Here is a 57,671-nt window from a genome sequence, read left to right on the forward strand (position 1 = left end):
GGCTTTCTTAACCGGTGGAGGAATCTCGGCAAAACATGGTCTGAGCAGCTCAACTCCCGAAGGAGCAATTTTTCAAAGAACCGTAGCAGAAGTTTCACGTCAAACTGTATGCCTGGCTAATTTTGACAAAGTGGGAACGGAATTTTTTGCCAAAACCATTGATTTGCAGGATCTAGACATACTCATTACTGATTGGGAAGCACCCGATGAGGAAATTGAGAAAATTGAAGGGTTAGGGGTTAAGGTCTTAATCGCCCAGGAAGATTTACTTTAGCCGAAGAATGCTGAATAGGAAAGAGATAGATGCTAACCAAACCAAGCTGGATTGAGATCTTGAGATAATATTATGGAGGGGTTTAATAGTGTACAAAAAAATACCTTTTTCACCACCGGACATAACTGAAGAAGAAATTTCCGCCGTTTCAGAAATTCTAAGATCCGGCTGGATCACAACAGGGCCAAACACAGCATTGTTTGAAAAAGAATTAGCAGATTATTGCGGTACCCAGTATGCAGTTGCGTTAAACAGTGCTACAGCAGGCATGGAGCTGATTTTGAAAGTGTTAGGTATAGGTGGGGATGATGAAGTGATAACAACTCCTTACACCTATGCTGCGACCGCCAATGTACTTGTTCATCGTGGAATTATGCCCACCTTTGTCGATGTTAAGAAAGGGAGCTTTCTGATTGATGAAGAGAAGATTTATAGCGCGATTACACCAAAGACAAAGGCGATAATGACCGTTGACATTGCCGGAGTGCCGGTTGACTATGATGCTATAAGGCAGATCCTCAAAACACTAGGTCGCGAAGATATAACTTTGATTTCCGATTCCGCTCATTCCTTCGGGGCTGCGTATAAGGGACAGAAAGTGGGAGGGCAGATGGATTTCCATGTGTTTTCTTTTCATGCTGTAAAGAACTTAACCACAGCAGAAGGAGGAGCTATTACTTATAATGACAACAGTTTTAAGGGCAAAGAAGACTTATATCGAGAATTCAAATATACATCCTTACATGGCCAAAATAAGGATGCTTTGTCAAAAACCCAGGCCGGTGCTTGGAAATATGATATCTTGACCGATGGATTCAAATGCAATATGACGGATATTATGGCAGCAATTGGGCGGGTTCAACTACGAAGGCATGAAGAAATGATCAGAAAAAGAGCCGAAATCCATGAAGTATATAGCGAAATACTTGGCGCAAAAGAATGGGCGATTCTGCCTCTTGATAAAAATCATGAAGTAGCAACAAACTATCATTTATATACCCTGAGGCTGAAGGATTTTAGTGAGGAACAAAGAGATCGAGTAATAAGGATGTTAGGTGAGAGAGATATTGCCACAAATGTACACTTTATGCCGCTGCCGATGTTCACCTTCTATAGGAACCTGGGTTATAGACTGGAAGATTATCCGAATGCCCATGCCCAGTATGCCAATGAAATCACACTTCCCCTTTATTCGAAGCTGACGGTTGATGAAGCGGAATATGTAGCTAAGGAACTTATCGAGTGTATTGAAATGATTTAGCAGGATCGAAATCGGGATTATGGGGATGTAGATATAAAAATTCTAAATATCCCAATAGATAATTGCTATTACGGAGAGAATTAGAACAAGTAGATAGAAAAAAGCGGAAGCCTTTTTATGCAGGCTTCCGTTCTAATTTTCGATGATTTTTGCGTCCAAAGGATTTTTAAACCAGTATATTTCTTTTTGTTAATAGATTAGTAGGGCTGTTGGTTTTTACAATAAGTAAATGAGCTCAAAGCCTACCCAGCAGGCCTTTCCAGCCCTTTTGAAACTATATGTTCAATAGTTTCAAAACCTTCCAAATGTTTATTTAACTACTAAAAATATTTTTTATGTACTTAAACGTGACAGATAATATGAAGAGATTAAACTATAGAGAGTTGAATGTTTCGGAAAAACAAACATTAAAGAAAGGAGCACAAAATCTTAAGGTTAGAGATTTCTGAATTGCGTCAGCGGGTCGCACAACCATTATTGTTTATTTAGCTATTATTATCCATAACCAATCCAAATTGCAACCCATTTTTATTTTGATTTTTATTTTGTTAAATTTCGTGTACACGATTAGACTCAGAACTCTTATATTGATTACTCTGTGACATTTAAGTGTAATAGTTCACAAAAAATAAAGGTTTTAGCTTTTAGACAATTTAAAAATTTTAAATATTCAAAGGCCTTGGTTAAAAATGCAAATCGACTGCTTTGGATAAGATTCAACAGCAATTTTGCATGAGAGTTTACTAAAAAGAGGTGGCAAAACACATGGCAAGCAAAGCAGTGAAAAATTTGTCTAGACGTTCTTTTCTCAAGTTTGTTGGAGGAACAGCAGGTTTGGTCGGTATCTCGCTAAACTTGACTGGTTGTGGAGACCCAGCAACAGCTGATGAAGCCATTGGCGGCAATGGCTGGATGCCGACCCAATACAACGCACCAGGTAACTGGCCTACCAACGTTCGCGGTCGCGTTCCCATTGATCCAGCGAACCCGGCTATTGTCAGAGATGACCAAAAGTGTATTCTTTGTGGACAATGTATTGAAGTATGTGAGCGAATTCAATCGGTTTTTGGAAATTATGAACTGCCCATTAAAAAGGATTTTGTTTGTGTAAATTGCGGGCAATGTATTCAATGGTGCCCATCCGGAGCAATTTCAGAACGGGATGATATTAATAAAGTATTCAAAGCTCTCGCAGATCCCAACGTCACAGTTGTAGTGCAGACTGCGCCGGCAACCCGTATTGGTCTGGGCGAAGAATTTGGTATGCCTGTAGGAACCAATGTTCAGGGCAAACAAGTTGCAGCCTTGAGAAAGCTAGGGTTTGACGTAGTTTTTGATACTAACTTCACAGCTGACCTGACCATTATGGAAGAAGGCACAGAGCTGGTTAAACGTGTCACTGGCGAATTGCATCACCCTATTCCGCAGATGACATCATGCTGCCCGGGCTGGGTTAAGTTTGTGGAATATTTCTATCCTGAGCTTATTCCTAATTTATCATCAGCAAAGTCTCCACAGCAGATGGAAGGCGCTTTGATTAAAACCTATTTCGCAGAGAAGAAAGAAGTAGATCCCAAAAAGATTTTTTCAGTTTCCATCATGCCTTGTACAGCAAAGAAATTTGAATGTCAACGCCCGGAAATGAATTCAGCCAGTAAAGAGTTAAATGACAGTAATGTTTCACCTGATGTAGATGTAGTTCTTACAACAAGGGAACTTGCCAGAATGATTAAGCGAGCCGGTATCGATTTCGCTTCCCTTCCGGAAGAGGAGTACGATAAGTTGATGGGTACCGGAACAGGTGCAGGAGTAATTTTCGGCACGACCGGTGGCGTTATGGAAGCTGCTGTACGTTCTGCCTATTTTCTGATAACTGGGCAACAGCCCCCCGCGGCCTTATGGAATTTAACTCCGGTAAGAGGAATGCAGGGTGTTAAAGAAGCCGCAGTTAATATTCCCGGTGTAGGAGATGTAAAAGTTGCTGTAATTTCCGGTCTGGCTAACGCCAGAAAGGTAATGGATCAGATGAAAGCAGGGAATGCTCCTTGGGCTTTCATGGAGATAATGGCTTGTCCCGGAGGCTGTGAATATGGCGGCGGTCAACCCCGTGCTTCATCACCTCCTTCAGACGAAGATCGCAATAGACGTGCTGCGTCTTTATACAATATTGATGCCAAGGCCAAATTGCGCAACAGTCATGATAATCCGGAGATCAAACAAATCTATGCCGATTTCTTAACCGCTCCGATGAGCGAAAAAGCAGAAGAACTTCTGCATACACATTATGTTTCCAGGGCTGATGATTTTATTCCTAAAAAATCCGAAGACAAAAAAATATTTTAAGTAGGAGGTGGAAAAAATGGCAAAGGGAGTACTCGTAGATATACCAAAATGTATAGGCTGTGAAAGCTGTTCGGTCGCCTGTAAATTGTGGAATGAACTTGAATGGGATGAGCAGGAAAAAAACAAGACTGCTGTAGACAGAGCAAAGGAACCCAACAATGGCTTATGGCCTGAAGAATGGACATCGATAAATCGTTTTGACCTGGAAAAAGACGGCGAATCCGTGGCACGATATGTCAAAACTCAATGTATGCACTGTGAAGATCCCGCTTGTGTATCATCATGTTTCTCCAAGGCATTCCAGAAGCTTCCCGAAGGACCGGTTATCTATGATCAGTCGCTGTGTGTAGGCTGCCGTTACTGCATGATGGCATGTCCATTTGACATCCTGAGATACGAATGGAAGAAAGCCATTCCTGGAGTAAGGAAATGTCAAATGTGCGCCACAAGAGTCGCTAATAACCAGGAAACTGCCTGTACCTCAGTGTGCCCGACAGGAGCAATTACCTTTGGGGACAGAGAGGAATTACTGGCCGAAGCCAAAAAGAGAATCAAAGAACACGGTTATGTAGATAGAGTATTTGGAGAGAAAGAAGCAGGAGGAACATCCTGGCTTTATATCTCAGATACCCCGTTTGAGCAGATGAGATTCAGAACGGATGTAACAACCAAGCCGTTGCCTTCTTATACAGAAGGATATATGAAAGCTACACCATTTGTGGGAGTTGGCTGGGCAGCCATATTAGCCGGATTATATGTCTATAACAATAAAGGCAAGGAACCTCTAGATTAATACATTAAAAACAGAATGGAGGGAAATGTATGGAACTCGTCACTACCGTTTTAAGTAAAGCAGGCGCTAAAAAGTCCACCGTGAAGTGGAAGTTTAAAATGACCCCCATGAGATGGGTTTTTGCGGGCATAGCGGCTGCAGCTATAGCAGTAATCCTGGTGCGTTTTGTCTTAGGCCTGGGTGCGACAACCAACCTAAACGACCAATGGCCATGGGGACTCTGGATTTCTTTTGACGTGTTGTTGGGGGTAGCCCTGGCAGGAGGCGGATATGGAACAGCCCTTATAGTATATGTGCTTCGCCGGGATAAGTTTTATCCCATCGCAAGAAGTGCAATGTTGACATCATTATTAGGTTATATTGTTGTTGTACTTGGTTTATTGATTGAAGTAGGACAATGGTTCAACTTCTGGAGACCTTACGTATCATGGGGACATGCCAGTGTATTGTTTGAAGTATTTTGGTGTATTTCTTGTTATACAGTGATTCAGATCTTGGAATTCTGCGAAGTAGGAACCGAGAAAGTATTTAAAGGGGCACACAAATACCTGAAGAAAGCAATGCCTGTAATGCTGATCATTGGTATTACACTGCCAACCTTGCACCAATCATCACTGGGCCAACTGTTTTATCTAATGGTAGGTAAAGTGAACCCACTTTGGTGGACTGCATTTCTGCCGGTGTTCTTCCTGTTATCCTCATTCTTCGTTGGGGCAGGTATGATTGTTATCGAAAGCACTTTAGCCGGGAAGGCACTCAATCATAAAGTAGAAGTCCCAGTTTTAAGAGGGTTAGTCAAAATATCTGCCGGAGCTATGATCTTGTATCTGATGTTAAAGATTACGGATATGGTGGTAAGAGGAACCTTTGCCAATGCTTTTGCCTTTGATTTGCCTGGTATCATGTTCCTGTGCGAACTGTTCTTTGGGGTAATAATTCCCATAATCATAGCATTCAGTTCCTTGTCCAGCACCCGTAAGGGCTTGATCTGGTTTGGAATACTTACCGTCAGCGGAGTTGTTATGAACAGGTTTGATGTACTGTTCACAGGAATGGGAAAATATCTGAACCAACACGGCGGATCTTATGTCCCTGCCTTGTCAGAGTTTGTTGTCAGCTTAGGACTAGTGTCAATAGCTTGTTTGGCCTACCTATTCATAGCTGAAAACTTCAATATCTTAGGCCATCATGGGTCAGAACATGCCGATGATACAGAGATTAAAGCTGGTAAATACGCTTCCACTGCGAAATAAGCATTTAGCTTAAGTTATCCATTTAATCCCTCTGATTAATTTCAGAGGGATTGAGTGGATATATGAAAATTAATTACTTGCCCAAAATTGATACGATACACGATATTCTATCTAGAATGTTGACTAAACCTCCAAGGTTAGATAAGCTTCTGCTTGAAAGAGCACTTGAAAGAGCCAACTCAACTTAGGACAGATTAATCAATGTCTGTTATTTAAGTTTTAGTTATAGATAAAAATGGGCTAATGAACTGAATCAAATGATCAAGAATTTACTGCTATGATTCTATTTTAGATGTGGAATAACTTCTGGGTTGCTGAACAGTCTCTAGTTGGGAACATATAACCGTTCAGAAGAGGTGTCTTAATGACGAATAATTTTCAGATTGTATATAATCAAAATAATTGTCTCAATGCAAAAAAGGCCTCTGATAATCTTTGCCGGTTATGTATCGATTCCTGTCCTCATCAAGCCATTTCCATATATCGTGAACTTGATGCTAAGCGCTGCACAGAGTGCGGGATTTGCACGGCAGTATGTCCCAGTGACGGATTTGTCTATCGCGATATAGATAAGCTCTATGAGTATCTCAAAAGTTCAGAGAAAATTGTTTTAAACTGCCCACAAGCAATTCCGGCAGGTCATGAAATCCCTTGCCTGGGGATTTTTGACCGGGATTTATGGCTGACTCTAATGTTATATGCTCGGGAGAAGGAATTAACCATATTCACCGGAGTGTGTTCAGATTGTCCGGATAAAAAAGCATGCGGAATAAGTGTGCAGATTTTTATGGAATTGCACAACGCATGGGAAAATCATCCGCCGGTATTGATAAAGGTTGCAGCTGACGATGGAGACAGTGAATCAACGGTGTCAGCTCAAGCCCAGAACGAGAGTAGGGGCTGGCGGGACATCGGACGTGAGAAATTTGAAGCAATCCGAGGGGCGAATACTTCCCTTGAGCCATATCTTATTCCCAAGACTCGGCAGTTCTTAGAGGAAACCTGGAAATTCCGAAAATCCGAGATTGAGGTACTTCCTATTGCCGCATTAAAGGTGAGCAATCGCTGTACAAATTGCGGGGAATGTCCAGAGATTTGCCCCCAGGGTGCGTTAACAAAAACGGACACCAAGGAACAGCTGACCTTGATTTATGAACCACTGAAATGCGTCCACTGTCAAAGATGTGTCAGTATATGCCGCTCAAAAGCTATAAGTATGGAAGTTAAATCCTTATCTTATCGATTGCTTACCGGCAAAGTTCTTTTGTATCAAGGAAAGCGACGATTTTGCACTTCATGTAACAAACAAGTGTTTGATGACTTCGAGCCACCTTTGTGTATGGCTTGTGCGACAAGAGAATACGATGAGCGACTATTATCCCTTGGCTCACATTAACATGTTAATTATAATTTGTAACCATGATAATTATTGTATAGATGAATAGGGAGGCTACGATAATACTCGCTGAAATAATCCCTCTTCTTCTATCTTCTTGGGCTGCTAATACAGTGGCAGTATAGTTGTTCGGTGTCCTTAAATAGTAGATAGCTGCAGTTCCTTTGGTAGTGGGATTGAAGTTCTCATTTATCTTTTTCTTGCGGTTATCAATTACATAATATCTCCCTCTCATAAACTTCTCTCCTTTTCAGGTAATATGTTAATGGCACCTTAGCAAATCTTAATAATCTAGCTGCCCCACGGAATATACATTTTTGTAGTTCTTGACCTGATTTTGACGACATCACTTCCTCTTTCTTCTCATTACATAGAAAGTTCACGAAGTATTCTGAATTTCCTGCCTATCGACATTATTAATTGATTGTCGACTATTTTTGTGCGTCTGTCAAGCCGGTAATAGATTTATGCAGCCATGCTGCCCCAGAATCGGAAACGTTTCCGATTCTGGGGCAGTATCTTTTATCTGAGGTTTGTTCACTTATACTTGGCCTAAGATTTTGTAATAAAGTTACAGTTAAGCCAGGGTAGAATTACATTCATTAAGATGTTTTAGATTAATGTAGCATCATTAATTCCCAGATATTTGCACTTGAAGGTTAATCCAAAGTACGGTTAAATAATATTTGTTCTGAAAAATAATTATTTAAAAGGAGACTATATGCTAAAAAAACCACTGAGAAAAAAGATATCTAGTTGCTTTATGGCTCTTATGCTTCTAGGAATGCTTCTTCCTGCCTCAGTAGTTTTAAATTCTACACCGGCATTGGCTGCAGAAGTTTCAGTCCAAGCAGGAAGCGCTAGTTTATCAACGATTTCAGCTGGCTTTGTGCATAGCCTGGCTCTTGACAGTGACGGGAGCGTTTGGGCTTGGGGAGATAATTCAGAGGGTCAATTAGGCAATAATCGCAGTGATCTTCATAATAGTGCAACTCCTGTTAAAGTTAACGATTTGACAAACGTTATCGCTGTTGCTGCAGGCGGTGCCCATTCATTGGCCTTGAAAAAGGACGGCACAGTTTGGGGCTGGGGAAATAATGAGTACGGACAGGGTGGATATGGCAAGATCGAATTAATTGCCGGAGGGCCGAGTTATTACATGCCCGATGAGTTTCTTAGATCATATACCCCTCTTCAAGTTCAAGGCCTAACGGATATTATTGCCATCGCAGCAGGAATGGACTATAGTCTAGCCTTAAAGTCTGATGGGACGGTTTGGGCTTGGGGAAGTGAACCATATGGAAATCAACTCACGAATACCTCCGGCGGGTTTTCCAATATACCTGCCCAAATTCAAATTGATAGCTACGGCAACAAATTAACCGATATCACTAAAATATCTGCCGGAAGTGCCTTTGCTTTAGCCTTGAAAAAAGATGGAACAGTGTGGACCTGGGGCGGCCTGCTCGTGGATGATCAAGGAGTCCACAATTCCGTCGCTCATGCTCAGCAGGTTTTATCTCTTTCAGATGTCGTAAGTATTAGTGCAGGGTACAGTCATAGCCTTGCTCTAAAAAGCGATGGGACTGTTTGGGGATGGGGATCCAATGATTTATTTCAACTCGGTGATCGTAATTCCGCAGAGAATTGGAGTACCCCCCTGCAAATTAGTGGCTTAAATCACGTGCATGGTATAGTCGCAGGAACTTATCTCAGCATGGCCCTAAAAACCGACGGCACCGTATGGTCCTGGGGGGCTAACATCTGGGGGCAGCTTGGAAACGCTGCTGATTTTGAAACAGAGCCCCTGGTAAAGAATCCTGTTCAAGTCAAAGAATTAAAGAATGTGACAGCCATCGCTTCAGGCTTTGGGTTCAATATTGCCCGCCAAAATGGTGGGAGTATCTGGGCATGGGGAGTTAATAGTGATGGTCAGCATGGTAACGGCTCCTATGGTGGATCCTATGAAATAGGGGATTTCACCGGAGGTAGCAGTTCCCCTGTGAAAAGCTCGGCTCAAGTTGGGTCATTCGACAATACTGCTTTTACAAGGCTTGCGGGCAACGATGCCATGGACACGTCGGTAAAAATATCTCAAGAGGGTTGGCCTAATGGGGCTTCGACAGTCATTTTGGCGACTGTTGTTAATTTTCCTGATGCGCTGGCCGCCGCCCCTCTGGCTCATGAATATGATGCTCCTGTCTTGCTTACTGAGAGCACACACTTAACGCCTGCTGTGGAAGAAGAGCTTCAGCGCTTAAATCCCTCAAAAGTGATCATCGTAGGCGGGACAGCTGTCGTATCCCAAGAAGTGGAGGATCAGATTAAACAGAACTCTGATGTAACGCGTTTATCCGGATATGATCAATTTGAAACTGCGGCACAAATAGCCGAGTACTTGCTGGATGTGAACCCGGAAATCTCCGGGAAGGCTGTTATTGCCTATGGTCGGAACTTTCCTGATGCTTTAGCCATCTCCTCATGGGCTGCCTATCATGGGATTCCGATTTTGCTCACTGAACGAGGGGAGCTTCCTCCGGCAACAAAAACAGCACTGCAAAAGCTTAAGGTGACGGAAACCATCGTTGTTGGCGGGACAGCGGTTGTTAGTGCAGAGGTGGAAGGGCAGTTGACCGGTGTCAAGCGTTATTCGGGGATCGATCAGTATCAAACAGGAATTGCTATCGCTAAGGGGTTAGGCAATAGCTTTAACCAGGTGTATCTGGCAACCGGGGATAATTTTCCGGATGCGCTGGCAGGTTCAGCCTTGGCTGCCCGGACCGGAAGTCCCATTATTTTAGTAGATAAAAACCTTGACAGTACTGCTGTGACGAATTTCTTCGCGGATCACAACCTTGATATTCAACGGGCTACTGTATTAGGGGGAACTGCAGTTGTTTCGCCGCTGGTCTGGGGTAAAATTACCCGCTGCTTTACTTTATAGAACCTAATGATTCCTATTCGACGTATTATTCACGTTTTTTATATCATTTGAAGCAGAAGCCCGGTGTTGTACGCCGGGTTTCTGCTTTTATGACTTCAATCACCTTATATTTCCTCCTTAAGAGAACCCTTCATTTGTAGATGCTTATTGGAAATCTCCATATTAAGAGTTCATCATTTGGAGTAATTGTAGCTAAATATTAGACATGGAGCTACAGACAATATTGTTATAAAAAGTCATCCCCTCCAATAAGGTTTAATAAAACCTATTGGGGGAGTTATGTGAAAAAGCATATTATTCTAGGGGTAGTGCTAGGATTTTGCCTAGCGCTAATTATGCTAAACCCTTTTCTTTCGGTTAATAGCTACATAAACACAAAGGTCTTAAAACATAATTTTAATAATCAACTTGTCGTAAATCTTTCAGAATCAACCAAAGTTATGGAAACCCCTATTACTGAAAGCGGACAACTACTCTATAGTGTTTACCTGAATGATCAGACCATATTAATCAGAGGGTATATACAAATCTGGAACCTAGATGATCTGGAAAATTATTTGGTTAATAGTAAGAGAATTAGTACTTTCGATTTTCATTCCTATTCACTTCAACCGATTAAAATAGCCAATGATAACGGTTATTTAACCGAATGGACTGCATCTTTTGGTGAAAGCTACAAGATTTCGGGGTTGGAGTATTGGTTAAAAAAGTCAGATACCAGCGGGGTATTAAGGATTTCTTTTTTTACAGATACAACTTCTTTCTCTAAAGAGCAGAAAAGCTATATCGACAAAATTATTAATTCTATTACTTGGAGCAAATATGATAATGCTATATGAATTTACCCCCCTGCCTCTTTCGACGGCCATTTGTCACCCTTTCCGGGACAGGGACATATAGTACAGTGTGAAGGGTCATAGAGGTCATTCGTGGTGGTATCAACGATTTTAGTATCCCGTATGAAGCAGAAACCCGGTGTGGCGAGCCGGGTTTCTGCTATTAATGATCACCTCTTATCTGCGGGTATCTTTTTTTGATCATATTTATTCTGTTTTTTTGCAGGCTTATGTAAGAAAATGTAGAATATAAAACATTGAGTATTACTAGATTAGTTCATAAAGGTATCTTCTCACATGAAGTAGATTATCATTAAGGATGGTGCTAGATGAAGCAATTACTTCTAGACAACTGCATCGACATGGATACTGTCCTGTTCGATCTGGACAATTCCCCGTATACCGTAAATATGTTATTGTCCTTACTCAAAGCCCAAGGAACCACTAAAAATGTCAAGAAAAAGATGACCCAGTATTTTGGTAAAAAATTTAAAGCTGAGGATAGAGAGAAAGTCATCACCTATTTGAAGGGTGTAGCACATAGTATTCTTGGAACTGGTGAAGATGCTGTTAAAGAATTGGAAGAGCAGACTGGTGCAATCCTCATACAGCTAAAAACTCAAGTAGACAATGCTGAAGACACAGGTAATTTCGAGGATCTAGCCCAACAATTACCCAACATAGGAACTATTGTGGGGATCTATACTAAGCTCGGTGGCTACTTTCAGACGTGTGCAGACTTTTTGGAACAGGCTGTGAGAATTCAGAATGGACTAGGGGAGCATAAAACTGCCCAGTTAACACAGAAGGCTTTAGATAGCTATCAAAAAAAAGCTGGAATTTAAATATGACAAAATAATGACGGTAAAATGCCTAGGCATTTTACCGTCATTATTTTGTCATAAGTGAGGCATGATTACATTGGCTATGAAAAACAGACGGCACCTAACGGAGGCAAATCCATGGTCAATCATGGAGAATGGGGAATATCAGGTTATATTTTCTGTTCCTTCCGTTAACTGAGCTCTCTTAAAGAGGAAATACAGGATTACTGTGGAATGTATATGCAAAAAGATCTTCTGCGCTTCTGTTAATTGATAAATTGATTATCACTTAAATACACAGTTGTTCCAAAGATCTCTGGGGAATCTAGGAAAAGGAGAAGAGGGGAATTGGCAAAGAACCGAGCTTCGATTATGTTCATCATATTGGGATGGGTAGGAATACTGGATACGCTCTTCGTTCTTGTACTCAATGGGGGGATCAATCTTGGAACCCTTCTGCCTGGCTTTCTTGGAGTAGCTATGCTCTTTTGGGGATATAAGAGTGACTATCTAAGGCAACATTTTTTTAAAAATCGCTGGCTAAAGGTTCGTCAGTTGGTTCGTTTGAGTATGGTGATGGTGCTAGTTTCATTTATGCTAATTGAAAGTTTATTGCTGTATAATACCAAGGATCCACTGCCAGGCCAAGTTGGCTACCTTATCATTCTTGGAGCGGGCCTTAATGGAGATAAACTCTCTTGGACTCTTTGGGAACGGGTAGATAAGGGCTTAAGAATTCTACAGGATAATAAGGATATGAAAGTTGTTGTTTCTGGGGGAAAGGGGCCTGGAGAATGGATTACTGAAGCCGAGGCAATGCAGCGTTATTTGGTTGAACAGGGTATCGCAAAGGAACGGATAATCAAGGAAGAACAGTCGACAAGTACGATGGAGAATTTCCGTTATACCCGAGAGCTTCTTGGGCAACAATCGAGTTATGAACCTTCTGAGCCTGTGTTGGTCATCACCAACGATTTCCATATGTTTCGCTCGAAGTTTCTAGCAAGGCGTAATGGACTGAATCCAGTAGGTGTTTCATCACCGACGCCTTGGTATTTGAGGCCTAATGCTTATTTGAGGGAGTATTTTGCAGTTGTGAAGTCTTTTGTTTTTGATCGGTAATGCACCTTGTCCGGAAGGGGTTACCCTTGTCTAGGATATTTATGACAAAATAATGGGAAGCCGTAAAGAGCCTAGGCGCATTACGGCTTCCCATTATTTTGTCACATCGAGGGCTTGAACACATAGGCTATGACAATAACACCCAGGCTAAATTTGTTAAGAAAATAGTAATCTGCGACAAGGTTGTGGTTTTGGAAAGATCGGTCTCTGAAGCCATAGTAATTGCCCAATAATTATAAGCAATAAAATAATAATTATTATCAGTGCTACACAAATCATATAGTTCACCTCTTTATCTTAGATTCCCATAAGAATGAGAGGTTTCTTGATTTATACTATTCAACATGTCCAGGAGATGTTCCAGCATGAAAAGCAGGCATATTTTTCCGTTAGATTTCACACATTCTACATATCAAAGTCACTGAACGGTAACATGTTTGTTCTATGCTTAGTATAGTCGAAAAATACCCGACATAACGGTTGAAATATAGACCGCTGTCTCTCTTTACCTCCTCTGTAGCGCCTCTCTTAACTGAGGGGCGTTTTTATCTTTGATCATAAAATTTAGTAAAGAATTTGCAAGACATAATGTCACTAATATCAATAGCAGCCTGTCAAGGCTGCTGCTACGTATCCAGGTAAATCAGTGATCCATAAGAGGCGGCCCTTAGGCCGCAAAATCACCTGCCATCGGCAGGCGAGGCATTTTCCCCACTGGCAGGTTTCAATATAGGGGCGGATCATACAAATCAGTTGTTGTTGAATCCGTTAGTTTTATATCTTTTTAAAGTCGCCCGAATCAAGCTATCCGCCAACAAAGTCAGCTTTCTCTACAACAATATAGCTAGAGAATTTGAAGAGCTGCTGAAGGAACTGACTAAGCTGGCTCCGGCAGATCCGGAAGCTCATGAAAGGTATAAGAGTGAGGTAAGCGGGCTGATCGGTAAAATAGCAGAGAGACTGTAAGGTAGCGGGATCAGGTGCAGGAGGGGTTACGATAGTTAAAGGGACTGCTATAAAAAAATTAACAGGGGCTTAATAGCCTCTGTCTTCTTATTATTTTAGTCAGATATTACTTAGCTTTATACAAGTCAATCATTGACCAAATCATGGCCTTTGGTTTTCACATGGGTTACCAAGGTCTTTTCTTTGCTATGATTAATTTTCTTTTTAGAGAAAATAAGATGACAGAGCTACCCTTATCCGTAAGAGGTAGCTCTGTCATCTTTCTTTTAAAAACTTAATCGATTTCTTCCAAGGATCTTCCACCGGTGCTCTGGCCCAGTAGCAGAACGGCTAGTGAGGAGAACATAAGAAGTCCTGCAAAACCTACGTAGAGATTTTTGAAACCATAACCTGCCATAAGTGCCGGAACAAAGAGTTGAGATCCTGAAACTCCAAGACGTTGTATAGCATTGATTATCCCAACTGAGGTGTTACGCATTTTGGTCGGATAATGTTCAGGTACATATGCCATGGCAATAAAGCCGACACCCATACCTAACGCGTTAAGTCCAAAGGCTAGAATCATAATGAGCATATAGTTATTTCCTGCAAAGGCAAACCATACGGCTAAGGCTGCCCAGATGAAAGTACCAATACCCATGGGAATCTTACGGCCGCCTTTATCAGAGAACGGTGAGGAGAGGAACAGGCCCACTGGACCACCGAACATAAAGGCTGTACCGATTGTTAGACTTTGCTCTAAAGTAAAGCCTAATGCAGAGTTAACAAGGGTTGGCGTCCAGACAGAAATTGCAAAACTCGCTATATTCAATGGAACACCAATCAGAAGCAATATGATGGTCCGTTTGAGATATTTGCCGGAGAACATACCAATAAACTGTTCCATGGCGTTAACTTTCGGGGGGGTGTTTTTTGCCGCATCGCTGAGGTCTACTGCTACACCAGTAATGAATTTTACAACCTCTTCGGCCTCTGCTATTCTGCCCTTGGATACAAGCCAGCGCGGGGATTCTTTTAGATATTTAAGTCCGAGGAAGAAGGTCAGGAATCCTGCTCCACCTAAGTAAAAGATGATTCGATAAGCGTCGGCACTCATAGGAATAATCGCTCTGGAAATCATACCGATAACTGGCATAGCACAGAAACCGCCGGCAGCACATAAGCTTTGCCATTTTCCACGGCTCTCTCCAGGAGATATTTCCGCAATATAGGCAATCGAAGTAACCATCATCATGAAAATACCAAAACCTGTTGCTGCTCTGGCAAAAACGAAGACAGAAAAATCACTTGTCAAACCATTAAGAATCGACATGGATGAGAAGATAACCATAGCCATAAGAAAGGTTTTACGGCGTCCGATTAAGTCGGAAATCATACCACCGAAGAATCCACCCAAGGTCATTCCTAAGAAATACGTAGAGGTAACCGTTGCAAGTTGAGTTTTATCGGCAATGAAGCCATTTTTCAAGATGGCTGGTGCAATAAAGGAGAAGTTATTGTTATCCAATTGCTCAAAGAAATAAGATAGGACAATGAGAATAAAGAGGAACAGATGAGTCTTACTTACGGGAAGGCCGTCAAAGTAGTTATTTTTGATTTTAGTTTCATTTACCACGAACTTCACTCCCTTAATAATAATTTAAGTATTAGTCCAGAGAACCATCGAATTCATGTGACAATAATTTCTTTCACAACTCAATCTGGAATTTTGACATACATTACCTCCCGCGTATTATTCAAACATCGTGCCCTTACTATGCTTTGTCTTGATTCTGTACTTTTGCTGGGGCCACATCCTTTCTGTTATCATAGTGATGTTCGATATTCCGGGTTAAGTTAAGAGGCTTTTTCCTCAGGTTTGTGAAGGTTATGTCAAGCACAGTGTAAGTGGTTGAACTACTTTTGACCAACAACGATTTATTGAGGAGGATACCAACTATTTGTTGTACTAATAACTCCTATTAAAAAAACTAATAAGTTTTAACCCGAAATTCTTGTAGACAACTTGTGATGAACCCTGAGGGTATGAGTGGTTCTGAGGTTTTAAAAAACTACTAAATAGTGCGTGTATGGCCGACTTCATATCGAAAAGCAAAGAGAGTAGGGGACTTAGCTTATAGCTAAATTCCCTACTCTCCTTAAGTACTGGATTGTTTTTTTATGTATTTACAAAGATTAATTGTGACAAAGACATCAAATGATTGTTTGTGATTAATAACGCAAATCAAATATACTCTGCGTATAGATAACCTCCACAGCTTTGGCCAGAGTTAAAAGGATAGATTACTAGTCATGTAGTTTTTGTAAATTCCCAGAAGATCCTGGCTTATTGAGGATAGAGGTTGCTGAGTAGACACCAGCCAGCCAAAATCAAGGCAAAGGCTATCCTTAATCGGTATTGCGACAATTGAGTTTTCACGAAATAAGTTTACATCCGAGAGGGTAGTAATTCCGATGGCTTTGCTGTGGATAATGGTTTTTAAGTAAATTTCTCTGCTGTTTGTTTTCGCTATGATGTCCAGCTTACTCAAATCCCCGAACATCCGGGATAGCATTTCTAAATAAGGTTCAAGATTGTAGACTACAATCGGATACTTCCTGATCTCGGTTTTTTTAAACACGATCTTCTTAGCTAAGGGAGATGATTTAGCCACGCAAGCTGAAAATTCATGGCTGCGGAATTTTTCAAAGTGAACATGGTTGTTGTTTAAAAGTGGATGACTGTAATAAGCAGGCAGGTTGACAAGTCCTAGATCAATAAGCCCTTCATTAAGCTTAGTTACAATATCATCCGGTTTTTGTTCTTCAATGTGCAGATTAACTTCAGGATGCTTTTCTCGAAATGAATCTAAAATCGGAGGAAGGTAATGGCTCATATGGGGAGTCGTGCTAATGCATAATTTATCACTGGAAGTTGGCCTGTCTATCTCGGAATAGGGTTCCATACACTCCAGTAATTCTTCGTATTTAAGAATAACTTCCTTTGCTTTTTCTACAGCCAGATTACCAGCCTCTGTAAGAGAGACTCCTTGGCGACTGCGCCGAAACAAAGCAACATTTAAATCTGCTTCGAGTTTCTGAATAGCTTGGCTTAAGCCTTGCTGAGAAATGAAGAGATGCTCTGCAGAAAGTGTTATGGATTTTGTTTTTGCTATCTCAACTAAATAATAGAGATGCTCAATACGCAAGGGTAGCACCTGCCTCTGTTTGTTGCTATCGTCCAATTTTTACGGAAACTAAGATGTAGTTAGACTATTATACACATTATTGCTGTCATTTACATAGTCCCAACTATGAATTAGTTAGAGTACCGAAAAGTTTTTGCTCGGGACTTAGGGGAAGGCGTAGCGGTATGCCAATGGCCCACTACGGTAAAATATATGATAAAAAAAGAGACTTAAAGGAGAGAAAATGATGAAAAACTATTTAGACACTCAAAAACATTTAATTACCTTACAACATGAATCCGAAGAAGCATTTTTAGCTGAGTTTAGAGCAGGAAACTATACTTTAGAAAATCCTTATATCGTTAAAAATCCCTATTTGATTAACCCATTAGCTGCAGTGATTTGTTTTAATACCGAAGAAGAACTAGCTGTAAAAGTAACCGTAAAAGGCAAAGCAGTGGAAGGGGATATTGAACACACATTTAGTGCTGCCAAGGAGCAGGTATTGCCCATTTATGGCTTATATGACGCTTATGAAAATAGCGTAGTCTTAACCCTGGAAAATGGCAAGACAGCTGAGGTCAAAATCGAAGTGGATGAATTAAACATTAACAAAGCATTTTCTTGCGATACCACCTATGAGTATTTTGGTAAAGATCTTATGATTATATCGACGGCTACTCCTTTGGTTGATTCCGCCAGAACTTGCGGGTTTGATTATGCCGGTGATTTAAGATGGGTGATGACGGAAAAAGCAAGCTGGGATATTAAACAACTGGCCAACGGAAGACTATTAGTATCCTCATACCGCTCAATGCAAAAGCCCTATTATACTGCAGGACTTATGGAACTGGGCTTTTGTGGTAAGATCTATGCCGAATATCGGCTGCCGGGGGGATTTCATCATGATGCCATTGAATTAGAAAACGGTAACTTATTAGCTGCCTCGGATAACGATTTCAATGAATCTGTGGAAGACTATGTGGTAGAAATCGATAGAGAAAGCGGTGCTATCGTTAAATCCTGGGATTTGCTCAAGATCTTACCCAGAGAACAAGGTAAAGCGGGAGACTGGAATCATCATGACTGGTTCCACAATAACGCTGTTTGGTATGACAAACCCACCAATTCCATCACTATGTCCGGGCGGCACCAGGATGCTGTCATAAACTTCAATTATGATACCGGCAAGTTAAACTGGATTATTGGTGACCCTGCAGGCTGGGGGGAAGAGTGGCAAAAATATTTCTTCAAAAATGTAACTAAAGGTGACTTTGACTGGCAGTATGAGCAGCATGCAGCTAGAATTTTACCTAACGGAGACGTTTTCATGTTTGATAACGGAACCTATCGATCCAAAACCACAGAAAACAGAGTGCCGCCGAATGATAATTTCTCCAGAGGGGTTATTTACAGGATAGATACTGACAAAATGGAAATTGAACAAGTCTGGCAGTATGGTAAAGAAAGAGGATCAGAATTCTATTCTCCCTATATCTCCAACGTGGATTACTATGGTGAAGGACACTACATGGTGCACTCAGGCGGAATTTCAACCTTCAGAGGCAAGCACACTGACGATTTAGGGGCAATGCAGATAAATAAACATAAAGACGAACACCTCCACCTGACCTTGGAATCAATCACTGTAGAATTGCTCAATAATGAAGTTATGTATGAATTAAAGGTTAAAGGCGGTAACTACTACAGAGCCAGAAGACTTACTTTATATGATGAAAAAACGAACTATGGACTGGGTAAAGGTAAATTCTTAGGTGGTTTTGGAGTTAACCCTGAATTTGGCATGAAAGTCAAGTTTAAAGAGGCTGGTGTAGACCTGCCGGGAAAATATGAGGTGTCCTTCGTGCTTGAAGAAGATCGCTTGGCGCTGCGTGGTACCTTTGCGGAAGGTTCCCAGGTTTTGCTGGAATTTAGAGGAGAAAATAGTACTAAGTTCTATTTAGTGCCCACCGATGTACATGACATCACAGCTGCCTGTGTATCCTTTGAAGAACAGAAGGAAAATGATGTGCAGTATTATGTGAGCAGAGAAGGTATATCTGGCGAATACGACCTATATTTAAATATTGATAACCTAAAGTATGCTATAAAAATGTCAGTCAAACTATAACACAGCAGCTAAAGTATATTTGATTTCACTGAGGTTCCACCGTAATTCACCTTCAAGGTAGAACCTCAGTGACTGATTTGGAGGTAAAAAATGGAATTAAAGAAAATTAATGCGGACCTTTTTAACAAAGCAATTTATGATAACAATGAGGCCTGCGTAGTTGCATTTACTAGGCATGATTGTCATGTATGTAAAGAAGTGGTACCCAGGTTAGAAGAAGTCGCGGAAAAGTATCAAAGTAAAGTAGGGTTTTACGCACTGGATGTCGAGCAGGATAAGGCATTGTTTAAAAGTTTTTCCCTTAAGGGGGTTCCTCAGTTATTGTTCTTCAAAGATGGGGAGTTTTATGGAAAGTTAGCGGGGGATGTTGAAGAAGAAGACATGGTAGAAAAAATTGAGGATCTAATTTAAGAGGTGCATAATGAACAATTATGATATTGTGATCATCGGCGGGGGACCGGCAGGCTTATCTGCAGCTATTTACGGCGCTAGGGCAAGATTGAAATCGTTGGTGATTAATAAAGGATCCATCGGTGGATTGGCTCATACTACCAGGGAGATAGTAAACTATCCCGGATATGGGGAGACTACTGGGCCTAAACTAATGAAAGATTTTAAAAATCATGCTGAAGGTTTCGGAGCAGAATTTTTAAAGGATGAAGTTCTGGAAGTAGATTTATGCCAAGAAGAAAAAGTCATTAAAACCAAGAAAGGGCAGACTTTTACTGCAAAAGCAGTGATCATAGCTTGCGGAAGTATTCCAAGGCTCCTGAATATTCCCGGTGAAATGAGATTAAGAGGGAGTGGTGTGGCATATTGTGCTACCTGTGATGCAGAATTTTTTGAAGGTGAAGATGTCGTTGTGGTTGGCAGCGGCGACCAGGCTATTGAAGAAGGCATGTATATTACAAAATACGCTAATAAGGTCACTACCATTGTTTTACATGACGAAGGGATCCTCGATTGTAATAAACTAAGTGCTGAAAAAGCGTTTGAGAACGAAAAAATGAACTTTGTCTGGAATTCCACAATTGAAGAAGTAATCGGTAAAGCCAATGTTGAGGGAGTTAAAATCAAGAACATTAAGACCGGAGAAAGCTCTCTGCTCACCTGTCAGGGGATCTTCTTTTTTGTAGGCATGATTCCTTCGACTGGCTTCTTGAAAGACAGCGGAGTCAAAATGGATTCAAGAGGATATATCCCAGTTAACGAGTTAATGGAAACGAACCTTGAAGGGGTTTATGCCGTTGGGGACAACAGAGTGAAATATTTAAGACAGGTTGTATCAGCAGCAGGGGATGGCGCAACTGCAGCAGTTGCCGCGGAACGATATATAGAAGAGATTAATGATTTTCGAGCCAATGTCTTGGAAAGTGAAAGACCTGTTATTCTTTCTTTTTTTGACCCAATGGTCGAGGAAAGTCTGGCTTTTACCACTCTCTTGGAAAAAGTAGTTAAAGAATGTGGTGACAAGTATAAGATTGTTAAAGTAGATATCTCCAGAAAGAAAACCCTAGCTGAAAAATACGGTGCCAATAAAGTGCCTTTCAGTATTGTCCTGACAAAAGGTACAGTTGATAAACAATTAAGTTGTTCAATGGATACTGAGGAATTAAAGGTTCAATTGAAAGCTTGAGAGTTTCCTAAATATACTCAGCAGTAATAGAATTTGAAGAGCTGATGGAAGGAACTGCTATAAAAACATTAACAGAGGCTTAATAGCCTCTGTCTTCTTTTGGACGACTTTATTTTTACGAATAGTAATTAACGGCTTCATAACAGCATAAGTATTTGTAATGCGCATAAATATTATGCTTGCGGGCATGTGACCAATTTCTGAAGGGAGGAAATTGGATCATGAAAACATATGAGATATTTATGATTGTGATCGGGTCCTGTTCCTTACTAATTAGTTTGCTGATTTTAGTCGTGGAGGTGATAAAAACAGTTTTTAAGTGAAACTATTTCTGAAAGGTAAAAAGTAGCCAGCTCAAAACCCAGCTACTTCTCACCATGCTATAGGTTGCTTTGCCTGCGCGATAAGGGACATCCTCTTATCTTTTTTTTGCCCTGAAATATAGTTATGTTTTGCGTGAAATTTGTATGCTATAAAAAATAACAATTTAAAATGAAAAAGTGTCTCTCAAAACGAGCCGTTAATTCACTTGCCACTTAAGCACAATAAGTTGCTATAACATAATGAATTCATTTGCGGTTAGCATTATCATACGAGAGATTCCAAGGGATCTATCCTAGCTCAAGGTTGAGGGCATACAAATGAAGGTTCTCTTAAAGAGGAAATATAGGAGAATTGTGGAATATAGTGTAGGGAGGATCTTCTGCAATTCCGTTTGTCAATCATAGGAGGAGGGGGGAGAGGCCAAGTGGAAACCAGTCAATTAAGAAGATTAAGGTTTATTGAAGGTTTGGTAATGAATATTCCCTTTTTATTAGTGTTAATGATAGTTTTCGTAGTGCCACTGTACTTACGAGTATCCCCACGACTCATAGCCGGTTTATTATTGATGCAAGTTTTGGCTTCCCTTATATTTAGCCGAAGTTTAAGGAATCTATTTTATGTTAGGATATTTCCGTTTATGAAACCACTTTGGGATTATGATCAACAGAAATCTGCTTCAGATAAATGGATCAAATGGAGCGGTAGGTTTTTCAATGCTCTAGTGGTTATTGGCCTGATATTTGTTGTAATATATCCTCCGTCATTTCCTGAACACGTTGATTGGTTATCTCTTAAGTACACAATTGCAGGAAGTTTGATTGGATATAATATCGGCATTGTTTGGAAGGCCTTTACTGAAAAATTTGATTACTAGGAGTTATGGGATCGTTACATTCGAGACGTGAAAATAAAAATGGTACGAATTTAAAGGTTGTGGAGGAAGAGTATGGACAATCGTGAATTGGATGAAATATTTGAGGATGATAAGCGAGATATGGCAATTAAAAAGGTTCGAAAGAAGTCTACTATAAAGACGATTCTAACGTCACTGGTAGTGTTAATAGGTATTTTAGTTGCTAATGCAGCCGTAACCATTAAATTAAGTAATGAAATGTTCGACTTCAATGAAGCTAACATTAAGCTGCATGTACCCAACGGCTATATTAGCAAGTCGGATGACTCTATGGGCCTTTTAGGGGGGAGGAGCGACTTCACAGTCTCTAGGCTTGTTGGTGAAAAACCAGTGGTTCTGGAAAATAAGGCTGCGCCCTTTGGGCTGATTCCTCCACTTTTTATGTCAAGAAGTCAGGGCGGCAGTGGCCATTCAGCAGGCGAATGGCCCCGTAATTACTGGGAAAATGGCTACAGCAAGATGATCTTCTTTCATCCGGAAATCTCCTATAAAGAATACAAAAATGATCTGCATGAATTGGATAGGATTTCTGATGATAAACTTATTCAAGTTGGAATATCCTTCGATAAACCCTATAAGGTAGCAGATATTCAAACGATATTGCCGATTGTTAATAAATCTTGGTATTGGGTTGACGCTTGTAGTAAAGACGCTTTTGATCGTTATAAAAAAGAAGCTAGCGAATACGACGGTAAAGCTACGTTTATTAGTGAATATGACGCCTTAGGAGTCAATGTGAGGGCATATCGAGGTAATGACGATTTTTACGGGAGCTACTATAATTTCGTGGAGTCATTGAAAAGTAGCAAAGATAAAAAGTATAACCAAATATATAACGAACTTGTCACCAAAGGCTATACAGATCCGAATAATGTTCCGATTTTAGGAGTGATCGTTTATGGCATAAAGGATGAATTAAAGATGCTTATTGGAAATCCCCATATCAAGGCATCATCGTTTGGAGTGGTTGTAGATAAATATTAGCCAGGGAGCATCTTTACGAAAGAGAAGTAGCAGCTAAAAAAAAGGAACTCAAAAATAACTGTGAATGCCGATAACCCTGAACAGACAGAAAAGGTAGAAAAGCTTTATTGGGGTTTTCAGGAATTTTTACTCCAGCCTATAACAAAATAACGGCAAGACCGTAAGTGCCTAGGCACTTACGGTCTTGCCGTTATTTTGTCACAAGTGAGGGCTTGAACATAGGTTATGAGTAAGGTTGCTCAAATCCATGGTCAATCATGGAGAATGGGGGAAATGGTTGGAGAAATCGGGGAGTTACTCCAAAGCAGCCAATAAACTCATGCGCCTTTTTGAAGAGTATGGGGCCAAGCCCACCGCTGGATAGGACAGTTCAAATTCGGATCCGAATTTGAACTACACCCAGGCGGTTATCCTCTGGGGAATTCCCGAGGAGAAATGAGAGCCTTTATAGCAGAAAATGATGTAGCGAGTATGTCAACCCGGGAGCTTAAACAGGTATCACAGAGCAGCAGCCCTTCAATTTCAAAAGGACATCAATCACTTCTCGGCTGCGCTCATTCTTGGGACTTCCGCTGCTTAACAAGTTCAGAGGTATGTATTATTAGTTCTTCAGGTGTGAGAATCTTACCTTTTCCCGAAATGTTGTCCCAAAATGATTTCGCCTTTGAATCAGTACTGCGTACTCCGTTCATCATAGCGATCTTCATTTGCATTTTTACAAATTCGACGGTAACGCCGTCACGTTTTGCGATTTCCTTGATGGCGTTTTCCACCACTATCAGCTTCTTTTTATTCAATCTGCCGCCTCCACAAGTACATTTTAGGATATATTAACATTTTAAGAAGCATAATTCAATACAAAAAACCTCTTACAGCGTGAATTTTACCACTGTCAAAAGTATAGAATAATAACTAATGACAGTGGGGTGAGAGTAGTGGGTGTTGAATTTATCAGAAAGCGCATCACGGATTTACGCCTAAAAAAAGGCGTTTCGGAATATAAAATGAGCCTTGATCTGGGGCACAGCAGAAGCTATATACAAAACATTATCGCAGGGCGCTCCTTGCCATCTATTGAAGAATTTTTGTATATCTGTGAGTATCTGAATGTCACTCCAAAAGCTTTTTTCGATGAGAGCGAGGCAGAACCGATTCTGATTCAAAAAGCTCTTGACGGTCTGCACGGTCTGCCCGATAAAGACCTTCTGATGTTAATCGGACTGATAGACCGTTTCAAGGAAGGTAAAAGCGAATAAATCTGGCAATTTTAATGGTATAATTGCGGCACTATCTGAAAATGGTTTATTTGATGTTATGAAATCAATCCACAGCGCAAAACCGATAGCACTAACAAAACAGTAATGTTTTGAAAATCCTCGCCTGAAAAAGCGAGGGTTGTTTTATTTTATTGGAAATAAATCTCTTATCAAAGGTAGAAAAAGAGGAAATGGAAAAATATTATAGAAATGTAATAAAAAATTAATTGATTAGAGGTGATTACCAAGTTTCAATTATATATTTGAGAGGAGAAACGTATGAGTACACTTTTCATAGTTTTGGCCTTTATCAATCTTGCCACTTTGATACTTATGGGCTCAGTGTTCTTCAGCTATTTAAAGAGCAAACCAATTTTTAGTGGTACTAGTTGTTCAGAAAAGGGTATCATTTATCCTTCATTATCTGTGGTAATCCCAGCTTGTAATGAAGAAGAGTCAATCGCAAAGGCGATTAGTCAATTACTCGACCAAGATTATCCGAATTTTGAAGTGATAGTCGTTAATGATCGTTCTTCAGATCGCACGGGAGTGATTCTTGATGAACTTAAGATTATATATCCGCAATTGAAAGTTGTAACTATCTCAGATTTACCTCCCAATTGGTTAGGTAAAAACCATGCTGTTTATCAAGGAGTGAAAGAGGCAACAGGTGAGTGGCTGCTTTTTACGGATGCCGATGTTATGTTCTCCCCTGGAAGTCTAAAGAAAACCGTAAAATACTCGCTGGAAAACAAGCTTGATCACTTAACAATCACTCCTGATATAACCTACAAAGGTTTTTTCTACGGCGGTTTTATCTCCTTTTTTGTTATGGTTGTTACTGGTTTTTATCTAATTAGTAAGAGTGCTGGAATCGGTGCTTTTAACCTAATAAAAAGATCTACCTATCAAGAAATTGGCGGTTACGAGAGATTAGCAATGCGACCAGTTGATGACGTTTCTTTAGGTAAATTAGTTGTGTTGAAGGGATACAAACAGGGTTTCGGGTTTAGTAAAGGCTTAATATCAGTAAAATTATTTGATAACCTAGGTGCCATGCTAAAAGGTATTGAGAAAAATCAATTTGCAAGCACTAACTATAAAGTTCTGCCAACTTTAGCATTTTGTTGGTTCATTCTTTTTCTGCATGTTTATCCATACGCGGGAATGTTCCTTGGATCTGAATGGGCTAGAGCAATGTGTGGGTTTTCCATCATTATATTAGTAGCTATTTATTATCACTTGAAGAAGTACACCGTTGTGTCATTAAGGTATGTTTTAATTCATCCTTTATCAGCTATACTGTACTTTTGGGCGGTATTAAACTCGATGGTCAAGATTCTGAGTAGGGGCGGACTCAAATGGCGGGGGACAGTTTATTCTTTGGAAGAGCTGAAGAAACATACTTTTTAAGAGAAAGTAATAAGGTATCCATATCAAATACATCAAAAGAGTGCAAATTGAGCTAGGTATTATCCTCAGGAGTGTTTCCTCTGTCTCGTTCAGAGATAGAGGCTAAATAGAAGGGAGGAGTAAGACTATGAATGTTCTTTTTTGGGTATTGTCCTTAATTTCTGTCTTTTTGGGAGTAAGTACAGCCGTGCTTTTACTCAGATATTTGAAAAAGATGCCGGTATTTCGTGAAATTATTAGTTCAAATGATGGGACAATATATCCATCTTTATCTGTAATAATTCCAGCCTGTAATGAGGGAAAATCTATTGAAGAAGCAGTTCGACGGTTAATGAATCAAGATTATCCTCATTTAGAGGTAATTGTGGTGAATGACCGATCAACTGATAACACTGCGCTGCTTCTAGAGAAGTTGAAAGTTGAGTATCCACAGCTAAAAGTTGTCACTATTTCTGACTTGCCTCCGAACTGGTTAGGTAAAAATCATGCTGTTTATCGGGGGGAGAAAGAAGCGACAGGCGAGTGGCTGCTCTTTACAGATGCTGATGTCATGTTCTCCTCTAGCAGCTTAAAGGTAACCATTAGGTATGCGATGGAAAAAAACCTTGACCACCTAGCAATTGCGCCTGATTTATACTATGGAAGTGTTCTCCACCGTGCTTTTCTAGCCTACTTTAGCCTTGCGTTTATCTCAGTTGCAATGATTACTAACAAGGTTGGAGTAGGTGCATTTAACTTAGTGAAAAAATCTGTCTACCAAGCAATTGGTGGATACGAAGCAATACCCATGCAGGTAATTGATGATATGTCCTTAGGAACCTCAGTGGTAGATAAGGGGTACAAACAGGGTTACGGTGTGTCGGGCAAAGGGTTTATTACTGTAAAATGGTATGATAACCTATTTGCTATGTTCAAAGGCCTTGAAAAGAATCAGTTCGCAGTTGCAAAATATAGTGTATTCGGGATATTGCTCTTATGGTTATATGCACTAATAGTAGGAGTGTACCCATTCGCGGGTTTATTTTTAGGGCCAATTTGGGCAAGAGCCTTGTGCGGTATTACTCTCCTTAGTTTGTTTGCAATCTATAATTACTTGTCCAACCTCATCGATATCTCACCTGGTTATTTTTTAATTCACCCCATATCAGCTTTACTTTGTATTGGAGCAGGAATAAACTCTGTTGTTAAGACTCTAAGCCGTGGTGGTACGGAATGGCGAGGAACCTTCTATCCCTTAGAAGTATTGAAGAAACGGATATAGTGAACGAGTTTTACTAGATTCTAATCGAGGGAGAAAAAGATATGAATGTTCTTCTTTTGACAATTGCTTCGGTTTTGGCATTATACGGGCTAATCTCCGTTGTGTTATGGCTCAGATATATGAAAACGATACGTCTTTTCGAGGTAACTGATTGTTTGAATGATGAAGCAATTTATTCTAAATTATCGGTGATAGTTCCAGCCTGCAATGAAGAGGAATGTATTGAACAGACGGTTAGACAGTTAATCACTCAAGATTACCAAAATTTAGAGATAGTTATTGTGAATGACCGCTCAACCGATAACACTGGGGCAATTTTAGAGAAGCTTCTAATTCAATTCCCGCAACTCAAGGTGGTAACTATTTACGATTTGCCTTCAAATTGGTTAGGCAAAAACCATGCTATCGACCAAGGCGTGAAACATGCGACAGGAGAGTGGTTGCTTCTTACCGATGCAGATGTAATGTTTTCACCGAGAAGTTTGAAAAAAACGGTTAGTTATGCATTAGAACATTCGCTAGACCACCTAACAATCGTTCCAGATGTTTTTTACGGAGGTGTTTTCTACCGCGCTTTTTTAGCATATTTTGGGTTAACATTTTTTAGTATAGCAATGGTTACCCATAAGGCGGGATTGGGTGCATTTAACTTAGTAAAAACATCAGTATATCAGGAAATTGGCGGGTATGAAGCAATAGCTTTACATCCTCTTGATGACATGTCGTTTGGGAAGCAAATTGTTGAGAAGGGATATAAACAAGGTTTAGCATGTTCTGGCAAAGGTTTTATCATGGTGAAGTGGTATGAGAGCCTTTTTGATATTCTTAGGGGCTTTGAAAAGAACCAATTTTCATCTATGAACTATAGGGTATCAGCCGTAATAGGTTTATGTATCTATAGCTTGCTTACTAATGTTTATCCTTTTGCTGGTCTGTTCTTTGGCCCACTATCGGCTAGGATTCTATGTGGGATATCTGTCCTCAGTTTGTTTGTCGCTTATAATCACTTATCAAAGCTCATGGATATTTCCCGTGGTTATTTTTTACTTCATCCTTTATCTGCGTTGTTGTTTCTTGGAGCAATGCTAAACTCAATGGTGAAGATTATTAACCGAGGCGGTATCAAATGGCGAGGAACCTTCTATCCCTTAGAAGTATTGAAGAAACATATTTAAGCGCAAGATTAGAACAGCCTTACATCTATGGCCTAAAAAAGCAAAGAGACCTTGCAGGTTGAAACAATTCATGTCGCTGCCGATTAATGCTATGATGATAAGGATGAAATTGAGGCAGCCTAACGAGCATGATCTCACGAGAGTTGTCGAGGAGTTTTTTAGCTGAGTATGATAATTGACCGCTCGGAAACCAAATAAAGTAAGGCTTGAGAAAACTCAAGTCTTTTTTTGTTATAATGCTATTTTCCTTGAGTTATGGTATATAATGGATTGTGAAAAGATCATGCCGAAAAATATAGAAGCGTGAGAGGGGGAGTGATCGGTCGTGAGTACTTCTAAGATACTGACATATATCTTGTACATATTAGTTCTGCTTGGCGCTCTGGCAGTTGCTTCTTGGGAGATGTTTATGATCAAAGTATGGGTAGGTAGAAATTATACACCAATACCAGGGTTTATTGGATCTAGTGTAATTAATATATTATTAGGCTTATTATTGGGGTTAGAACACTTAGTGAAAGAATTCCGCAAGGACGGAAATTGGTCAGTAAATATTATTAGGCTTATTATCATGGGAGTTCCATCAGGTGTTTTTGCTTTTTATTTGGTTTTAATTTTTACGTTACCAATTCGACTTCCAAGTTTCCTTTCCTATAATAACTTGTTCTTTCAGGTCTCAGGAATAATTTTCGGATATACACTTATTACTAGCTTTTATAAGAAAGAGCAATATTAGGGGAGGAGATCAATGAATTCTATAAATGTTAGTCCGATCCCCTTTGGGCAAGGCTAAAGTGCAATAGATAATAGAATTTAACTGCTCGGTTAACATCGGATGTGCCAGCGAGACTTAATGTCTTGTATTTCTGGAAGATCTCTCTTGAGATAAGCAAATAATCAAAGGCCTGAATGAATTGTTCGGGCTTTTCTGCCGAAACTGGTAACAGCAGGTGAAGTGTACACAGAGGACCATATAGGTCATAAGGAGGACCATAACTCCTGAAGCACATTCAGCCTCGTTAACGTGTGTTCGCAAACGGACAAAGTGCAGGTAACCACCTTGATGAAAGACTTTCTGATTACCCCTTTAAAGAAGCCGCCAATGGTTCTTGAGCGGGTAAGGGATAACATAAGATCCGTAAGGGATAGGCTGGTTAATACAATTATTGAAAACAGGAATGTCGAAAAAACATATCCAGTTATGACAGAAGCTCAACGTTTTTCTATTGCGATCCGCCTTATTACGGCCTAGCTGACTACAAGAGCCAAGGGAGTAAGCCATTTTCTAAGGAAGACTACGTCAGGCTAAAAGAATTCCTCTCAAAAATTCATGGGAAGTTCTTACTAAGTATTAATGACCATCCGGAGATTCGGGAGCTTTATTCAGGTTTTAACATTAGCTAGGCAGAAGTAAGATATTCGGTCTGCAGAACCGACAAAACAAGTAAGGCCAGGGAGTTATTCATAAGTAATTATGAAGTGGGGGGGATGAAAATCTTAGCTGCCCCCATCGAAGCCTTGGCTTGGTTTGAGAACGGCAAACCCCACCCCTTAAGATTAAAGCTCGATGGCAAAGAACTTAAAATTAATAAAGTAGTCACTGTGACAGAAGAAAAACTTGCTGGCAACCGGATGCTCCTTTTCCGTTGCCAGTCTGAGATTAACGATGATCTGCGGGCCCTTTGAGCTTAAATATGAACTGAATACGTGTAAGTGGTACACCTGTGGAAGATGTAAACAGGGGAGAGTCGACAAAGCTCTCCCCTTATATCGAAAGGAGGCGTTACCATGGCCATGCCAGCAATACATACTATGCCAGATCGTCCAATAAGGTTACAAGCTTCCCTATCACTTTGATGGGGGCTCTTTTATTTGCCAAAGATCAAGTATATATTAAGGCCTACTTTGCAAAAGCCAGCTCGAAGCGAGTTGTGGCTTTATCTATAATTGATCGACTTTGTAATTTACTTAACTGCAACATAGAGGACGTTTAGAGCATAAAAAAGACGCCGGGGATTAACCGGCGCTTTGTCACACTTTTATGGACATGGTCATATAGTGTAGTAGATCAGTTGGAAGTTTTTTCTTAGGGACAGAAACCCGGTGTGTAGGGGAGCGCGCCGGGCTTCTGCTTTTTTGAGAGAGGACTTAAATGTTCTCCTTTTTTCCGAGGATTTAGAACAATGGTACTCACTAGAATATATATAATCCTGTCTAATAAGCATTGGGAGTTCTTTGATATTTTTTCGACCACTTATGACATGTTTTCCCCAAGCATATATGCAATAATAAGCTAAGAGAGGAGTGATCCACTTGCTCTGCCATAATAAGACTCTTGGTCAGCAAATAGCCCAAACGAGGAAAAAGCGACAGCTATCTCAAGCTCAGTTAGCCGCTATAACAGGAATGAACCCTAAGTTTTTAAGTAATATTGAAGCAGGCCATAAGGCTAGAATTCGGATTTATACGCTTGCTCGGTTGGCAGCTGGACTTGGGGTTTCGATTGATGAGTTAGCTGGACAACTTTGAATATCTATTTCGTCCCCAATCTGTCCCCAAATCTTTTTGACGAATGATTATATTCAATTTATACCTTAGTGGAATACGAGAGATAAAAGAAAAAACCCTTGAATATCAAGGGTTTCAGCATTTTCATTATGGTGCGGTCAAGAGGACTTGAACCTCCATGCCCTTGCGAGCACTAGAACCTGAATCTAGCGCGTCTGCCAGTTCCGCCATGACCGCGTGACATTGATTATTATATGAGATGATAGGCAGTTTGTCAATTTAATTTTTAAAAAATGAAGTCTACTCGGTATAGGGAAATCGCATTTTAATTCCCCCAAGGATCTATGCTAGAATATACACTTATATGAAAGACTGAAAAACTCCTACATGCTAGGAGTTTTTCATATTGGCACCTTTTCCTTGGCTTTGTGTTACCGGTCATCAGGAGGTTAAATAGATTGGAGGAGAATTAGATGAGTATGGGAGTTTTTTTAGGAGCCTACGTTCTCTGGAACAGTTACGTCTTTATTGCCATGGGGAGAGATAAACGGCGGGCTAAGCTGAACCGCTGGAGGATTTCTGAATCAAGTTTACTCTTAATGGGAGCGGCCCTTGGCGGAGTGGGGCTATATGCCGGAATGAAGTATTTTCATCATAAAACAAAACATGCTAAGTTCAGAATAGGATCACCGCTTCTGATCTTGTTGAATCTCCTGGTCGTGGTATTGTTTTACTATATTGGGTGGTATAGGATTATCTAGCTCATATTTATCATAATGATAATTATGAGGAAGGATATTATCATTTTGAAACGAATAGTTAGGTAAGACTCAAAAAGCAAAGTCCTTAAACATTAAATAAGCCAAAGCTTAAAAGTTAAAGTTTAAGGGTTAATAGTCATATTAACTGACATTCTGAGAAATAATACTTTTAATGGGGGTAGCTTAATGGTTGAACTTATGGCCGTTAAAGATTATGCACAACAGATTGCGGAAGCTATTGCTACTGTCGTGAAAATCGATATCGAGATAGCGGATCATAAATTAATGCGGATTGCCGGGACGGGCAGATACCAGAAGCTTGTTGGTCAATCTATGGATCGGCAAGGGTATATCTACCAGGAAGTCTTGCGGACCGGGCATCAGTTTGTTATTGAAACCCCGGGGATACATCCTTTGTGTGCCCCGTGTAAGGCGCGGGGGAATTGCTCTGAGAAGTACGAAGTTGTCTCTCCCATCAATGTCGATGATAAAGCTGTCGGGGCGATTGGATTGATCTGCTTCACAGAGGCTCAAGCTAAACTCATTCAGGAGAATCAGCAGTCCTATCTGATTTTCTTAACTAAGATGGCGGAAACCATCGCGCTAAAGTTGAAAGAGCAAGAGTTTTTAGCAGGGCTGGTTTCAGCGAATCACTATCTTAATTCAATTATCGATTGTTTGGAAGAAGGGCTGATAACTGTAGATCTTGAGGGGAATGTTCTCCACTATAACCAATCTGCCAAACGCTTGTTCAGTGCTAACCTGCTAACTCCCAGGACTCATTTGAAGAGCTTATTTTCCCCGCAGATAGTCTCTGACATTCTAAGGGTGGGGACTAATGTGGACGAAGTTATTGAACGAGAAGTTCAATTAGAAACCAAAAAGAATAAGGCGCAAATGATCCTAAGGGCTTTGCCCATTGATAGTGAAGGTGGAGTTAAGAGCATTGGTGTAACTCTGCGGCCATTTGATGAAATTGGACGAATTGTTCATCGCCTCTCCCTCCAAGATGCGGGATACACTATTGAGGATATTTTAGGTGTTAGTGATACGGTGCAGCAAATTCGGGAACGTGCTAAGGTTGTGGCAGCCAGCCAGTCGACAGTTCTCATTCGGGGGGAAAGCGGAACCGGCAAGGAAATGCTGGCACGCTCCATTCATAATCTGAGTTCCAGACAACAAGGGATGTTCATGGCAATTAACTGTACAGCAATCCCGGAAGCCCTTCTGGAAAGCGAGCTTTTCGGGTATGAGGAAGGTGCCTTTACCGGTGCTCGTAAAGGAGGGAAGATTGGAAAGTTTGAATTAGCCAATAAAGGTACGCTTTTTCTCGATGAAATTGGGGATATGCCTTTGTTTTTGCAGGCCAAGATTCTTCGAGTGCTGCAGGAGCGTCAGATCGAGCGGATCGGTGGCATAGTGCCCATCCCTGTCGATGTTCGAGTTATTGCAGCAACCCACCGCAACCTTGAGGAAATGATGGCTAAGGGAGAGTTTCGAGAAGATCTCTACTATCGGATCAATGTAATCCCTATAGACATAAAACCTTTGCGGGAACGTAAGGAGGATATCCAGATTTTATGCGAACATTTTATTAATGGATTTAACCAGCGGCTTAATAAGAATGTTCGATTTTTATCGGATAGATTCCGACAAAGGTTGGTAGAATACAGCTGGCCGGGGAATGTTCGTGAATTACAGAACATCATTGAATACGCAATGAATTTGGCTAATGACTCAACCTTAACTGAGGAACACTTGTCGCCAAGGCTTAAGAACAATCAGGCCTTGAATCTGGAAGATGAATTTAATCTGGAAAAGGTTGAGCGGGAGACTATCCTGCGTTGTTATCAGATGTTTGGTGGAGGGGTTCAAGGCAAGGAAAAAGCCGCCAAAGCTTTGGGGATTGGGATAGCGACACTCTATCGCAAGCTTGCCCGTTATAACATAGAATAAGAAATCAGTGGTAGGCCTTATCAAAATGATTAGGGCCTACCAAATTGATAATTTATTATCAATTTGGTAACAAGGGTGGCTATAGGCTGGAATGAGTTTTGAGATAAGTAAGGCCTATCAATGTGATAACTTAGTTTTAGGTGCAAAAATGGGAAAGCGGGCTGTTTGCCCATTATTCGACATTATGATTAGTTGGCATGAATTTTGCACCTTTACATATGCTAAACGTTAATGGGTTCAATTAATTGGGTTCAATAATTGTTAGGGACGGGAGGAAAACAAAATGGCTTATACAGTTGTAGGAAAAAGCGTTAGAAGAGTCGATGCTGTAGCCAAAGTGACGGGCAAGGCCAAATATACGGATGATTTTTCTGAACGAAATATGTTAGTTGGGAAAATTCTGCACAGTCCCTATGCGCATGCCCTTGTTAAATCAATCGATGTCAGCAAGGCGAAAGCCCTGCCGGGGGTCGAGGCTGTTCTTACGTACAAAGATTTGCCGGATATTCGCTATGCTACAGCAATCCCGGGTATAATCGAGGCTATTGCTACTGATGACATGACTGTTGCAGAGCTTAAATATGGCACGGCGGGGCATCCCTATTCTCTTGAGGAAAATCATCGAGATAAAGAGGATCGCAATATTTTAACTCGGAAAGCTAGGTTTGTCGGAGACAATATTGCAGCAGTGGTTGCCATTGATGATTTGACCGCCTCGAAGGCTTTGAAATTAATTGAGGTGGAATACGAAGAATTAGAAGTTTTGACAAGTACTGATGCGGCCCTTAAAGAAGGAGCGCCACTCATTCATGATGATTGCGAGGGGAACATTCTATCTTCGCATGGATATGAAATAGGAAATCTTGAAGAAGCTTTACAGGAATCGGATCATGTCATTGAAGGTGAATATGAGACGAGCATTGTTCAGCACTGTCATTTAGAAAATCAAGTATCTCATGCTTATGTTGATTCGGATCGAAGAATTGTTATCATGACCTCGACCCAGATTCCCCATATTGTGCGCCGGATTGTCGCCCAATCCCTTGGGATCTCCTGGGGGCGGGTACGGGTGATCAAGCCTTATGTAGGGGGCGGGTTCGGTAATAAGCAGGATGTCTGTATTGAGCCCTTAAATGCCGCTATGAGCTTAGCGGTCGGTGGTCGACCTGTAAGATTAGAACTGTCCCGTGAAGAGGCGATGATTGATACACGTACTCGCCATGCCTTTAAGTTTAAAATCCGGACAGGGATTAATAATGATGGAAAAATCAATGGTATTCATATATCCGCCGTCTCCAACACGGGAGCTTATGCATCCCACGGACATTCCATTGCCAGCAGCGGGGGAGGAAAGTTCCGTTACCTTTACCCGACTAAGGCCTTAAAATATGATCCGATAACTGTGTACACTAACCTGCCGGTGGCTGGGGCAATGCGTGGGTATGGTACTCCCCAGATCTTCTTCGCCTTTGAATCTCACATCGAGGATATTGCCAAACAGCTTAACCTGGATCCCATCGAGATTCGGAAGAAAAATGTCGTCAAGGAAGGTCATGTCGACCCATTAAGTAAAAACACAATTCGAAGCTGCAGTATCCGTGAGTGTATCGATAAAGGCAGAGAGTTAATCAAGTGGGATGCTAAGAAAGCCTTGTATAAAAATCAAACCGGAGATATCCGTCGAGGGTTGGGTATGGCTTGCTTTAGCTATGCTTCAGGAACCTATCCAGTAGCCTTAGAACTGGCGGGTGCTCGAATTGTGATGAATCAAGATGGTTCGGTTCAGCTTCAGCTGGGTGCTACTGAAATTGGTCAAGGAAGCGACACGGTCTTTGCGCAAATGGTGTCCGAAGTCCTGGGAATTCCAATGTATATGGTACATGTGATAAGTACTCAGGATACGGATATTACTCCCTTTGATACTGGGTCTTATGCCTCCAGACAAACTTATGTCTCCGGGATGGCTGTGGAAAAGGCAGCCTTAGAGGTGAAAAAGAAAGTTCTTGCTTTCGCTAGCAGCATGACAGATGTTCCGGCTCATCTGTTAGACCTTAAGGAGCAAGCCGTTGTCTTTAAAGAATCGGGAGAAAAGGTCCTTGGGCTGGAAGTGGTTGCGATGCAATCCTATTATGACAGAGTTAATGCTCAGCCCATAACCAGCGATGTCTCCAATAATGCTCGCATTAATGCTATCCCTTTTGGGGTTACTTTTGCCGAAGTAGAAGTGGATATGAAGACTGGAAAAATTAAGATCTTAGAAATCTACAATGTCCATGACTCGGGTAAGATTGTCAATCCACTTTTGGCAGAGGGACAAGTTCATGGCGGAGTCAGCATGGCCATCGGTTATGCATTGTCAGAGCAATTGCTCTTTGATGAGAAGACGGGTAAACCTCTTAATAATAATCTGTTGGATTATAAACTTCCGACCATCATGGATACTCCGGATATTGGCGCGGCCTTTGTTGAGAAAGAGGATCCTACCGGACCCTTTGGCGTCAAATCCTTAGGAGAACCTCCGATTGTTTCTCCTGCCCCTGCAATTCGTAATGCGGTACTGGATGCCACTGAGGTTGCTTTCAATCGGATACCTATGAATCCACAGCGTGTCTTTGAAAAGTTTAAAGAAAAGGGATTAATCTAGTAAGGCGGTGATGAGATGTACGATATTAAAGGATACTACGATGCTGAAACCGTGAGCGAAGCAACTGCCCTGCTTGCGGAAAACCCTAATCTGAAAATAATTGCCGGCGGTACTGACGTGCTCATCAAAATGCACGGAGGGCAACTGGAAGATGCTGAGCTCCTGAGTTTACGTAAGATTAAATCCTTGGAAAAAATTGATTTGGCAGATGACGGGACGATTGTTATCGGTGCTATGGCAACCTTTTCTATGGTTTTTCATAACCCTATCCTGAAGGATTTAATTCCCATTTTAACAGAAGCAGCCATCTCTATGGGGGGGCCGCAAATCAGAAACATTGCGACCATCGGCGGAAATGTTTGTAACGGTGCCACATCTGCTGACAGTGCCTCATCCTTGTTCGCTCTCAACGCTCAGCTGAAATTAGAAAGTAAAAATGGACAACGGGTTGTTCCAATCCGGGAGTTTTATCTGGGACCCGGCAAGGTTGCCATTAATCCCGGGGAAATTCTCACAGAGGTTCGCATAGCTCCCGAAGACTACAAGGGTTTTGCTGGGCATTACATCAAGTTTGCCATGCGTGAAGCCATGGACATCGCCACCCTGGGAGTAGCTGTTGTTTGTAAAGTGCAAGGCGGAAATTTCGAAGATGTCAGAATTGGCCTGGGCGTTGCCGGCCCCACACCTTTAAGATGTCTTGAAGCAGAAGAGTATGCCAAGGGTAAGAAAATTTCCTCGGATACCCTGGCGGAGATAGGAAAGCTGGCGGTTAAATCGGCAAAGGCGCGAACTTCATGGCGGGCTTCTAAAGAATATCGGGAACATTTAGTGGAAGAGCTTACTCAAAGAGCTTTGAAGACGGCAGTTGTCAGTGCAGGAGGTGCGGAAGTTGTATAAACGAATTGCCTTTACCGTGAATGGAAAAGCTTATAATTTTGAAGTTGATGTGCGAGAGTCCTTGCTGGATGTCTTAAGAAGTCATTTAGGTTTTACAGGTGCCAAGCAAGGCTGCGGGGTAGGAGAATGTGGTGCCTGCAGCGTCCTTATCGATGGTGTTCCTACAGATACTTGCATTTACTTAGCAGTTTGGGCTGATGGCAAGGAGATTCGAACCATCGAGGGTGTGGCGGAAAAGAATGGAGAACTTTCAGAGGTGCAAAAAGCCTTCGTTGACGAAGGTGCTGTACAGTGCGGGTTTTGTACTCCCGGACTGGTATTAACCACCACGGCCTTAAAAGAGAGTGGAAAAGATTACACCCGGGAAGAGTTAAAGCGAGAGCTGTCGGGACATTTGTGCCGTTGTACCGGGTATCAGAACATTTTAAAAGCAGCGGAAAAGTCTTTAGAGGGGCATGTTTGCACTTGCGTTGACAGCCCTCATTATAAAGGGGAATAACAGGTTTCTGCCGAGGAAGTCTTGGCTTCCTAGGCAGGTTTAAATTATATTAAAGAGAATTGAGGCTTGGTAAATAATGATGAGTGATAAAATGATCCCGATTCCCTTCCCGAAGCTCGTGAATTGGATGCTGGAGGAGTACAAACGATCTCATACTATCTTTGGGGTTTCTGACGTTAAGTTTTTCCAAAAGAAAAACGATAACCAAATTGGACTTTTTGGGGAGACTATGGACACTCCCGTGGGTCCGGCAGCCGGTCCCCATACCCAGCTGGCTCAAAATATTATTGCTTCCTATCTGAGCGGAAGTCGTTTCTTTGAATTAAAATCAGTTCAAATCATGGATGAATTAGAGATTCCTAAGCCTTGTATTTTGGCAGAAGATGAGTGCTATAACACGGAGTGGTCAACGGAACTCCCGATCATGGGTGCTTTTGATGAGTACGTAAAAGCTTGGTTTGCCCTCCATATTCTCCAAAAAGAGTTGTTTGGGCAAAATGACCGACGTTTTATGTTTAATATGAGCGTTGGCTATGACCTGAAAGGTATTCAATCTCCCAAAGTTGATGAATTCATTGAAGGGCTTAAGGATGCTTCAAATACTGAGGTCTTTAAGAAGTGCAAGGCCTCTCTGTTAGAGAGTCTTAATCAGTTTAAGTCTGTTGATCAAGCTTTTGTTGAGGGAATCTCTCCGACTATTTGTACCTCTATCACCTTGTCAACCATGCATGGTTGTCCTCCGGCAGAGATTGAGGCTATTATTAAATACCTGATCAGTGAAAAGAAACTGCACACCTTCGTCAAGATGAATCCGACACTTTTAGGATATGAATATGTCAGAAATACCTTCGACAAAATGGGTTATAAGTATATTCAGCTTAAAGAAGAGTCCTTCACCCATGATCTTCAGTTCAATGATGGTGTGGAGATGCTGAAGCGTCTTAAAGTTTTCGCTAAAGAGAATCAAAAAGACTTTGGCGTCAAAATGTCTAACACCTTGCCGGTGAAGATTGGCAGATCTGAGCTGCCCGGGGAAGAAATGTATATGTCCGGTCGAGCCCTTTATCCTTTAACCATTAATCTGGCCTATAAATTGGCTTCGGAATTTGACGGGGATCTGAATATCTCTTATTCCGGCGGAGCGGATGCCTTTAATATTGACCGGATCTTTGAAACTGGAATTCAGCCGATTACCGTTGCCACAACCTTGCTGAAGCCCGGGGCCTATCTGCGCTTTAAACAAATGGCGGATATCTTAGATCCTCTCATGGGTAAAAAAGCTTCCGGCAAACTTGATATGGAGAAACTAAAAGCCTTGGCGGAAAGTGCTTTTGCTGATGCCAATCATATTAAGGAAAAGGGAGACCTGATCAATCGTAAGACTGAGCTTAAGCTTCCTGTTCTGGATTGCTTTATCGCTCCGTGTACCGTGGGATGTCCGATTGAACAGGATGTTCCGGAATATCTCCGTTTGGTAGGAGAAGGGCGTTATGAGGAAGCTTTTGATGTAATTGTTTCCAAGAATCCATTCCCCTTCATCACAGGTACAATTTGTACCCATAACTGTATGACTAAGTGTACTCGGTTGGATTATGATGAATCCGTTCATATCCGCGGCCAGAAATTAGTTGCGGCAGAAAAAGGCTATGATGCCTATATGCAAAAGCTTCCTACCCTTAAACCTGAGTCTTCGGCTAAAGTGGCCGTAATAGGAGCGGGCCCATCCGGACTGGCTGCTGCTTACTTCCTGGCTAAAGGCGGCCTGGAGGTTACGGTATTCGACAAGCGGGCCAAGGCTGGCGGTACTGTTGAATATGTAATCCCGGATTTCAGAATTTCCCGAGAAGCAATCGATAAGGATATTAAGCTTATCGAAAGAATGGGTGTAAAGTTCGAGTTTGGCATTGATCCTAACTTTTCGGTTGCGGATTACAAAGCTAAAGGTTTTCAGTATGTTTATCTGGCTATTGGGGCGGGTAAAACCAATAATCTGGATATCGAAGGAGATCAAGATCGAGTAATGGGAGCGATTCCTTTCTTGGAAGCTTTTAATGCCGATAAAGATGCTCTAAAACTAGGGAAGAACGTTGCTGTTGTTGGCGGTGGGAACTCTGCTATGGACGCTGCCAGAGCTGCTCTCAGAGTCAAGGGCGTTGAGAATGTCTATATCGTTTATCGCAGAACCAAAGATTACATGCCGGCTGATCATGAAGAATTAATTTACGCCGAGGAAGATGGCGTAATCTTCAAAGAACTCCTGGCCCCTGTTTCCCTAAGCGGCGGAATCTTCAAATGTCAGAAGATGGAGCTTGGTCAAGCGGATACATCCGGGCGTAGAAAGCCGGTAGCCATAGCGGGTTCCTATGAAGAATTACCGGTAGATACTGTGTTATCAGCAATTGGTGAACTGATCGATTATGATCTACTGAAACAAAACGGTATTGCGATTGGGGAAAAAGGCCAGATCTCCGTTAATGAAGACACCCTTGAAACCAACGTGGAAAATGTCTACCTCGGTGGGGATGCTCTTGTCGGTCCTTGGACGGTAGTTGGTGCTGCTAAGCATGGTACTGTAGCAGCTAAAGCAATTCTGGAAAAAGAGCAGCGTGTCTTCAAGCAGGAGTATGTGAATCAGATTTCCTTTGATAATGAAAAACAGTTGCTGGAGATTGCCGAAAAGAAAGGCGTTATGAAACCTGTTGCTGATCACAAGCTGGAATCAGAGCGCTGCTTAGAGTGCAACAAAGTTTGCAATATCTGTGCAGAGGTCTGTCCGAACCGTGCTAACCTTATGATTCCGGTTAATGGTAAGGGTTTGACCAATATGAATCAGATTTTACACGTAGACGGCATGTGTAACGTTTGCGGTAACTGCGGAACCTTCTGTCCCTATTCCAGTGAGCCTTACAAAGTTAAATTGACTTTATTCTGGACGGAAAAAGATTTTATGGATAGTCCTAATGTTGGCTTCTACTTCTTGGATGACGGCTCGAATGGCGAGTTTATGCTTCGGTTTGATGAGCAGATAGCTAAGGTAAAGTTCGATCAATCAGGCAATACAGATGTTAAAATTGACGAAAAGATTGCAGCTTTTATTTGGACCATTTATAAAGACTATGAACACCTGTATAAAGTTTTGAACTAATGCACATATTGAGAGAGGTCGCATTTTCAAAAAAATGAGGCCTCTCTAAGACTCCAAAGACCCGAGAGAGTCGCAACTTCGTTTCAGTAGCAAAATTTAAATTTTTTATGATCGTATTGCTAGGCTGAATTGTCATTATCAATACGGTAGCATTCCTATCAAAATGATAGGATTACATAATTGCCTGCATAGAGTGATCTGGAAGCCGATGAGGCAGGAAGTAATTCTGAATTTGTCAATGGGCGTTATCAAAACGATAAGTTTTATTGAGAATTCAGTAGAAAAAGGTCGTGTCTTAGGCACCTTTAGTTCAATCTGTCGAGTTGGCACGAATATTGCTACTGAAACAAAAGCATGGGAACAAATAGTCCTAACCAGGATCCTTGACCCAAAATTTTATGCTTTGGCTCTAGACCTAGTAAGTGCTGTTAGGCTTACAAGGTAGTTCGAGCGAAGTAAACCCCTTGAATTAGTTGCGGGACTTATCTCAAGGACGACATTCATAAGGAGGTGACTATTGTTTTACTTATTTAACCGCATTGAAAATAAGGAGGAAAGTTACTAATGGCTAATACAAACAACGGTGTCGCACCGGTTGACGAAATGTTACCTGCCGGGAAACTCTTTTTGTATGGATTACAACACGTACTTGCTATGTATGCCGGAGCAGTTGCTGTACCTTTGATTATCGCCGGAGCAGCAAAGTTAACACCGGCAGAAACTGCCTTTTTAATTAACGCCGACTTATTCACTTGTGGACTTGCTACCTTACTCCAAACCTTAGGGATTTGGAAAATCGGAATCAAAATTCCTGTTATTCAAGGTGTAACCTTTGCAGCCGTAACGCCTATGGTGATCATGGCCCAGAGCGGCGGTATGCCCCTAATCTTTGGATCTGTTATTGTTGCCGGTCTATTTACATTTTTAGCTGCTCCCTTCTTTAGTAAACTAATTCGCTTCTTTCCGCCCATTGTTACGGGAACCATTATTACCATCATCGGAGTTTCGCTCTTGCCCGTTGGTATCAACTGGGCCGGTGGGGGATTGGGCAATAAGAATTTTGGTTCTATGACCTTTATTTTTATCTCAGCTATTGTTCTTCTTAGCATTCTCCTAATCAATAAATTATTCAAGGGTTTTGTTTCACACATCGCCGTATTATTAGGTTTAATTGTTGGTCTAATTGTTGCCATACCATTTGGGTTGGTGAGCTTTTCAGAAGTAGCCAATGCTCCATGGTTTGGAATTACAATACCGTTCCACTTTGGGTTCCCGGTATTTGATCTTGGCGCGATTATCTCTATGGTTCTGGTTATGCTGGTTGTTATGGTTGAATCCACCGGAGATTTCCTGGCAATCGGAGAAATCGTTGGTAAAAAGATTGGTCAGGATGAACTCACCGCAGGCCTTAGAGCTGACGGCTTAGCGACGGCCCTTGGTGGAATTCTTAATGCCTTTCCTTACACTGCCTTTGCCCAAAACGTTGGCTTGGTAGGCTTAACAGGGGTAAAAAGCCGTTTTGTTGTTGCAACATCAGGTGTGATCTTAGTTGTCTTAGGTTTATTCCCTAAAATGGCTACAATTATTGCCTCTCTCCCTAACGCAGTACTGGGAGGAGCGGGAATTGCCATGTTTGGTATCGTTGCCGCCAGTGGAATAAAAGCTCTTGCTAAAGTAGACTTTGAGAATAACCCGAATAACATGTTTATTGTTGCGATTAGCGTTGGAATTGGTTTAATTCCAGTATTAGTTCCGAACTTCTTTCAGAACTTCCCTGCTTGGAGTCAAACCATTATGCATAGCGGAATTACCTTAGGTTCTCTCACAGCTATCATTCTCAATGCTTTCTTTAATGGAAGCAAAGGTGCCGGAGATTTAGAAGAACTTAAAGCTAACGCTGGAATTCGCGAGTAATAGTAATGGGGGGTGAGAGAGTTTCCTCTCTCACCCTTTCCTGATTCTTGATAAATTCGTACATTTGAAGGGGTTTTAGAAAATGACAGTTGATTTATCCGTTATGTACTGCGGCATAAAACATGATAGCCCCTTTATCTTAGCCCCTTCACCCACAACGGATCATGTGGATCGTTTGATTCAGGCTTTTGAAGCCGGATGGGCTGGGGCCGTCTTAAAGACTGTTGCTGTTGATTCGCGAATTGTAAGTCGTGTTTTCCCCATGGTTACCAGCCTGAAACGAGAGAAGGCCTTCATCGGTCTGCAAAACATTGATCTTGTTTCCGAGCACTCAGTTGATATTGTTGAACAGAATGTAAAAGTCCTAAAAAAGAAATTTCCCCATAAAGTTGTCGTTCCCAGTATCATGGCCTTTACCAAGGAGGATTGGCAATCCTTAACCCAGCGTTTTGTTAAGGCGGGAGCGGATATTATTGAGTGTAGTATCTGGCATCCCCATGGTACAGAATGGACTCTATGTACTAAAGTTGATGAACCGGTAGGAACTGAACAAATCGCCGGTTGGGTTAAAGAAGTAGCGGGAGATGTTCCCATCGTTATCAAATTATCTGCCTCAGATTCCGATATCATTGCCACGGCTGCAGCGGTAGAGCGCAGTGGTGCTAATGGAGTCAGTGCAATCAATACCATTAAAAGTATTACCGGAGTCAATTTAGAAACCTTAATACCTTATCCCAATATAGCAGGGGTTTCAACCTATGGAGGACTTTCCGGTCCGGCCTTGAAACCAATTGCCTTACGCTGCACAGCTGAGATTGCCCAAAAGGTTAATTTAGATATTGCGTCCAGCGGAGGAATTACAACTTGGCAGGATTGTGCTGAATTTCTTCTTCTGGGAGCCAGTACTTTGCAGTTGTGCACCGCTGTCTTGCGTTTTGGCATAGGAATCATTGAAGAACTAAAACAGGGCTTAGAAGGTTGGATGATGGAAAAGGGTTTTCAAAATCTAACTGACGTGATTGGTAAGTCATTGCCCTATCTGGTTGAGCACTCTCGACTTCCGAGAGGGATACAAGTCGTTTCCCAAATCAATGAAGAGGCCTGTAATGCCTGCGGGGCTTGTTACACTGCTTGTCATTCCGGTGGGCATGGAGCAATCAGCTTTTTCGAGGGGCTGCCTCAGGTGGATGTGAATACTTGCATAGGGTGCGGACTTTGCCACTCTATGTGTTTTATGAAGGCGATATCTTTAATCCGGCCTAATGGTAAACCAAGCAGTGGGTTTTAGAGTACCAGCATGTCGGATTATTTAAATAAGTAGTTATCAACATTTATGATCACTAACTAACCAACTTTAATAGAGAGGATGAAGATCGTATGATTCTAGTCGCAAATGGTACAGTCTTAACCTTGGGGAAAAGTAATCAAGTAATTCCAAACGGCGGGGTTCTGATCCAGGATAGTAAAATTGTTGAGGTGGGTTCAACCCCAGATTTACAAAAACGTTTTCCGGAGGCGGAATTCATTGATGCTCATGGAAAAGTAATTATGCCGGGTATGATTAATACTCATATGCATCTCTATAGTACCTTCGCCAGAGGAATGGATTCCAAGAGTAAACCGCCAAAGAGCTTTGGAGATATTTTAGAGGGGCTTTGGTGGAAGCTTGATAAACTGTTAACAATTGATGACGTCTATTATAGCGGCCTAACTCCCTTGATTGAGTGCATTAAGACGGGGACAACCACAATTATCGATCATCATGCCAGCCCAATGGCTATCACGGGAAGTTTATCAACTTTAGCTAAAGCAGCTAAAGAAATGGGAGTCCGGGCTGCCTTTTGTTATGAAGTCTCAGATCGAGATGGGGATGAGATTGCTCAAGAGGGAATTAAAGAGAATGTCGACTTTATTGCCGAGTGTCAGGCCAAGCCGGACTCTATGGTGGCAGGGATGTTTGGACTTCATGCTTCACTGACTTTATCCGATGAAACCTTGACGAAGTGCAGCGAGGAAGCTAAACGTTTAGGAGCAGGATTCCACGTTCATGTCGCCGAAGGAAAAGAAGATTTAGACGACAGTCTCTCTAAATATGGAATGAGGGTGGTTGAACGACTAAACAAATTTGGGATCTTAGGACCAAAAAGTATTGCTGTACACTGTGTACATATCGACGATCACGAAATTGACCTTTTAAAGACTACTCAAACCCAAGTTGTGCATAATCCTGAATCCAACATGGGAAATGCTGTGGGTGTGACACCGGTTCTGAAAATGTTAAGTGCAGGTGTTAAGGTAGGACTGGGGACAGATGGGTACACCTGTGATATGTTCGAGAGCGGAAAAGTGGCAAATATCCTGCACAAACATGCATCTGCTGATCCCAGCGTTGCTTGGGGTGAAGTGCCGCAAATGCTCTATGGAAATAACCCTGAGATTGCCTCAGATTTATTCGGCGGAAAGTTTGGGGAGTTGACCGCAGGAGCTTGGGCAGATATTATTGTTGTTGACTATGTACCACCGACTCCTCTGGGTTCAAACAATTGGAGCGGGCATCTCCTTTTCGGTGTTTCAGGGCGGTCTGTTGAAACAACCATAATCAATGGTCGTGTGCGCATGCTCGATCGAAAGCTCATTGATATTGATGAAGAGGCTATTGGTGCTCGTTCAAGAGAGTTGGCACAGGCACTTTGGAATAGAATTTGAGGTGATCTTTGATGAAAAATGTGTTAGGACTGCGCTGCATTGATTGCGGAAAGCAAGTCCCAGCAGTGGCGGGAACCTATACCTGCCCGACGTGTGGCAAAACCGGCGGCATCATGGATGTGGAATACGATTACAAGGTGATTAACCAAATGACATCCCGTGAGCAGCTAGCCCAGTCGAAGGACTATTCGATTTTTCGCTACATGCCTTTTCTGCCCATCGGGCCGGATTCTGCCCGCCCTCATTTGAGAGTTGGCTGGAGTCCTCTTTATAAACCTCAGGGTTTGGGAAAAAGCTTAGGTATGAGTAATCTTTATGTCAAAGATGACGGTCAGAACCCGACGGCATCTCTTAAAGATCGAGCTTCGATTATTGCTGTTATTAAAGCTGTCGAAGAAAAGGCCCCCACAGTTGCCGCATCTTCTACCGGTAATGCAGCCTCCTCCTTGGCTGGCAGTGCGGCGGCTATGGGTATTAAGTCCGTAATATTTGTGCCAAGCCGTGCACCTCAAGGAAAGGTAGCTCAATTACTGATTTTTGGAGCTACGGTCATCAGTGTTCAAGGATCTTATGAAGATACATTCAGACTATCCGCTGAGGCGATTGAACGATTTGGCTGGTATAACCGCAATGCGGCTATCAATCCCTACCTGGTTGAAGGTAAAAAGACAGTTGCCCTGGAAATTGCCGAACAATTAAACTGGGAGGTGCCGGATTGGGTTATCCTTTCCGTTGGGGATGGCTGTACAATAGCGGGGGTCTGGAAGGGCTTTAAGGATCTTTATAATGCAGGCTGGATTGACCGCTTACCGAAAATCGCGGGAGTGCAGTCAACTGGCTGTTGTCCACTGGTAGATGCTTTTGTGGAAAATCGTCCTTGGCGTCCCAAGGAAGAGAACACCATCGCTGATAGTATCGCTGTCGGTGTGCCTCGTAATCCGGATAAGGCTTTAAATGCAGTTCGGGAATCCGGTGGGACAATGGTTGCTGTGTCAGATGAGGAAATCCTGGCAGCCATGCGAGAACTGGGTAGAACCAGCGGCATTTTTGGCGAGCCGGCGGGAGTAACAGGAACTGCCGGACTTAAGGTCTTGGTGGAAAAAGGCGTGATTGGCGCCGACGAAAAAGTAGTATCAATTGTCACCGGTAATGGGTTAAAGGACGTTCAAAACGCCATTAAAGCAGTTGGTGAGCCGATTAGGGTTGAGCCTTCCCTTAAGGAACTGCTGGTTAAGCTCGAAGGAAAAGTCTGAAGCCGGAATCATAACACGAATTGAAGGAGGACTAATATGAGAAGCTTGATAAATTTAGAAATTAATGAAGAGCAGCTTAAGAAATCCGTACAAAGTGTTAAAGAAAAAAATATTGTTATCCCTACCTTGGCCCAGATGAAGGATCCGAATAAGATACCTGAATCAGTTAAAGAGAAACTGAAAAAAACTGGCTTATGGGATGTTGACCCAATTAACTTATTCAGAATTTCTTGGAAGAACCAACCGGTTAAAGAAGGCGGTTTATTCAATCCGCTGCCGAATTATGTGGAAATCCCTTCTGAAATTTCAGGGGTTAAAGCCAGAATTATTGCTATGGCAGGTAAGTATTTCCCCACCGGTGCCCATAAGGTTGGAGCAAGTTTTGCTTGTTTAGTTCCTCGTTTAGTAACGGGACAATTTGATCCTAAATATCATGAAGCTGTTTGGCCTTCAACGGGGAACTACTGTAGAGGCGGTGCCTACAATTCCGCGTTATTAGGTTGCAAATCCATTGCTATTTTGCCTGAAAATATGAGCAGAGAGCGTTTCGAATGGCTGAAGACCGTTGCCGGGGAAATTATCGCCACTCCAGGCAGTGAAAGCAATGTTAAGGAAATCTATGATAAGACCTGGGAACTGCGCAGAACCCGGGATAATGTTGTGATATTTAATCAGTTTGGTGAACTGGGCAATCATTTGTGGCATTATGAAGTCACAGGAAATGCTATGCATGAAATTATCAAAGCTGAAATGGGCGAGAAGGGGAAATTGGCAGGGGTTTGCTTAACTTCCGGTTCTGCCGGTACCCTGGGCAGCGGAGACTACTTAAAAGATCAGTATCCCCATGCCAAGATCGCCGTCGGTGAAGCTTTACAATGCCCAACCTTACTGGATAATGGTTTCGGAGAACACAGAATTGAAGGAATTGGGGATAAACATATTCCTTGGGTTCACAATGTTAAAAATACGGATATGGTTATTGCTATTGATGACAATGATAGCTTGGGGCTGTTCCGTCTCTTTAATGAACCGGCAGGACAGGACTATTTGAGAGAGCAAGGGATTTCGGAAGAGGTCATTGCTAAGCTTTCTTGGGTAGGAATTTCCGGAGCGGCAAATATTTTATCTTGCATCAAATTTGCCAAGTACTATGAGTTAACCGAGGATGATATTGTCATTACTGTCCTGACAGATTCGGCAGAAATGTATCAGTCCAGATTAAAAGAAATGGAAGAAGAACGGGGCAAAGTCTACAATGCAGTAAATGCCGCCGTCGACCATAATAGAAACGTACTGGGTGTCAGAACTGACTCCATGGAAGAACTGACCTATCTTACTAGAAAACGCATCCATAACCTCAAATATTACACTTGGATTGAGCAGCAAGAGTATGACTTGAGCGAACTGAATGCCCAATGGTACGATTATGATAATTACTGGGGACGACTCCACCAGATGGCTCCCGAACTGGATAAATTAATCGAACAGTTCAACGCAATGACCGGCGTGTCGTAGGGCGTGTCGTAGGGACGGTCCTTTTAACACGTTTTTTGTAAATTAATAGTTGACAACTCGAAAGAGGCAGGGGTTCTTGCATAGGAACCGCTGCTTCTTTTTATACTAATTAGGAAAGAAAGGATGCTGGTGGAAATGACAATTTTAATAAAAAATGCTTCCTATATTATAAGTTTTAATGATCGAGACGAGATATTGGAGAATGCAGATCTTCTCATAGAAGGAAATAAAATAACTGCCGTAGGGCGGAATTTGAGCTTGAACCCTATGGATAATCCTCAGATTATTGACGCTCAGGGAATGGCTGTCCTTCCAGGCTTGGTGAATACTCATCACCACCTCTATCAGACCTTATTTCGCGGACTTCCTGAAGTTCAGGGGATGCCTCTCTTTTACTGGCTGGTTAATCTCTATGAGTTTTGGCGGCATATCATCCCCGATGCTGTCTATTATGGGGCGATGGTAGGTTTTAGCGAGCTGCTGCGTACAGGTTGCACTTTAACAACTGATCATCATTATGTTTTTCCAAGGGGGAAAGCCAGCAGTTTCATCGATACACAAATTAATGCCGCCCAAGAGATTGGAATTCGCTTCCATGCTACCCGGGGGTCTATGTCCTTAGGAAAAAGTGAAGGAGGGTTGCCGCCGGATGAGGTGGTTCAGGACGCAGAGACAATCCTTAAAGATTCCCAGCGTTTGATTGAGAGGTATCACGATCCTGCTGATTACTCTATGACACGCTTAGCGCTGGCCCCTTGTTCCCCCTTTTCTGTAAGCCTTGACTTGATGCGGGAGTCACAATTATTAGCCAGAGATAAAGGGGTTATGCTGCACACCCATTTGGCTGAGACTCTGGATGAAGAAAAATTCTGTCTCGAACGTTATGGACGCCGGCCGGTGGAGTTAATGGAAGACGTGGGCTGGATAGGACCTGATGTCTGGTTTGCCCATGCAATTCATCTTAGTGAACGGGAAATAAACCTGCTGGCTCAGAGTGGGTCAGGGGTTGCCCACTGTCCAAGTTCAAACATGAAGCTTGGCAGCGGGATTTGCCCAACTTCAGATTTGGTTAGAGCGGGGGCAAAACTAGGGATAGCTGTCGACGGAAGTGCCAGTAATGACGGTTCAAATATGTGGGAGGAGGTGCGCAGAGCTTATCTGCTGAACCATCTCCGCTATAAGGATGAAGGGTTGTCGGCTTATGAAACTCTGAAATGCGCTACCCGTGGGGGTGCAGATGTCTTAGGCAGACCCGATACAGGGCGACTGGAAGCAGGGAAGGCAGCAGATATCATTCTCCTTGATCTAAAAGACGTAGCCTATGCAGGTTCCCACGACCCTTTGGTTTCCATAGTTTGCTGCGGGAATCATAGCTTTGTTGATACAACAATTGTCAACGGAAAAGTGGTTGTTCGTAAGGGACAACTTCTAACTCAGGACACGGAAGAAATTCGCAAAAAGGCTCATCAAGTAGCCTGCGAAATTGTTCAAAAGGAGCGCAGCTTGAAGAGTTTTTAGAGGGCCCGCATTAATTAAGCGTGTAAGGATTAGACCCGGTTGCGTTAACTTACTTCGAGAGCGATTTATCAAAGTGCGGCGAGAAGACTTCCGCCTCCCTAGGTGGTGAGATGAATCGCCGCCCACAAAATATTATCAGAACACCAGTTCCAAAATCGTTCCCCCTGTGGTAAAATAAGGATGAAAAATGTTATAGGGGCAAAGTAATAACTTGCCACTTTAGGATAACAATACATAGTCTGATTTTTCGCTAGAAAGGGTTCGGAGTGGAGGGGATTATTTGACAAGATTACAGAGGAAATACAGTAATACAGGATGCTACCATATAATGCTTCGTGGTAACGAAAAAAAGAATATATTTCTTGATGATGAAGATCGACAAAAGTTCATTAATGTCATGGATAAGAAAAATTCTCAAGCGGAACTGTCGTTATATGCTTATTGTCTGATGAGTAATCATGTTCATTTAGTTTTAAAAGACAGAACGAACGAGTTATCCCTGATCATGAAGGGGATTGCAACAAGCTATGCGATGTATTTTAACAACAGATACAGTCGTGTTGGCCATGTGTTTCAAGATCGTTTTAAAAGTGAAGCTGTTGAAGATGAACGTTATTTAATGGCGGTAATTCGATACGTGCACCGTAATCCGATAAAAGCAAAACTGGTGGAGTCTCCGGAAGGATATAAGTGGAGTAGTTATTGGTGCTACATGAATCCTGATGAGCCCACTGCAAACCTTGTTGATACTCAGTACATTCTTAATACGATAGCTGATAATACAAGATCCGCAATTCGAGAGTTTGAGCGATTTATTATGGAAAATAACGATGACAAATTCCTGGATATGGATGAAGGCGGTATCCGTACTCTAGAAGATGCGGAATTATATTTGAATAACTATCTTCAGAGTAATTGGCCGGAATTTAGCAGGAAGGAAATTCGAACTAATAGGAGTTTGAGGAATGAGATAATAGCAGTCCTGCGAAAAAACACGGAGTTGCCTATTGTGGGTATAGCAAATTTACTTGCAGTGAACCGAGGAGTTGTTGAGAGAGTAAGGCCAGAAAATTATTAGCTGTTTAATATAGAGAAAATCCCTATGGTAAATCAGTACTCTGAGATATTTGAGTGCTTTTTTTGTTTGGAAAATTTTAATTGTCGGACATTGGTTAGTAAAAGCGAAACGCAGTTAATCAGTGAGATCGCAGATTCCATTAAAGTAAAAAATAGTACTTGTGAATGTAGTAATAATCCTTACCGTAATATTAATGTTTTTTCCTGAATCTATGTATCCTAAGAGATTACCAGATCTATTGTCTTCAAGGAGAGTTTTTTACTAAGATTGCAAGTTCAAAAAGGCTTAAAGTTAGTTGCAAATATTTTCTTTAATACCTATCGGTGTTAGATCAGGTTTGTTTGGTTATAACTATATGTCTACCCATTTATGGGGACGGTCCTTTTAGACTCCGTGTTAAAAGGACCGTCCCCATAACACGCTGGCACAAAACTTGCATAATAAAATAGTGTTATTAAGTCAAAGCCGTAAATCGTTTTTTAGGGGGAGATAAAAAGTTCAATAATAAAACAAGAAATTGTTTTTAATACCGTATTAAAATCCAAGTTTTATTGCACAATACTTAAAAAAGAGGAGAGGTACATTAAATGTCAGATAAAATTAAATGGACTAAGAATACCATGCTAAAGAAAAGCGGAACGGGTTCTTCTACTGAACTGTTTAATAAAGATGCTATTGAAAAGGCCATCAATTTCCACAGAACGTTTCCGGATTATCAACCTACCCCACTTCGCCAACTGGATAAGTTAGCTAAAAATTTAGGCGTTGGCGGAATCTATGTCAAAGATGAGTCCTATCGCTTTGGACTAAATGCTTTTAAAGCCTTAGGCGGTTCGTATGCTATTGGCAGATACCTGGCACAGAGGCTTAACAAAGACATTAGTGAGCTGCCTTTTGAAGTGCTTACATCTAAAGAAATTAAAGAGAAGTTAGGGGATATTACCTTCGCCACAACAACTGACGGAAATCATGGCCGGGGAATTGCTTGGACTGCTCGACAACTTCGCCAAAAATCCGTCGTCTATATGCCGAAAGGATCTTCTCAATACCGATTAGAAAGAATTCGATCCGAAGGCGCGGAAGCAGAGATTACAGATATGAATTATGATGATGCTGTACGTATGACGGCAGCTGAAGCAGAGAAGCATGGTTGGGTAGTCGTTCAGGATACTTCCTGGGAAGGCTATGAGGAAATCCCGAGTTGGATTATGCAAGGGTATGGAACAATGTCCGCGGAGGCCCTGGAACAGCTTAATGACTGTGGCATCGATAAGCCAACCCATATTTTTATTCAGGCAGGAGTAGGTGCTCTTGCAGGGTCAGTACAAGGATATTTTGCTTCACTATTTAAAGAAGATCGCCCGATAACCGCGATAGTTGAAGCTGATCAGGCGGATTGTTTATATAAATCGGCTCTTGCTGCTGATGGCAAGCCCCGGGTAGTTGGCGGTGAGATGGCTACGGTTATGGCAGGACTTGCCTGCGGAGAACCGAATTTAATCGGTTGGAATATTTTAAGGGATTACAGTGATGTTTTTGTTTCTTGCCCGGATTGGGTGGCTGCTAAAGGAATGCGTGTGTTAGCTAATCCCTTGCTCGGGGATCCGAAAGTTATCTCAGGTGAATCTGGTGCCGTAACGACAGGATTAATAAGTACAATTATGATTGATGATGCCTTCAAAGAAGCACGTGAAGCCCTTCAACTTAACGAATCATCTCAAATTTTAGTGTTTAACACAGAGGGTAATACCGATCCCTTTAAATATCGCAGTATTGTTTGGGATGGTGAATTGCCATCAGCGGGACGTTAATACGTTCTGTTCATGATATGATAAGAAGGAAGCACAAATCTTTCAAGATAAGGTGCTTCCTTTCCGTTTGTCGAGCATTAATTTTGAAAATAAGGCACTTTCCCAGTGCAGATATAGATTGTTGTTCTTTCTTTATACTTTAAGGCCGGATTGAGTAGGAAGTAAAGCAACATACGGAGAATACAGTATAAAAGGTATGCTAAAGCTAATTATATGAGGTGTAAAGCATGTTGTATTACTTGCGCAATATTAAGAGTACAGTTCAGCAAACGGCGGACGCCATTGCTGCAGCGCTAAAGATTGAAGTTGAAATTGCTGACGCTGACTTAGTTAGGGTCGCCGGTACCGGTAAATATAAAAGTCAATGCGGCTGCCCGATGGATGATGGTTTTGTTTATCGGCATGTTTTAAAAACGGGGGAACCTGTGATCATTGACAACCCGGGCTTTAATGAGCTATGTCACCCTTGTCCATGTAAAGGGAATTGTATGGAGTACGCTGAAGTAGCTATCCCCATACGCAGTGAAGATCAGATTATCGGGGTCATTGGCTTAGTAAGCTTTGACGAAGAGCAAACTAAGCGGCTGATGGACAATAAGCAATCGTTATTGCTGTTCTTGGAGAAGATGGCGGATCTTTTAGTGGGAAAAGCAAGTGAAATCCAACAAAACCATGATCGGGATATTTTAACCAGCCAATTAGTCACAGTGCTCAATTTGCTGCATGACGGGATTTTGTTAGTAAATGACCAGCAACAAATAACCCATTATAATACCTTAGCTGCCAAACTATTAGACATAGATGAGCAAGAAGAGCAGGCGTTATATCACTTGCTGGAAAATAAAAAACTCTGGCAGGCAGTTGAACGGGGTGAAACCTTTTCGGGAAATATCCAGGGAAAAAGGGTCGCAACCCAGTTATACTGCGACGTCGTACCCATCAAAAAAGATGGGGTTATTGAAGGTGCGGTTATAACTCTCAGGGATATTCAGCAGATTAAGAAGCTGGTCAAAGCAGCTACGGTTAATGAAATAGAAACTCATTTCTCCCAGATCGTAGGGAACTCGAGAAAAATGAAAGAATTAAAGGCCATGGCTTTACATGTGGCACCAAGTAAGGCTACCCTCCTAATTCAGGGGGAAAGCGGAACCGGGAAAGAGCTGCTGGCACGGGCAATCCATCAAAGTAGTAAACGTAAAGGACATGCCTTTATCGCCATCAATTGTGGTGCCATTCCGGAAAACCTCCTGGAAAGCGAGTTGTTTGGCTATGAGGAAGGATCCTTTACCGGGGCTAAACGGGGTGGAAAAATCGGCAAATTTGAGCTGGCCCATAATGGTACTCTTTTTTTAGATGAGATTGGGGACATGCCCCTTCACCTACAAGTAAAGATTCTAAGAGTTCTTCAAGAGAGAAGGGTAGAACGAATCGGCAGTTCTCGCTCGATACCCGTAGATGTACGTGTCATTGCTGCGACTCACAGAGATTTAGATAACATGGTTAAAACCGGTGAATTCAGAGAAGACCTTTATTATCGACTAAATGTTATTCCTTTAACGATTCCGCCCTTACGTGAACGGTTAGAAGATGTTCCGATTCTAACCCAATTCTATTTAGATTATTATTCAGTAGTAACGGATAGGTCAGTAAGTGGAATTACTCCTGAAGCTATCGAGATTTTGTCACACTATACTTGGCCGGGAAATGTTCGCGAGCTGGGTAACGTGATCGAGTACTGTGTCACAATGGTTGCAGGGGGTATGATTACCGCAGATACGATGCCTAAGAGGATAAGAACCGAAAATAAAGCCGAAATCAAAGATTTATCTCTAAACCTTAAAGCTCTGGAGAGGGAAACAATTATGCGAGCCTTGACCCTCGTTAATATTGATGGGCATAAGGAAGACGCAGCAAAGTTGTTGGGAATTAGTAGAGCCTCCCTTTACCGTAAGATAAAGGAATACGAGATTGAGGAGAACAAGACTTTCACCTAAAATGGCAACAAATTTATGTTTCAAAGCTAGATTTCTGTCTCAAAATGAGACCGAATTCGAAGATTGTCGAAATCACGGCATCTTAGAGGTTTTTGCATTTTTATCTTGCAAATTACCGTCTCAAATTGAGATTGGAAAACGTGATAAAACTTCTGAAGCTGGGGAAAGATAGTTCTTGAATAAAGACTTTAACAATTTCTTTCCTGAGCTTTGAGCTGATATGGACAATTCTTACGAAGGAGGTTGAGCTCTCACCGAACTCAGATCTAAAATTATCAAGAAAAGCCTTTTAAAGCTAAGTTGGCATGGTTCTTGCTATATTTAACTGTGTAAGTTTAAAAGTCCAGCTTTAAAAAGTGATGAATTTACTTGACTTCAAGAGTATTGAAAGGGGATTATGTAAAAAATGGAATTTGCAAAAGTTCTTGAATTGGCCAAAAAATATGAGCCAGAAATGAGCCGGTTTTTAAGAGATCTTATCGCTATCCCAGGAGAAAGCTGTGATGAGAAGGGAACAGTACTTCGCATCAAGGAAGAAATGGAAAAGGTCGGCTTTGATAAAGTTGAGATTGATCCTCAGGGTAACGTTCTTGGTTATATTGGTCATGGCAAACATTTAATTGCTATGGATGCACATATTGATACCGTTGGTGTAGGGAACCTGGAAAACTGGCAATATGATCCTTATCAAGGGTTTGAAGATGATGAGATCATTATCGGACGAGGCGCATCAGACCAAATCGGTGGTATGGCATCAATGGTTTATGCCGGTAAGATTATTAAAGATCTTGGTTTAGAAGATGATTATACCATGGTTGTTGTTGGTTCCGTACAGGAAGAAGACTGTGACGGTTTGTGCTGGCAGTACATTATCAATGAAGACAAGGTTGTACCTGAATTTGTTGTAATTACCGAACCAACTGATGGCAAGATCTATCGCGGACATCGTGGACGTATGGAAATTAAGGTAATGACTAAAGGTGTTAGTTGTCATGGTTCAGCTCCAGAGCGTGGCGACAATGCAATTTATAAAATGGCTCCAATTCTCCAAGAATTACGCAGCTTACATGAAAACCTCATGGATCACCCCTTCCTTGGTAAAGGCAGCTTAACGGTTTCGGAGATCTTCCATACTTCTCCTTCACGTTGTGCGGTTGCCGATAGCTGCTGGATTTCCGTTGACCGTCGCTTAACCGCGGGAGAGACTTGGGAATATGCAGTTCAACAAATCAAGAACCTTCCTTCAGTCAAGGCTGCCAATGCAGAAGTAACCATGTACCAGTATGACAGACCTTCTTATACCGACCTGGTTTACCCAACAGAATGCTATTTCCCAACCTGGCTCATTGAAGAAGGACATCCAGTTACCAGTACTCTTACAGATGCTTACAAAGGATTATTCGGTAAGGATCCAGTTGTCGATAAATGGACCTTCTCCACCAATGGTGTTTCGATCATGGGACGTTATGGAATTCCTTGCATTGGTTTTGGACCGGGACACGAAGACCAAGCCCATGCTCCAAATGAGCGAACCTGGAAAAAGGAACTTGTTGATTGTGCAGCTATGTATGCAGCTATTCCGAGCATTTATATTAAGGAATATGCTGACAAGATGCCTAAGGATACTGAGAACCTTGTGGGGATTAAGAAGTAGAGTTTTGAGTGTGGGGCAAGGCGACATTACTCCATTCGCACACGTTTCGTCGCTACTCCGGTCAGCGCTGAAGCTAAAACGTCTAAACCCTTGTGCTTTCTGTATGTGCGCCGCTCCTTGCCAATCCACACTGCAGTAGTATGCGTAATGAGTTGCAGTGTGGCGATAAGCTCATCCGCTTATCGTCATGGCACCGCGGCATCAGTCCATCCATGGACTAGTCCCACGACGTTTCTACACGCTTCAGCACTAACCTCTGCTTACGCGACTACACTAAAGTGCTCATTCCGTAAAGTCGCCTTTGCTGCAAGCTTGGGGTGGCTGGGGAACGACGGTGGCTTTGTCGTTTTGTCACGGTTCGGCGTTGACCTGCGGTAAACGCTGCTGCGCTCCAAATGTGTCGACCTTTGGTCGAAGGGGATTCATCAATAAAGGCTTTAGCTATGGGTAACGCAAGAAATGTATAGCTAAAAGATTTTAACGATTTTGTAGTCTTAGGACTACTGAAAATATAGTAAACAAACATTTAGGAGGAATAATAAATGAATACAGTTTTCAGAGGAAGACATTTTATTAACTTAGAGGACTTTACTAAAGAAGAATTAGATACAATGCTTGATGTTTCTTTAGATCTTAAGAGAAAGTTTGCTATGGGCGAAGATACAAATTATCTTCATAACAAAACAGGCTTCTTGATGTTCTTCGAACAATCTACTCGTACCAGAAACTCCATGGAAGCCGGTATGGCTCAATTGGGTGGTCATGCAGGATTCTTGGATTCCAGCAGCATGCAAATCGCTCATGGTGAGACTGCTAAGGACACAGCTATTATTCTTTCCCGCTTTGGTCACATGATTGCTTGCCGTTATTGCAACTGGGGCAGAGGAAATCAATACTTAACGGAGATGGCTAAATGGTCCTCAGTTCCGGTTATGAACTTACAAGACGATCTTTATCACCCATTCCAAGGTTTAGCAGATTTGCTAACCATTAAAGAGAAACACCAAGACTTAAGACGCAAAAAGATCTCCATCATCTGGGCCTATGCTGAGAGCCATAAGAAACCGATTTCTGTGCCTGTAACTCAAGTTCTTCTCTTCCCTCGTTATGGTATGGATGTATGGCTCGCTTATCCAAAAGGTTGGGAACTTCCTGAATGGGTTATTGAGCAAGCCAAAGCAAATGCTGAAAAGCATGGCGGTACTTTAACAATTACTCATGACGAAGCTGCTGCTTATAAAGATGCTGATATCGTTATTCCTAAGAGCTGGGGCAACTGGGTTACTGACCAAACCGGTGCTACTGTTACCGGCGCCACTGCTGTTATTGATGATGCTCTCGTTTCCAATAAGAGCTGGAAGTGCACTGAAGCTAAAATGGCTACTGCCAGCAAAGATGTTATGTATATGCATGCTTTACCTGCTGACCGTAACAATGAAGTTGAAGACTCAGTTATTGATGGACCACATTCAATCGCTTATGATGCTGCAGAAAACCGTTTGCATACAGCTAAAGCTGTTATGACATTATTGGTAGGTGGAAAATA

General features: G+C 41.8%; 47 protein-coding genes and 1 tRNA gene (2 of these 48 running past the window's edge). 43 read left to right on the top strand and 5 right to left on the bottom strand.

What is annotated here, in order from left to right; all coding sequences use genetic code 11:
• From DESMER_RS06040 to DESMER_RS06065, 6 genes are all read left to right on the top strand, one after another.
• A protein-coding gene (locus DESMER_RS06040) for a DeoR/GlpR family DNA-binding transcription regulator (RefSeq protein WP_014902184.1) crosses the window boundary here: on the top strand, nt 1-274 show its end. The gene continues 503 nt to the left of window position 1, outside the view; only the last 274 of its 777 coding nucleotides appear in the window; the start codon falls outside the window, past its left edge; it ends in the stop codon at nt 272-274.
• Between the two features lie 88 nt (nt 275-362).
• Nucleotides 363-1,535 (top strand): DegT/DnrJ/EryC1/StrS family aminotransferase, encoded by a 1,173-nt coding sequence (locus DESMER_RS06045; protein ID WP_014902185.1) that lies wholly within the window; start codon nt 363-365, stop codon nt 1,533-1,535.
• A gap of 765 nt (nt 1,536-2,300) precedes the next feature.
• Complete coding sequence (locus DESMER_RS06050; RefSeq protein WP_014902186.1) at nt 2,301-3,878, top strand: [FeFe] hydrogenase, group A; 1,578 nt, start codon at nt 2,301-2,303, stop codon at nt 3,876-3,878.
• Nucleotides 3,879-3,894: 16 nt separating this feature from the next.
• The gene (locus tag DESMER_RS06055) at nt 3,895-4,671 is read left to right on the top strand and encodes a 4Fe-4S dicluster domain-containing protein (protein ID WP_014902187.1); all 777 of its coding nucleotides are present in this window, start codon (nt 3,895-3,897) and stop codon (nt 4,669-4,671) included.
• A 29-nt stretch (nt 4,672-4,700) separates the two neighbouring features.
• Nucleotides 4,701-5,924 carry an NrfD/PsrC family molybdoenzyme membrane anchor subunit gene (gene nrfD, locus DESMER_RS06060; protein WP_014902188.1) on the top strand — a complete coding sequence of 408 codons (1,224 nt, stop codon included), beginning with the start codon at nt 4,701-4,703 and terminating at the stop codon, nt 5,922-5,924.
• 364 nt (nt 5,925-6,288) lie between these two features.
• Nucleotides 6,289-7,320: a 4Fe-4S dicluster domain-containing protein gene (locus DESMER_RS06065; protein WP_014902189.1), complete on the top strand. Its 1,032-nt coding sequence runs from the start codon at nt 6,289-6,291 to the stop codon at nt 7,318-7,320.
• Between the two features lie 4 nt (nt 7,321-7,324).
• Here the strand turns inward: DESMER_RS06065 and DESMER_RS06070 are convergent, their stop codons facing one another.
• Nucleotides 7,325-7,555 (bottom strand): hypothetical protein, encoded by a 231-nt coding sequence (locus DESMER_RS06070; protein WP_014902190.1) that lies wholly within the window; start codon nt 7,553-7,555, stop codon nt 7,325-7,327.
• Nucleotides 7,556-8,041: 486 nt separating this feature from the next.
• Here DESMER_RS06070 and DESMER_RS06075 point away from each other — a divergent pair, with 486 nt between their 5' ends.
• From DESMER_RS06075 to DESMER_RS06095, 5 genes are all read left to right on the top strand, one after another.
• A complete protein-coding gene (locus DESMER_RS06075) occupies nt 8,042-10,264 on the top strand; it encodes an RCC1 domain-containing protein (RefSeq protein ID WP_014902191.1) in 2,223 nt (740 codons plus the stop codon).
• Nucleotides 10,265-10,545: 281 nt separating this feature from the next.
• Nucleotides 10,546-11,103: a hypothetical protein gene (locus DESMER_RS06080; RefSeq protein WP_014902192.1), complete on the top strand. Its 558-nt coding sequence runs from the start codon at nt 10,546-10,548 to the stop codon at nt 11,101-11,103.
• Between the two features lie 326 nt (nt 11,104-11,429).
• A complete protein-coding gene (locus DESMER_RS06085; RefSeq protein WP_014902193.1) occupies nt 11,430-11,945 on the top strand; it encodes a hypothetical protein in 516 nt (171 codons plus the stop codon).
• 327 nt (nt 11,946-12,272) lie between these two features.
• Nucleotides 12,273-13,046, top strand: coding sequence for a YdcF family protein (locus DESMER_RS06090; RefSeq protein ID WP_014902194.1), 774 nt, complete (start codon nt 12,273-12,275; stop codon nt 13,044-13,046).
• Nucleotides 13,047-13,805: 759 nt separating this feature from the next.
• A complete protein-coding gene (locus tag DESMER_RS06095; protein ID WP_148275259.1) occupies nt 13,806-14,012 on the top strand; it encodes a hypothetical protein in 207 nt (68 codons plus the stop codon).
• A gap of 274 nt (nt 14,013-14,286) precedes the next feature.
• Here DESMER_RS06095 and DESMER_RS06100 read toward each other — a convergent pair whose 3' ends face one another.
• Nucleotides 14,287-15,627, bottom strand: coding sequence for an MFS transporter (locus tag DESMER_RS06100; protein ID WP_014902195.1), 1,341 nt, complete (start codon nt 15,625-15,627; stop codon nt 14,287-14,289).
• Nucleotides 15,628-16,282: 655 nt separating this feature from the next.
• The gene (locus DESMER_RS06105; protein WP_014902196.1) at nt 16,283-17,200 is read right to left on the bottom strand and encodes a LysR family transcriptional regulator; all 918 of its coding nucleotides are present in this window, start codon (nt 17,198-17,200) and stop codon (nt 16,283-16,285) included.
• Between the two features lie 226 nt (nt 17,201-17,426).
• Here DESMER_RS06105 and DESMER_RS06110 point away from each other — a divergent pair, with 226 nt between their 5' ends.
• The 6 genes from DESMER_RS06110 to DESMER_RS24295 all read left to right on the top strand — a co-directional run bounded on the left by DESMER_RS06110 (nt 17,427) and on the right by DESMER_RS24295 (nt 23,531).
• Nucleotides 17,427-19,310, top strand: a complete 1,884-nt coding sequence (locus tag DESMER_RS06110; RefSeq protein ID WP_042333441.1) for an aryl-sulfate sulfotransferase — start codon at nt 17,427-17,429, stop codon at nt 19,308-19,310.
• A 90-nt stretch (nt 19,311-19,400) separates the two neighbouring features.
• Nucleotides 19,401-19,721 carry a thioredoxin family protein gene (locus DESMER_RS06115; protein ID WP_014902198.1) on the top strand — a complete coding sequence of 107 codons (321 nt, stop codon included), beginning with the start codon at nt 19,401-19,403 and terminating at the stop codon, nt 19,719-19,721.
• A gap of 10 nt (nt 19,722-19,731) precedes the next feature.
• Nucleotides 19,732-20,946, top strand: a complete 1,215-nt coding sequence (locus tag DESMER_RS06120) for an FAD-dependent oxidoreductase (protein ID WP_014902199.1) — start codon at nt 19,732-19,734, stop codon at nt 20,944-20,946.
• Nucleotides 20,947-21,694: 748 nt separating this feature from the next.
• Nucleotides 21,695-22,144: a hypothetical protein gene (locus tag DESMER_RS06125; RefSeq protein ID WP_014902201.1), complete on the top strand. Its 450-nt coding sequence runs from the start codon at nt 21,695-21,697 to the stop codon at nt 22,142-22,144.
• A 72-nt stretch (nt 22,145-22,216) separates the two neighbouring features.
• Nucleotides 22,217-23,167: an anti-sigma factor gene (locus DESMER_RS06130; RefSeq protein ID WP_014902202.1), complete on the top strand. Its 951-nt coding sequence runs from the start codon at nt 22,217-22,219 to the stop codon at nt 23,165-23,167.
• A 247-nt stretch (nt 23,168-23,414) separates the two neighbouring features.
• The gene (locus DESMER_RS24295) at nt 23,415-23,531 is read left to right on the top strand and encodes a DUF3102 domain-containing protein (protein ID WP_242831053.1); all 117 of its coding nucleotides are present in this window, start codon (nt 23,415-23,417) and stop codon (nt 23,529-23,531) included.
• A 190-nt stretch (nt 23,532-23,721) separates the two neighbouring features.
• On the opposite strand, the gene DESMER_RS24105 is transcribed toward DESMER_RS24295, so the two are convergent.
• The gene (locus DESMER_RS24105; protein ID WP_014902203.1) at nt 23,722-23,964 is read right to left on the bottom strand and encodes a hypothetical protein; all 243 of its coding nucleotides are present in this window, start codon (nt 23,962-23,964) and stop codon (nt 23,722-23,724) included.
• A gap of 129 nt (nt 23,965-24,093) precedes the next feature.
• Between DESMER_RS24105 and DESMER_RS06140 the strand changes: the two genes are divergently transcribed.
• The 8 genes from DESMER_RS06140 to DESMER_RS06175 all read left to right on the top strand — a co-directional run bounded on the left by DESMER_RS06140 (nt 24,094) and on the right by DESMER_RS06175 (nt 30,801).
• Nucleotides 24,094-24,423, top strand: coding sequence for a helix-turn-helix domain-containing protein (locus DESMER_RS06140; RefSeq protein ID WP_014902204.1), 330 nt, complete (start codon nt 24,094-24,096; stop codon nt 24,421-24,423).
• Between the two features lie 279 nt (nt 24,424-24,702).
• Nucleotides 24,703-25,836 (top strand): glycosyltransferase family 2 protein, encoded by a 1,134-nt coding sequence (locus DESMER_RS06145; RefSeq protein WP_014902205.1) that lies wholly within the window; start codon nt 24,703-24,705, stop codon nt 25,834-25,836.
• Nucleotides 25,837-25,963: 127 nt separating this feature from the next.
• Nucleotides 25,964-27,097, top strand: coding sequence for a glycosyltransferase family 2 protein (locus tag DESMER_RS06150; protein WP_014902206.1), 1,134 nt, complete (start codon nt 25,964-25,966; stop codon nt 27,095-27,097).
• Nucleotides 27,098-27,138: 41 nt separating this feature from the next.
• Complete coding sequence (locus DESMER_RS06155) at nt 27,139-28,272, top strand: glycosyltransferase family 2 protein (protein WP_014902207.1); 1,134 nt, start codon at nt 27,139-27,141, stop codon at nt 28,270-28,272.
• Between the two features lie 325 nt (nt 28,273-28,597).
• Entirely contained in the window at nt 28,598-29,008 is a 411-nt protein-coding gene (locus DESMER_RS06160) for a hypothetical protein (protein ID WP_014902209.1), read from the top strand.
• A 455-nt stretch (nt 29,009-29,463) separates the two neighbouring features.
• Entirely contained in the window at nt 29,464-29,676 is a 213-nt protein-coding gene (locus tag DESMER_RS24300; RefSeq protein ID WP_242831097.1) for a DNA adenine methylase, read from the top strand.
• A gap of 84 nt (nt 29,677-29,760) precedes the next feature.
• On the top strand, nt 29,761-29,958 hold the full coding sequence (locus DESMER_RS24110; protein WP_242831054.1) for a hypothetical protein: 198 nt from the start codon (nt 29,761-29,763) through the stop codon (nt 29,956-29,958).
• Between the two features lie 627 nt (nt 29,959-30,585).
• A complete protein-coding gene (locus tag DESMER_RS06175) occupies nt 30,586-30,801 on the top strand; it encodes a helix-turn-helix domain-containing protein (protein ID WP_014902210.1) in 216 nt (71 codons plus the stop codon).
• A 129-nt stretch (nt 30,802-30,930) separates the two neighbouring features.
• Here the strand turns inward: DESMER_RS06175 and DESMER_RS06180 are convergent.
• Nucleotides 30,931-31,017, bottom strand: a tRNA-Leu gene (locus DESMER_RS06180).
• A gap of 236 nt (nt 31,018-31,253) precedes the next feature.
• On the opposite strand from DESMER_RS06180, the gene DESMER_RS06185 reads away from it, so the two are divergent.
• The 18 genes from DESMER_RS06185 to DESMER_RS06270 all read left to right on the top strand — a co-directional run.
• Complete coding sequence (locus DESMER_RS06185; RefSeq protein ID WP_014902211.1) at nt 31,254-31,541, top strand: DUF1294 domain-containing protein; 288 nt, start codon at nt 31,254-31,256, stop codon at nt 31,539-31,541.
• A 186-nt stretch (nt 31,542-31,727) separates the two neighbouring features.
• Nucleotides 31,728-33,497 (top strand): sigma-54 interaction domain-containing protein, encoded by a 1,770-nt coding sequence (locus tag DESMER_RS06190; protein WP_014902212.1) that lies wholly within the window; start codon nt 31,728-31,730, stop codon nt 33,495-33,497.
• 91 nt (nt 33,498-33,588) lie between these two features.
• Nucleotides 33,589-33,729 (top strand): hypothetical protein, encoded by a 141-nt coding sequence (locus DESMER_RS23725; RefSeq protein ID WP_014902213.1) that lies wholly within the window; start codon nt 33,589-33,591, stop codon nt 33,727-33,729.
• A 51-nt stretch (nt 33,730-33,780) separates the two neighbouring features.
• Nucleotides 33,781-36,141, top strand: coding sequence for a xanthine dehydrogenase molybdenum-binding subunit XdhA (gene xdhA, locus DESMER_RS06195; RefSeq protein WP_014902214.1), 2,361 nt, complete (start codon nt 33,781-33,783; stop codon nt 36,139-36,141).
• Between the two features lie 15 nt (nt 36,142-36,156).
• Nucleotides 36,157-37,038, top strand: a complete 882-nt coding sequence (gene xdhB, locus DESMER_RS06200; RefSeq protein WP_014902215.1) for a xanthine dehydrogenase FAD-binding subunit XdhB — start codon at nt 36,157-36,159, stop codon at nt 37,036-37,038.
• Entirely contained in the window at nt 37,031-37,537 is a 507-nt protein-coding gene (gene xdhC / locus DESMER_RS06205) for a xanthine dehydrogenase subunit XdhC (RefSeq protein WP_014902216.1), read from the top strand. The genes xdhB and xdhC overlap by 8 nt, the downstream gene beginning before the upstream one ends.
• 76 nt (nt 37,538-37,613) lie before the next feature.
• Nucleotides 37,614-40,682, top strand: a complete 3,069-nt coding sequence (ygfK, locus tag DESMER_RS06210; protein WP_014902217.1) for a putative selenate reductase subunit YgfK — start codon at nt 37,614-37,616, stop codon at nt 40,680-40,682.
• A gap of 564 nt (nt 40,683-41,246) precedes the next feature.
• On the top strand, nt 41,247-42,596 hold the full coding sequence (locus DESMER_RS06220) for a nucleobase:cation symporter-2 family protein (protein WP_014902219.1): 1,350 nt from the start codon (nt 41,247-41,249) through the stop codon (nt 42,594-42,596).
• Between the two features lie 82 nt (nt 42,597-42,678).
• Nucleotides 42,679-43,884, top strand: coding sequence for an NAD-dependent dihydropyrimidine dehydrogenase subunit PreA (gene preA, locus DESMER_RS06225; protein WP_014902220.1), 1,206 nt, complete (start codon nt 42,679-42,681; stop codon nt 43,882-43,884).
• Nucleotides 43,885-43,973: 89 nt separating this feature from the next.
• Nucleotides 43,974-45,302, top strand: coding sequence for a putative aminohydrolase SsnA (gene ssnA, locus DESMER_RS06230; RefSeq protein ID WP_014902221.1), 1,329 nt, complete (start codon nt 43,974-43,976; stop codon nt 45,300-45,302).
• Between the two features lie 11 nt (nt 45,303-45,313).
• Nucleotides 45,314-46,555: a threonine synthase gene (gene thrC / locus DESMER_RS06235; protein WP_014902222.1), complete on the top strand. Its 1,242-nt coding sequence runs from the start codon at nt 45,314-45,316 to the stop codon at nt 46,553-46,555.
• A gap of 36 nt (nt 46,556-46,591) precedes the next feature.
• Nucleotides 46,592-48,070, top strand: coding sequence for a pyridoxal-phosphate dependent enzyme (locus tag DESMER_RS06240; protein ID WP_014902223.1), 1,479 nt, complete (start codon nt 46,592-46,594; stop codon nt 48,068-48,070).
• A gap of 135 nt (nt 48,071-48,205) precedes the next feature.
• Nucleotides 48,206-49,588 (top strand): 8-oxoguanine deaminase, encoded by a 1,383-nt coding sequence (locus DESMER_RS06245; protein WP_148275261.1) that lies wholly within the window; start codon nt 48,206-48,208, stop codon nt 49,586-49,588.
• Nucleotides 49,589-49,868: 280 nt separating this feature from the next.
• Nucleotides 49,869-50,666, top strand: coding sequence for an REP-associated tyrosine transposase (locus DESMER_RS06250; protein WP_014902225.1), 798 nt, complete (start codon nt 49,869-49,871; stop codon nt 50,664-50,666).
• 587 nt (nt 50,667-51,253) lie between these two features.
• Nucleotides 51,254-52,477 (top strand): diaminopropionate ammonia-lyase, encoded by a 1,224-nt coding sequence (gene dpaL / locus DESMER_RS06255; RefSeq protein ID WP_014902226.1) that lies wholly within the window; start codon nt 51,254-51,256, stop codon nt 52,475-52,477.
• A gap of 227 nt (nt 52,478-52,704) precedes the next feature.
• Complete coding sequence (locus DESMER_RS06260; protein WP_014902227.1) at nt 52,705-54,471, top strand: sigma-54-dependent Fis family transcriptional regulator; 1,767 nt, start codon at nt 52,705-52,707, stop codon at nt 54,469-54,471.
• 406 nt (nt 54,472-54,877) lie between these two features.
• A complete protein-coding gene (locus DESMER_RS06265) occupies nt 54,878-56,125 on the top strand; it encodes a YgeY family selenium metabolism-linked hydrolase (protein ID WP_014902228.1) in 1,248 nt (415 codons plus the stop codon).
• A gap of 542 nt (nt 56,126-56,667) precedes the next feature.
• Nucleotides 56,668-57,671, top strand: partial view of an ornithine carbamoyltransferase gene (locus tag DESMER_RS06270; protein WP_014902229.1) — the 5' portion only. It continues 1 nt past the right edge of the window; only the first 1,004 of its 1,005 coding nucleotides appear in the window; it begins with the start codon at nt 56,668-56,670; its stop codon straddles the right edge of the window (only 2 of its three bases are visible, at nt 57,670-57,671).

The organism is Desulfosporosinus meridiei DSM 13257, assembly GCF_000231385.2.
Classification (GTDB): domain Bacteria; phylum Bacillota; class Desulfitobacteriia; order Desulfitobacteriales; family Desulfitobacteriaceae; genus Desulfosporosinus; species Desulfosporosinus meridiei.

What these genes read in the sequence shown, in the direction of transcription:
- DESMER_RS06050 (WP_014902186.1), top strand. Translation starts at nt 2,301, where the DNA reads ATGGCAAGCAAAGCAGTGAAAAATTTGTCTAGACGTTCTTTTCTCAAG.
- DESMER_RS06055 (WP_014902187.1), top strand. Translation starts at nt 3,895, where the DNA reads ATGGCAAAGGGAGTACTCGTAGATATACCAAAATGTATAGGCTGTGAA.
- nrfD (WP_014902188.1), top strand. Translation starts at nt 4,701, where the DNA reads ATGGAACTCGTCACTACCGTTTTAAGTAAAGCAGGCGCTAAAAAGTCC.
- DESMER_RS06065 (WP_014902189.1), top strand. Translation starts at nt 6,289, where the DNA reads ATGACGAATAATTTTCAGATTGTATATAATCAAAATAATTGTCTCAAT.
- DESMER_RS06070 (WP_014902190.1), bottom strand. Translation starts at nt 7,555, where the DNA reads ATGAGAGGGAGATATTATGTAATTGATAACCGCAAGAAAAAGATAAAT.
- DESMER_RS06075 (WP_014902191.1), top strand. Translation starts at nt 8,042, where the DNA reads ATGCTAAAAAAACCACTGAGAAAAAAGATATCTAGTTGCTTTATGGCT.
- DESMER_RS06085 (WP_014902193.1), top strand. Translation starts at nt 11,430, where the DNA reads ATGAAGCAATTACTTCTAGACAACTGCATCGACATGGATACTGTCCTG.
- DESMER_RS06110 (WP_042333441.1), top strand. Translation starts at nt 17,427, where the DNA reads ATGAAAAACTATTTAGACACTCAAAAACATTTAATTACCTTACAACAT.
- DESMER_RS06115 (WP_014902198.1), top strand. Translation starts at nt 19,401, where the DNA reads ATGGAATTAAAGAAAATTAATGCGGACCTTTTTAACAAAGCAATTTAT.
- DESMER_RS06120 (WP_014902199.1), top strand. Translation starts at nt 19,732, where the DNA reads ATGAACAATTATGATATTGTGATCATCGGCGGGGGACCGGCAGGCTTA.
- DESMER_RS06130 (WP_014902202.1), top strand. Translation starts at nt 22,217, where the DNA reads ATGGACAATCGTGAATTGGATGAAATATTTGAGGATGATAAGCGAGAT.
- DESMER_RS24295 (WP_242831053.1), top strand. Translation starts at nt 23,415, where the DNA reads ATGGTCAATCATGGAGAATGGGGGAAATGGTTGGAGAAATCGGGGAGT.
- DESMER_RS06145 (WP_014902205.1), top strand. Translation starts at nt 24,703, where the DNA reads ATGAGTACACTTTTCATAGTTTTGGCCTTTATCAATCTTGCCACTTTG.
- DESMER_RS06150 (WP_014902206.1), top strand. Translation starts at nt 25,964, where the DNA reads ATGAATGTTCTTTTTTGGGTATTGTCCTTAATTTCTGTCTTTTTGGGA.
- DESMER_RS06155 (WP_014902207.1), top strand. Translation starts at nt 27,139, where the DNA reads ATGAATGTTCTTCTTTTGACAATTGCTTCGGTTTTGGCATTATACGGG.
- DESMER_RS24110 (WP_242831054.1), top strand. Translation starts at nt 29,761, where the DNA reads ATGAAAATCTTAGCTGCCCCCATCGAAGCCTTGGCTTGGTTTGAGAAC.
- DESMER_RS06185 (WP_014902211.1), top strand. Translation starts at nt 31,254, where the DNA reads ATGAGTATGGGAGTTTTTTTAGGAGCCTACGTTCTCTGGAACAGTTAC.
- DESMER_RS06190 (WP_014902212.1), top strand. Translation starts at nt 31,728, where the DNA reads ATGGTTGAACTTATGGCCGTTAAAGATTATGCACAACAGATTGCGGAA.
- DESMER_RS23725 (WP_014902213.1), top strand. Translation starts at nt 33,589, where the DNA reads ATGAGTTTTGAGATAAGTAAGGCCTATCAATGTGATAACTTAGTTTTA.
- xdhA (WP_014902214.1), top strand. Translation starts at nt 33,781, where the DNA reads ATGGCTTATACAGTTGTAGGAAAAAGCGTTAGAAGAGTCGATGCTGTA.
- xdhB (WP_014902215.1), top strand. Translation starts at nt 36,157, where the DNA reads ATGTACGATATTAAAGGATACTACGATGCTGAAACCGTGAGCGAAGCA.
- ygfK (WP_014902217.1), top strand. Translation starts at nt 37,614, where the DNA reads ATGATGAGTGATAAAATGATCCCGATTCCCTTCCCGAAGCTCGTGAAT.
- DESMER_RS06220 (WP_014902219.1), top strand. Translation starts at nt 41,247, where the DNA reads ATGGCTAATACAAACAACGGTGTCGCACCGGTTGACGAAATGTTACCT.
- preA (WP_014902220.1), top strand. Translation starts at nt 42,679, where the DNA reads ATGACAGTTGATTTATCCGTTATGTACTGCGGCATAAAACATGATAGC.
- ssnA (WP_014902221.1), top strand. Translation starts at nt 43,974, where the DNA reads ATGATTCTAGTCGCAAATGGTACAGTCTTAACCTTGGGGAAAAGTAAT.
- thrC (WP_014902222.1), top strand. Translation starts at nt 45,314, where the DNA reads ATGAAAAATGTGTTAGGACTGCGCTGCATTGATTGCGGAAAGCAAGTC.
- DESMER_RS06240 (WP_014902223.1), top strand. Translation starts at nt 46,592, where the DNA reads ATGAGAAGCTTGATAAATTTAGAAATTAATGAAGAGCAGCTTAAGAAA.
- DESMER_RS06245 (WP_148275261.1), top strand. Translation starts at nt 48,206, where the DNA reads ATGACAATTTTAATAAAAAATGCTTCCTATATTATAAGTTTTAATGAT.
- dpaL (WP_014902226.1), top strand. Translation starts at nt 51,254, where the DNA reads ATGTCAGATAAAATTAAATGGACTAAGAATACCATGCTAAAGAAAAGC.
- DESMER_RS06260 (WP_014902227.1), top strand. Translation starts at nt 52,705, where the DNA reads ATGTTGTATTACTTGCGCAATATTAAGAGTACAGTTCAGCAAACGGCG.
- DESMER_RS06265 (WP_014902228.1), top strand. Translation starts at nt 54,878, where the DNA reads ATGGAATTTGCAAAAGTTCTTGAATTGGCCAAAAAATATGAGCCAGAA.